We start from the raw sequence: 57,671 nt of genomic DNA on the forward strand, positions 1-57,671 counted from the left end.
ATTTGATTAAGGATAGACGATACCGCATATCTTGTGTTATAGTAGCCATAGCAGAGAACTCCTTTTTTGTTTTTTTGTTGTGGTGACTAAAATATAACACAAAAGAAGCATCTCTGCTTTTTTTATATTCAGTTGTAACACATGTATTGTAATCCTACAATTTGAGTAAAAAATACATACAGGAGCATTTGGTTGATATTAAGAAGGTATTAGATACGTATGAAAAGGAGTTATTAGATAGGGCTTTAAAATCTATTTTTTAGTTGTTCTAGAGCGATTGATAATACTGACGCGAATAAGAAAATAAATTGGTTCAAATTATAAGTACAGACGATATGAATTATAAAGTAATACAGGAAATACTGGATTATGACAACAATCTGGATAATCACAATATTGAGCAGGTGTCTGCAAAGCTATTATTTGACTTTACCAGAAATATGGGGTTTGAGGTATCAAAAGAAAGTATATTTCTCTGGATGATAAGAATCAGTATTTGATTATAGGAAGAAATTCAAAGAATCTGTTTACAACAAGTGATAATTTATTTGAACTTGAGAGTGAGAAGACTGGGGAGCAGACAGAATTCAGGTTAAAAAAATATTTGTTAGGTTTAAGCGATATGAGGGTTTATGAAGAAGTAAGTGAGACGAAAGTTGATGAATGCTTTTAGATTTGTATATAGTGTTATTCATTAGGAGGTTGCTTATGAAATTTCAACCATTAGAATCTTGGATTATGGGGAATGAGAGTATAACACCTATAAACTTTTATGGAAATTTAAAACCATGTATGGAGATGGGAGCTTTTATTGGCTTGGATGTAGGTTGTGATTTGTACTTAGCCAATATGATTGATACCGGTAATCTACATGATTCATGGATGGAGAATAAGGAATACATAGAAAAAGTATGTGAATTAACCGGAACCAATGAAGAATGTGGATATGATTTGGATAATGAGGAAAAAAGATTGATATTGGAGGAGTTAGGAGAACCACCTGCATGTTGCTATAATATCTATTTCATCACTATCTACGATGGCAATGAAGAGAAGTTGGTTTATGTTGGAAAGACTGATTCTCAAAAAAGTAGATTTATTAATGGGCATCTTGTAGCATTAAAACTTCATAATCCTAAGTATCATAATTACTATAAGAGGATATATTTTGGCACAATTATGTTCTTATCAGAAACCAAAGAATATGTTCCCTTAGAGTTTATAACTCCATTTGAAGAAGCACAAAGGTATCTGGGTGAGATGGAGGCATTTTTGATTGATAGATTGCAACCAGAATTGAATGTTAAGAGTGAAGATGCGGGAGAGCTTAAAGATTTAGGAGTAGTACATATTCAAAATTTTAGTGATATAACATATTTTATGAATGATTATTTTATTTATTGATACAGTAAATGTGTATAAATTTGTTTTATGAAGTGATAAGTAATACTAATGCTTTAGATTGGAGGGTCTAGAAGATGGAAAAATACTTAATTTTAAATAAAAATATGCCACTTACACCGCTTTCTGTGTTTGATAAAAATTGGAATGGACAAATCATAGAACTATCTTTAGAGGATGCAAAGAGATATGTCGAGGAACAAAATCAAAAATATGGAGAAGATTTGTTATTTTTTATGAAAATAAAAGAATGGTTAAAGTTACGAGAATCACCACAAGCTGTTGAATTTCAGGACAAATTGCATGAGGATGTTGCAAAATTATTGGATTGTCCTGAAATAAACGAGATTAGCAAACGTATATGTGAAGCAACTGATAAAAATATAAATGGATTTATGATACCTTTTGAAGCAGACAATAATGAAGATTATGAAAAGAAATTAAAAGATGAATTAGAGGGTTTTATTAAGGAAATAGATAGACCAGCATTTAGAAAAGAAGGGTCATTAGTTGATGATGTAAAAGTCATATGTAAAAAAGTTATTGAAGCATTTGATGCAGCTAAGATAGGGGATATTAAAAAGGCTGAAATAATAATAGAAGAAATTTTGGAAGAATATAAAAAATTTCCTTTTGCGGTTTCAGAATTGGATAAAAGTTATGCCTTTAGAGGTATAGCGCCATTTGATGATTTGCAACAAAAATGGGTAGCAAAAGAAGAATATGAGACTATGATGGATGGGGAGTTGAATTTTTTTAGGGCACGATCAATGGAAAAAACTAAAACAATTCAAACAGAAGATGCAATCAACTATTTGTCATATAGTAAGAGCGATTTGGCGAAGGATTTGAGGTTTAGTTCAAAGGGAAAAGTATGCTTATATTTAGGAACAACTTCGTATGTTTGTTGTAAAGAATGTAGGTGGAATGGAGAGGATAATTTATATTTGGCATCGTTCAAATTCAATAAAAAAGGAAAAAAATTAAAAATATTGAATTTGGTTGTTACGCAATCATTATTAAATGGAACCATTCCAATGCCGGGAGATACTATTTATTATAGAAAATTACATAATGCAATGATTAGAGTGTTTCCTTTAGTGATTGCTACAATGTTTACAATAAAAACATCTGATGAAGTTAGGAAAAAGAGCTATGGTGAAAAAAATAAGTATGAATATTTGTTGAGCCAAGTTTTGATGAGTGTGTTACAGAAGGTGGGAATAGATGGAGTGGCATATTTATCAAGACAAGGCAAAGATGATTTTCAATATCCACAAATGATTTGTTTGGCTATTCCTATCAATGATATTAGTGAAGATGACGAATATGGGGAATTAATCAATTTTTTTGTTATGACACCTCCGGTTTTGTATAATGGATTTTCTGGTGATAGTACATATGAGAGAAGAAGTTATATAAATGAAAAATATCCCAATTATGTAGATTATTCTTGGGGACAAGAAGAGAATTTTAATGCAAAAGTAGAGTATAATGGTGAAATAGTATTTTACGAGGATATACCATATTCAAAGTTTGATGATTACTTAGTTAATCTGGAACATAAAAAATTTGTTGTATCATGAGGCAATGTATAAATATTGGAGAAATGAATTATGAATGAAGAACTTGAACAAGCGAAGTTATCTTTACAGAATATGAATGATTTAGTTGATATTAAAGGAAATCCAGTGGTAAGTTCAATATTGATGGCACCTATAAAAGCGATTCCAGTGATTGGTGATTTGGTAGATTCTACAACAGATGAATTGCTTGAAAATTTTCAACAAAAAAAGGAACAGGAACTTATAGATGTAATCTTAAATGATAGCAATTCCATTACTACAGAGATGGTCAATGATGTAGAATTTATTATCAATTATGCGAGAGTGGTGGATGCAGTAAGAAGGCTTGCAACAAATGATAAGGTAAAATATTTTGGGAATCTTATTAGAAATGGGTATTTGTCAGGAGAACATATCCCAAATAGTGAATTTGAAGAATGCCTAAATATTTTGAATACAATGTCATATCGAGAGATACAATATTTAGTGGATTATAAAAAATATTGTGATGAAAAAGACAAACAGAAAAAAGCAAAGGGTGTAAAATCCTATGGAAAAGTTTCTAGATATAATCTGTGGAATACATTTGAAAAGGAATATTCAGAATCTCAAGGAATAACAAGACTAGAATTATATAGTAGTTTTATTCGTATAAAACAAACAGGTTTTTTGGAGGAAGAATATGAAACAGAAGATGGAGATGTGGATGCAGATGATAATACTTTTAGTTCATTGAGTATTGATAGCACGGGATTTTATATTACCCAAAGCTTTCTTAGATTTTATGAAATGGTAATAAAAATGGAATGAGGGGTTATTAACCGTTTGTTTACGATATGTGTGCAAGACAGGCATCAGAATCAGAAGTAGAACATTTTGCTTGATTACATGGTCGGGATATGTATATGCAATGATGACAGGATGGTTGAGCTATTTAAGAGAGTATGCAGAAGGTATTTATATTTGTATCCAGAGATGATTGCCTCAGAGATATATGCGTATAAGGATATGTATGAGGATGATGAATGTGGGTAGACGGCGATTGAATAGAAAACAGATAATTTCTAGATGAGCGGTTGCATTTTATCCTCATCCACACTATAATAATCTCATGGCAACAGTTTGGCAACAACCATCCAGTAGATCAAAATAAATAGTGTAATTGATATATAAATATGCCCCATATTTGACTAAAACTTAACTAAAATAAGTTAAGTGCAACCTGGGACATAATGAGTTTGAATAACGGATTAAAATGCCGAAAGCCTGTATTTATGCGGGCTTCCGGCATTTGTTTTATCAAATGGCTCTGGTTTGGCTCTATTTGTGGGGAGAGTAATGTATATATCTATGTACATATTACAGTAAAACAGATGTAGGAAGTTGTAAAAGAGAACAGCCAAAAGGTATATAAATAGAAGAAATAATAAGATTTTATAATGACTAGAGGTGTAATAATGAAGAATAAGAAATGGATATTTATAATTATTGGAATTGTTGTATTATGCATCTGCTTTATTGCGGGGGGTATTATTAAAAAAAATAATAATGGATATAAAACCACAGATTTAGTATTGAAAGGCTTAGAAAGAGCAGTTAATAATACTGATGACAATTCAATTATAAAATGCTATCCAGAATTTATGCAAAAATCACTACCTGTCTTGTCCTATGATTCAATAAAAGAATTTCATGACAAAGTGGGAAATATCACATTCAATGTTTTAAAACAAAATGATTTGGATTCAGATGAAATTTTAAGTAAGCAGAACGATATAAATGCGAAATACAATTGCAATATTAAATTAGAAGGGTATGCTTTGGTTGCTTGCAAGTACAATGATGATTTCGGAGAAACCACTTTTGAAATGATTAAAATAGATGGACGGTGGTATTTATATTATGATGCATATTTACCTGAACCTATACAATATTTTGTTGAATAACTATAAAAGATACAACGTTACTGATGATGAAGTATCTTACGCAGAAAAATAATAAAAAACTGAAAAAATTGTATATATTCTTGCAGAGACATTAGTTCTTATGTTAGGATACTATCTAAGGAAAGTACCCATGACAGGGTGGTAGCCTCCCGAGTTTATGATACCGGGCAACCGGAATACATAGGAAGGGAGGTGGCGCCGATGACGGCTTATGAGATCATTTCGATTTTCATTGGGATATTAGCATTGTTGATGTCCTTTGGTAGCTTGATTGTAGCGTTGCTTGCGAGACTATGAAGAAAAGTCTGTAAATAATAATCTTCTATGATGATGATTGAGCTGGAAGCACTAAATTGGAGCTTCCAGCTTTTGTTTTATATATACGACATGATTTCAGGCATGTCAAGAGCGGACGTCAAAAACGTCCTTCTCATCATACATACAGATTCTGTTATTCTGGAAGTCGTCCCTCGTACATAATACTGAGTTCACCGTAGACCTGTCCCCAGTTTCGAATGCTCATAGTCCATTTTTTAGTAGCTTCGAAAGTTGCCAGATACAGGGCTTTCAGGAGCGCTGTATCACTTGGAAATACGCTTCTTTGACGGTTGAGCTTACGGTAGGTAGAATTCAGGCTTTCAATTGCATTGGTCGTGTAAATAACCTTTCTGACATCCGGTGAGAACTTGAAAATCGGCGTTATTGCATCCCAGTTATCATACCAGCGTTTCATAGAATTCGGGTATTTTGCGGTCCATTTTTCAGTAACACGATCCAGAGCCAGTCTAGCTTTCTCTTCATCGGAATCATGGTAAATCGTTTTTAGGTCGGAAGCGAACACTTTTCTGTCCTTATCCGGAACATATTTTAATGTATTTCTTACCTGATGTACAATACATCTCTGATACTCCGTTTTGGGGAATGCAGTGGCAATTGCCTCTTTAATACCGCTAAGACCGTCAGCGCAGATAATCAGGATATCCTTTACACCACGATTCTTCAGCTCATTCAGGACGGACAGCCAGTATTTTGAACTTTCATTATCACCGACAGTGATTGAAAGAACCTCTTTTTTCCCTTCTGTGTTGATGCCAAGAATGACGTAGGCAGCCAGTTTTCTGATTACTCCATTATCTCGTACGGAATAATGGATGGCATCTATATAGAGAATCGGATATACCTCATGGTTAGTGTTGGAGTGGCAGTAACCAGTATAGCTTTGGCAGTGTATTTTGGAGATTGGATAAAGGCATTAGTAAGGCTGAATCTTGTTGCTTTATTGTTATTAGTTCAGGTAGTATATGTCGGAATCAGAGTGTATGTGAAGGGCTGTAAAAGAGCCAGAGGCTATTATTGATGTTGAGGTGTGAGAAATATCGCAGAAAGGTGGATGAAAGTTATGGGAAAATTGGAAAAAGTTATTGTGGAGAATGGAATTACTTATGTGTTAGGTGAAGATGATATTAATTATCCGGATTTACAATTGCCTAGGGGAACAAATTATAATATCGGAAAGTATGGACATATGAGATGTGAGTATCTGAAAGAGTTCAGACATGGATATTATATGGAGCTGTTACTTGAGGGAAAGTTGAATGAATATCTGCATGAGGTTGATGAGGAATGCTATGAGATGCTGGACAGGCTTGTGGAACAGATGAAGGTAAAGCAAGGTGTGACGGAACAGTTGAAGGCAGAAAATCAGATGCTGTGGGTGGGGAAGATGAATAATATAATGCTTGCGCGGAGGGGATTGTGGTGAGGGAGGTGGTGTATGTGTGATGTAGAGGGCGGCTGGGAGGCTGTCCTTTTTGCTATGTTAAGTTTAATTAATCTCTAAATTATATTTTTTATGAAAAAAAGTTGCATAAAAAATAATTAATGATATAATAATGATAAGTAAAGAAGAAAAGTGACTTGGAGGAATGAGCCATGATTATAGAGATAAGAGCAAAAAACTGTTATGCATTTGAGGATGACATTACATTTTCGATGAAAGCAGATATGCGAAATAAAAAATTTGGAGCAAATGTTCACAAAGAGAATAATTTTAATGTCCTTAAAACGGTAGGAATATATGGACCAAACAATGCCGGTAAAACATGTCTAATCAAGAGCATTAGGGCGATAAGAAATGTACTTTTAAATAAGAAGAATGGACTGATGCCAAATATATTTACTGATAGTGATGTATGCGAGTTAGGTGTTACATTTATGGCATCTGGAAGAAAGTTTTCTTATGATTTTAAGTATGACGCAGAAAAAGAAGAATATATATATGAGTCATTTTCGGAGATATTTAAAGATAAGTACAACAACGAAAAGGAAGTTTGTTGGTTGAAAAAAGATACTGTTAGTGAAATATATGAGTGTATTGATGAATCTGTTCAGACTATGATTTCAGTTGTATCAAAGAATAATTTGTTATGCTATGTGGTAGATACAAGTAAATTCGAACATATCAATGAGATGAAGCAGATTCTTGTCGGATTTGCAGAAAAAATTGATATCATCAATATGAATAACATACCTATGCAGCATACGATTGAACTTATGAAGAATAAGAATCAATTACAGCAAAAGGTTGTTGAGTTCATAAAAAATGCTGACTTATATATGGATAATTTTGAATATGTGGATATGGATAAGATACAGCTGAAAACTGGTGAAGGTGACGAAAAGCCAGATGAGAAAGTGCTTGATATTCCAGAGAACATTATGGATCAAATCAGATTGGTTTCTACTTATAAGGGAGTCCATGTGCCAAGCATGATGTTTGACTCCACAGGAACAAAGAAGATTGCAGCTATTGCCAGCTATGTAATTGAAGCACTTGAACAAGGCAGGATTTTAGTCGTGGATGAGTTGGATAGCAGTATTCATTTTAAGCTTACCAGGGCGATTGTTGCGATGTTTAATAATGAATTGAATACAAGTGCACAGATGATATTTACAGTACATGATATAAATCTTATGGATTGCAAGAGAATGTTCCGAAAGGAGCAGATTTGGTTTGTTCATAAGGATGAAGAAGGTGTGTATGTATATTCACTTGCAGATTTTACAGCACAGCAGGGCGTACGAGATACGACAGATGTTATGGAAAAATATAGGAAAGGTGCTCTTGGAGCATTGCCTGATCCAGAACTAATCAATTCCTTGCTTAGTATTAAAGGTGATGTAAAGGGGGATGATGCCGATGCCAAATAAGCTCCCTAAGTTTTTTGACAATCACAAAATTTGTATTATCTGCGAAGACAATGAGGAATATGAATATCTAAATCGGTTAAAGAATTTAAAAGTGTGGAATGAGCAATATGATATCTCATTGGTTAATGCCGGTGGAAATGGGAATATTCCAGCGAGGTATCAGGACCGATATCAAAATGGAGCAGATGAACTTGTACTTGTATTTTGTGATACAGAGAAGAAGCCTCACGAGCAGTATGAGGACATTAAACGCAAAATTAATGAATTTCATGGTGTGGATAGTGCAGCGAATGAAGTGATTATGTTTGGGAATCCTTGTACGATGCAGATTATATCTAAGCACTGGACCGATAAAAATTTGAAATCTCCAGCAAAACCGGTGAACGCTCCCTTGATAAAGGAATATACCGGGGTGGAGAATTACAAAGGAAGAGCAGACCAGGTTCATGAGGTTATGGAACATGTTACTGCGGAGAATTACAAAGATATGAGCCGACGAGTGAAAGATTTGGCTTCGGATGATTCTGTTACTGGTAGCAGTAATTTTGGTAGATTTATAAAGTTATTTGAGAATAGTGATTGTGAGTGGATAGAGAAGATTGGTAAAGCACTTGAGGAATAGTTGATAAACACAAGGGTGTGCATAAAAAGGAGAGGTGCATAATGAGTAGAGTTATAGACCAAAGATTAATAAGTAGTGCAATGTTGGCTGCTTTGGCTGAGCATGATGGTGCGGATACACTTAAGATATTTGAAATGCCTATTAAGGTTTGTATATCCTATACAAGTAAAGTCGGTGAAGTGATAAATGACAAGGATGTGATTGCTGAATTAGATAATAGATTTACAATTCATAATATGCCATTAGCAGTCTTCCATAAAATATGTGGAAGAATGAGTAAGGGAAAAAATAAGGTTTTAGAATCTTTACCCAATAATATTTACCGATTAATAGCTGATTTGACTACTATCGAAGAAGAGTTTCGTAAGCAGGAAAATTTAACGAACGCAGAAATAATGCAAATAATTGAGAAATTAAAAAAATGGCTTGAAGAAAAAGTGCCTAGATTTAACAAAGATGAAAATTATGTATCGGGTATTTTTGATAAATTTATCAAATCTAGAGGAATTGATATTTTATTCGAAACGGAAAATCTTCGGGCGGACGTGGTCAATACAGTTGGTGTAGAAAACTATCAAATAGGTTGCTTCATTTTACATGCTAAGGAAAATGATACTCTATTGTTTGACAGAATGACTGAAATTATCAAGGGAGTTATGATTGCTTCTATTATCTATTTGGGATCAAATGAGGCTACTAAGTTTGTTAAGAAGAGACGAATGAGGGAAGTTGATGTTTATCTTGATACAACACTATTGTTATATGCTTTGAATTACAAGACAAGAGAGCAAAAGCAAGTAGCTGATACATTACTTAATTTATTACGTGCTAATGGTGCTAGATTGCATGTATTTAGAGAACACTACAATGAAGTGACTGATATTTTAAAAAATTTTCGTGATCGAGATGCATATAGTTTCAATCTTTCACAGACGTTAGAGCGATTAGAGGAAGATAAGATTTCCTCTGTTGAAGTAGATATGGAAATAAATGAATTATCTTATAATCTAAATAAATTGGGGATTGATACTGTTGATACAGAAGAATATCAAGAAAAAAGTAGTTATGGGAATGAGGATAAGTTTATTGATTATAAGGGATTGAAGGAGTGTATTGTAAAGGAAATTCCGAGTTATTCTCGTTCGCAGAGAATGTTGACAAATGACGTTGATGCAATTGCTTCTATATGTTTGAAAAGGCATGGAATTAGAGTTGAAAGTATTGAGTCGTGCAAGGCTATTTTTGTAACAACAAACAATAAATTGGCAAAAAAAAGCAATATGTTTCTAAGATATAATCAATATCAATTATATATACCGCCGACAATGGGAATTACGGATATAACTACATTGTTATGGGTAAAGTATGGTTTTTCTAATCCTGATTTACCTATGCGACAGTTAGTTGCTATTGCTAATGCAGCAGTTTCTCCATCAAAAGCAGTTATGCAAACTTTTTTTGAAATAACGGGAAGGCTTGTACATAGGGGAGATATTTCAGAGGATGAAGCGGCAGATATGCGTTATAGTGCTTATGCACGTGCTGAGATAATGCATATTTCTGGTGGAAATCCGAGTAAGTTAGATGATACTACGGTGTTAAATGTTCATAATAGAGTTAAAGAGAACTATGCTCAAGAGGAAAACATAAGGCAAAAAAAGCCGAGAAACAACTAGAAGAAGCTAACGTTCGAACTAACAAGGCTTTAGAAATGGTAGACACATATAAATCTGGTATTGTTAGTAGTATTGCAAATGTGAGGAAGGAGGCTAAAAAAAATGCTGAACATATTGCGGGAAAGTGCGCTAAATATTTGTCACTAGCTATAAGAGGAATGGTGGTATTATTTATGATTATTTCGACAGTATTAGTTGTTTACTATGGGCTCAATGAGTCAAAAGGATTTGTAGCTTTGGCAGTAGCGATGATATCCGGAGTAAGTACAATTACATTATGGATTCCTGCCTTTAAAACATATTCTAAGATTAACCAATATATTTATGGTTGGATTGAACCGCGAATATATGAAAAAAAACTAAATAAACGACAAGGGGAAATAGATAGGTTACAAAATATGCTTAATAGTAATGGGAGTAATTTATTGTAAAATGAGGAGTGCTTGCAAAATGCTTGCAAAAACTCTCAAAAAGAGAAATAATTCATAGAATATAAGGAATTTTCGTACAAAATAAGGTAGATATAACGCTGCTTAGACACAATATATAGTTTCCAAAATCGAGTTTGAATAGCGGATTAAAATGCCGAAAGCCTGTATTTATGCGGGTTTCCGGCATTGTTTTATCAAATGACGTTTGAGGTAGGCTTTATTTGTGGGGAGAATAATAATTGGGAGATACAGTAATGGATAACTTGGAAGTGAAATTCTATGATACAGTTAATGATGAACTATTAAAATTTGCAGTAATTATTTCACAGAGTAATGGCAAGTGGGTATTTTGCAAACACAAGGAAAGGGATACATATGAAGTGCCGGGAGGGCATAGAGAAGCTGGGGAGAACATTCTTGCAACCGCAAAAGAGAGTTGCAGGAAGAAACAGGTGCAGTTAGATTTGAGATAAAACCAATCTGTGTTTATTCAGTAACAGGTAAGAACAGAGTAAATGATACTGGTGATGAAACATTTGGACTGCTTTGTTTTGCAGAGATTACAGAATTTGCACAGGAATTACATAGCGAAATGGAGAAAGTTGTGCTTATGGATGAACTGCCAAATGCCTGGACGTATCCTTCGATACAGCCGAAATTGATAGAAAAGTATTTGCAGGAGAAGAAATAAGCAAATAGTGGAGAGGAAAAGATTTTTCTTCAGACCTTAAGTAGCAGATCATTACCTGCGATATGGATGCAGATTGTATAGTTTCTGAAAATGATGAAAAAGTATTTGCGATGGTATTTGTATCTTGTATAATAAGTTTACAATGATATTTTTACTTCAGCAGATAATTTTTACCGAAAAGTATGCTGCTCATAAAAACAATGACAAATGGGTATTTTTATATCCGAATCTACAAATGATAATCAGGAGGTTTTTTTATGGATAAACACATAGAAAAAGCAATGCAGTTAAGAAGCAACGCAATGTGTCCGAACTGTGCGGAAACGATAATGATGACCTATGCAGAGGAGCTTGGTTTGTCGGAGAGCCAGATGAAGGCACTTGGTACAAATTTTGGTGGAGGAATGAAGTCAGGCAGTACATGTGGAGCTGTGACAGGTGCGCTTATGGTACTCGGAGCATTGGGAATCTCAGATCCTCATATTGTAGGAGAGTTCCAGAGAAAAATGAAAGAGAATCATAATGGTATGATTAATTGCTTTGATCTGTTAAGGGCAAATGCACAGGCGGGTGGTCAGAAGAAACCGCACTGTGACGGCATGATCAAAGAAGCCATTGAACTGATAGAAGAATATAGGTAATACCCTAGGAGGAGAAATATTATATGAGAGGAAAAAGAGGACTTTTAACAGGCTTAGTTATTTTATTAGTATTCGGTATATTTGCATTTCAGGGAGCCGATATAGAGACTTATGCAAAAGGTACAACTTCGAAATGGACGGTAACTACGAGTAAAAAAACTTATGCTTATACAGGAAAGAAAATTAAACCTAAAGTTACAGTAAAGTATAAGGGGAAGAAATTAAAAACGAAGAATTATAAGATTACATATCCTAAAAATCCGGTCAAACCGGGTAAATATAAAATCAAAGTAACCTTAAAAGGCAAATATAAAGGTAAAAAAATAAAAGGAAGTAAGACGATAGAATATAGTGTAGCACTTCCTACTATAAAAGGTTTGAAAAGCACATTTTACAGAAATGATACTTATGGTGATACGTTAGATTTCGATTGGAATATGAATAGTGCTACTATGAAAATGGATGGGTATGAGCTTGAGGTAAGAAACAATGGAACCATAGGGGATAAGGTAACGAAAAAAAAGATAGAAACTTATTATAGCGGCTTCTATCTATATGTCAGTGAATATGGAATAACATATACATTCCGCATACGTACCTATAAAAAAATAGGCGGAAAAACATATTATTCCAAGTGGTCGAAGGTAACGAAAAAGGTACCGATACCTGATTATCATATGACGACTAAAACAGTAAACGGAATAGATCTTGCTTACAAAACGGATGAGTTTCCTTTTTTTAAATATACAGATTATGCGAATTATAATGATGAAGCAAACAAAATCTCAAAGGATTTTGCACAGTGCTATTTCCCGATTTTTATTAAACAGAAGTTGAAAAACGATGTTGTAATTCATACAGAGTATAATGGAAAATGTGGATTTAACAGCTTTTCAAATACACAATATATCCCAGATAGAAAAAATGTCCAGGTAGCGACAAACATATCGGTGGTATATTATGATGAAATGCCGGTGCGAGACAAAATGCAGCAGACGCTTTATAAGCAAGGATATATTGGGTATATACTTGTAAATGTAAGCTGTCTGCTAGATAAAAAACAATCCGTAGATGTGTATTTTGGTGATACGAAGGTTGTAACATTGGTGTCGAACGGATTTTCAAATTCTGTAGAATTTAACCGCAAAAAGTATTGGGAATATGATCCGTTTTTAGAGCCTGTGTATAACTATGATAGAGAGGTGCGTTTGAAAGGTATTTTAAAAGATGTTGCCCAATGCGCACCCGATATGACAGATTATGAAACATATACAGCACTTAATTATTGGATCGGTAGTCATAGTTATTCAGAGTATACATGCTGGGGTGCGTCAACGGTAGCAAATGCCATGACAGAACTTGGTTATCCCTATATAATATTGTCCTGTTCATATGATGGGGAAAATGGTTTTTATAATGATTATAGCCGGTATTATTCTGCTGCAAGTAAAAAGCCGCATAATGTAAGTGGAGGACATGTGGTGACACTGATTTTTATGGGGCAGGGTAAGTTTGTAGAATGTGAGGTTCAGGGGTATGCATCGGACAGTTCAGAATTTAAGTTTGATCCTACAGGCTGGCATAAACCAACTTATAGTACATTAACTTCTGCATCATGTAAGTTCGCTTTGAATGAATATAATACGATCGAAGAGTTAATGAAGGGTGATTATTATGTAGATATCAATAAGTATGATCCATATGACTGGCATACATGGTCCACTCATTTAGAGTAAAATGCAAAGTCGCCAGATGCCTGCAGAAATGCAGGTGTCTGGCGACTTTGCAGTATTAAATAATATATTGTGGATGAAAAGAGATTTACGGATGTACATTTATTTGGACATGATAGTTGCTAATATAAAGCCATGAAGACAGAGACATTCATAAGCAACAAGATATAATGAACGCAAAATTATTTGCTCGCAAGGATGTTGCTTTTGCGGAATGCATTGAGTGAGCTATGCTCACGATATAATATATGATCAGAAAGAAGTCGGGATATATGAAGGATATGTATTTTACAATTACAGGATGTAATCATTATCTGGGAAATGAATTTATGGAAAAGGGTATGAAGGTGAAATTGAAAAAGGAACCGGACAATGAGTTTGATTCAGAAGCAATTATGGTGCAGATCAAAGGTATTGGTAAATGTGGTTATGTTGCAAACAGTCCATTTACTGTCAAGGGTGAGTCTTCAAGTGCCGGTCGGTTGTATGACAGGATTGGTAAAACAGCCAAGGGCAAGATTATCGCAGTTATAGATGGCGGTGCAATTTGTAAGATTGTGGAGGATGGAATAAAATAATTTATGAGCAAAAGGCAGCTAATCAGAACTACCAAAGAAGCTATTATTTCATAGTCCCTAAAGTGCTGATTTCTGTCTCACCTCCACCTTCTTCATATGTCTTACATACACGATAAACAGTGCGCATCCGGTAAATATCCATGAAGCCGCATATACATTCAGCAGCCAGTCAAATGTTGAACGCAGGCGGAAGACCGTGTCAAGCCAGATCAGACGGAAAACAACCGTTCCTAAGATGGTGAAGATTGCAGGTTCTACTGATTTGCCCATACCACGGAGAGCGGCACTTTCAACCTCGTAAGTAGTGGTCAGACCTTCCAGTGAGCAGACATGATACATACGGATCAAAGCATAGGCAGCGACTGCTGTACTTTTTGTGTAGATTCCGACGAAAAAGTCGCTCCATACGATAAAGATAACTGCGAGAATCTCTGTGAAGACAATGCCAAACAGCATGTTTAACCAGAACACTTTCTTGCAGCGTTTGATGTTTCCTGCGCCATAGTTCTGGCTGGTGAAGGTGACCGTTGCCTGTGCAAATGCATTTGCAATGTCATAGGTAAAATATTCAAAATTAAGTGCAAGAGAAGAACCTGCGATCGCAAATTTGCCAAATGAATTAATACCACTCTGGATAAAAACATTCGAGATCGAGAAAATGGTTCCCTGGATACCGGATGGAATACCGATCTGAAGTATCTTGCGCAGATATGGGCGTACAATCTTCATCCGGTTGAACCGGAATGCAAACTCATCATCTCTGCGGTAAAGATATACCATGACCATAACAGCACTGATAACATTAGAGATTACAGTGGAAATGGCAACACCGGCAACACCCAGATGAAAGCAGATGACGAGAATCAGATTCAGGATGACATTTACGATACCGGAGATAATAAGATAGAACATTGGTCGTCTGGTATCTCCGAGCTTCGCAGAATGGCAGCTCCAAAATTATAAACGGTCATAAACGGAATGCTTAAGAAATAGATGCGGATATATAACAGTGCTTCGGCAAGAACACCGGACGGTGTACCGGATAATTCCAGAATGATCCGGGCAGAGGCAAAGCCGAGGATCATAAGCCCAAGTCCGAGGATTGTGCCAAATGTCAGGATCGTATGTACCATATCGTTGATCTTGTCACGCTGTTTCTGACCGATCAGATTAGCGAGGACGGCATTTGGTCCCACAGCCAGACCGACGATCAGGTTGACAAAGATGCCGACCAGAGCCACACAGCTTCCGACTGCAGCGAGCGCATTATCTCCGGCAAATCTGCCGACAACAGCGACATCTGCGGAGTTGAATAATTGCTGTAAAATGCTGCTGAATGCAAGCGGCAGTGAAAAAAGGATCAGCTTGCCAACCAATCCCCCGTTTAACATATCCATTTCTTTTGACTTTATCGTTTTCATATCTATAATCCCAAAGTAGTATTTTGAAATGTTTATTTCACACATTAGAAGCAGAATCTATTTAAACACCATCGACAAATGTCGTCAAGACGGATATTATAAAAAATATAAATTTTTCTGTAACGTTTTTCCGGGAGCGTTGTCATATAAGTGATGGGAGGTGAATAAGCAAATTGGTACCAATAGAAGAAATCTACAATAACTATTATACAGACTTGTATCGGTATGTTTTCGCGTTAAGCAAAAACGCGCATATAGCGGAAGATATTACGCAGGAGACATTTATGAAAGCCATAAAGGCAGTAGACCGATTCAAGGGTGACTGCGATATACGCGTGTGGTTGTGCCAGATTGCAAAGAATACTTACTTTACTTATGTGAAAAAACAGAAACGGGAAACGACTGAACCGGATGAGACACTGACAGAACGGGCCTCGGATCACGATTTTGTCAAAGATACTGTGGACAGGGAACAGGCGATGAAGATTCATCAACTGGTTCATAACCTGAGTGAACCGTATAAGGAAGTATTCAATCTGAGAGTATTTGGCGAACTGCCATTTCGGGAAATTGCAGTAATATTTGGAAAAACAGAGAGCTGGGCGCGAGTGACGTATCATCGTGCAAGGCTGTTGATCATGAATGAAATGGAGGAATTATCTTGAAAAAAGAATGTGAAATGATAAATGATCTGCTTCCTTTATATATAGATGGGGTTTGCAGCGAAGAAAGTAAAAAATTAGTAGAAGAACATATGAAGACCTGCGATTCTTGCAGAAAAACTGCGGAGCAGATGAAGTCAGACCTTGCCTTGCCGATGAAGGACAGTGCGGATGTAAAAGGATTTCGTAAATTTGTAAATAAAAAGGTCTGGGGACGGGCTTTGATCATTATTGTGATATTTGCTGTTTTGTGGGTAGTCGGTAACTGGGCGGTTACTTCACACTGGTCGGAGGTATGGCCGGAGATCGGTGCAGAGGGTATTCAGGAAAATGTGGAAGTGGTCGAGATGGATGGAGCGTTATATCTGCATCAGTCTGCTCTCTTAGGAAGCGGACAGATCGTGACGATCAGTACAGGAGAGGAACTGGAAAATGGAATTGTAAGATTTTATTTCGGTGAACAGGGACTGACTTCCCTTGATCCAACCGGTCAGAGCAGATCATGGCAATTGACAGAGAGCTATCATGCACTTGGTGGACACCGGGAAGGTGCCACTATAACATCAGCATTTGCATCCGGTGATGAGGAAGAGACAGAGAGTTTGCCAGTGATCCGGAAGGTAGTTTACTGTCATAAGGATGGAACAGAAGTAACTGTTTTATGGGAAGAAGGACAGGAGCCTAAGATTTTAGAGGCGCAGAAATAATTTCATATTTGGCGAAAGTCAGCATAGAAAGCGGTCTTTGAGAATAATTTTATTCTACAGACTGCTTTTTTCTATATTAGAAAAGTTTTCCTTGTAAAGTAAAACAAGGGGTGCACTTCATGGTAAAAAAAGTTAATTGATTGGAAATTCCTATTGAAAATATAATATTAAATATTATTAATGTGATATTAATGTCAGATTTAACATTTTTTTCAAACGTTGTGATATACTGAAACAGATATTGGCAAAGACATGGTAAAGAAACAGTAAAAATGCTTCATGCATAAGGCAGTGAAATTGGAAATGAGGACGTATGGAGAGTAAGAAAAAATGGATATTTAATATAATTTTTTTGCTTCTGATCTTTGCAGCAACTCTTTATGGTGTGTTTCATGGCAAGGATATGGGGCGGATCATCGAAATAATTAAAACTGTGAACCCGTTTTGGTTGATTCCCGGCGTTATCTGTGTAATAATCTTCATATGGGGAGAATCTATCATTATTCATTATCTGATGCATTCACTAGGTATAAAGGTAAAGAAATGGATCTGCTTTTTATTTTCATCTGTTGGCTTTTTCTTTAGCTGCATTACTCCGTCTGCATCGGGCGGTCAGCCGGCACAGGTTTACTATATGAAGAAAGAAGATATACCGATTCCGATCTCAACGATGGTATTGTTGATCATAACCATTATCTACAAGATGGTACTGGTACTGCTTGGTGTTGCATTGGTGATCTTCGGGCAGGGATTTATACATCGGTATTTATCGGATGCAATCTTCTGGTTTTATCTCGGACTGGGATTAAATGTGGTGTGTGTAGCGATTATGGTTGTATTTGCATTTCATCCGAATTTTGCAAAGTCAATTATGATCAAAGGGCATATTTTGTTAGAAAGAATCCATATATTAAAACATAGAAAGTCAAGAGCAAAGAAGCTGGTTCAGTCGATGGATCAGTATCGGGGGGCTGCTGTTTATTTGCAGGAAAATAAAAAGGTGCTGATCGTTGTATTCCTCATTACGATGGTGCAGCGGTTTGCGTTGTTTGCAGCAACCTGGTTCGTATATCTTGCATTTGGATTAAAAGGAACATCAGCGTTTACCGTGATACTTCTTCAGGGCTCGATCGCGGTTGCAGTTGATATGCTGCCGCTTCCGGGCGGAATGGGAATCAGTGAGAAGATATTCCTTGATATCTTCCTTCCGGTATTTGGAAGCATGCTTCTTCTGCCGGGTATGGTATTGTCTCGTGGCCTGGGGTATTATACAGAACTGATCCTCAGTGCGATATTTACGATTGTTGCAAATTTTACTATTGGAAGAAAAAAGAAAAGTGTGGTAGAGAAATGTTAGGTGTTTATGATTATACAGTAATTCTTACATATATCAGTCTGATGGTGTCCATCGGTGGTATGTTATTTTCGTTAAATGGCGACTGCCGGATGGCGCTTGTATGTCTGGCAATTTCCGGTTTGTGCGATATGTTTGATGGCAAGGTTGCACGGACCAAGAAAGATCGTACAGAGGTTGAAAAACGATTTGGAATCCAGATTGATTCTCTGGCGGATATTGTCTGCTTTGGAGTTTCACCGGCAATCCTTTGCTACCGCATGGGAATGCGTGGATTGACTGGTGTTGCGATCCTGTTATTCTATGTGCTGGCAGGCTTGATCCGTCTGGCATGGTTCAATGTTTCTGAGGAAGTCAGACAGGATGAGACAGAGGAAAAACGTAAATATTATCAGGGACTTCCGATCACATCTATGGCTGTGCTTTTGCCACTTCTGGCAGTATTTAAGCCGATGCTTGGCAAGCGGGAATTCATGCTCAGCTTCATGCGTTGGTACTGTTGGTCGGTTTGCTGTTTATTACAAATTTCAAATTCCGTAAACCAAAGAACCGCACACTGGCGATCATCGTTGGCGTTGTAACGCTGGCGGTGCTTCGAATGCTCCATATATGGTAGGAGAAGATTGGAGAAAAGAAAATGAGTATCATATATATAGATCGAAAAGGACATAAAAGACAGGGCGAGACCGGTCAGGATCGCCTGCTTGCATTTATCTATGGACATGCAGTGACGAGGTGTCTGATCCGTCCCTTTCTGTCACCGGTAGTGTCCCGCATAGGCGGGGCATTTTTGGATACCCGGATTTCAGGACTGGCAGTTCCGGGGTTTGTAAAGAAGAATGGCATTGATCTGTCCTTATATGAGAAACAGATATTTGATTCATATAATGATTTTTTCACTCGAAAGATCAGAGCAGAAGAACGACCGGTTAATCTGGATGCAAATGCGCTGGTCAGCCCAAGTGATGGAAAGGTCAGTGTGTATAAGATCCATGAAAACGGACATTTTCTTATTAAACACACCGAGTATACATTGGAACAGTTGTTGCAGGACAAGAAGCTGGCTAAGAGGTATCTGGACGGACATATTTATGTGATCCGATTGACGGTAGATGATTATCACAGGTATTGCTATGCAGCAGATGGAAGAAAATCCGAACAGCGTAAGATAGCAGGAATTCTGCATACGGTGAACCCGGTTGCAAATGATGTCTGTCCGATCTACAAGATGAATTCCAGAGAGTATTGTCTGATAAAGACGGAGCAGTTTGGAACGCTTCTTCAGATGGAAGTCGGGGCATTGATGGTTGGTAAGATCAGTAATAATCAGCAAGGCTTGGGATTTGTTCATAAAGGTGTTGAAAAAGGACGATTTGAATTCGGCGGTTCAACGATCATTCTGTTGACACAGAAGAATGTCGTGATACCGGATCGGGATTTATTGGAACATACCGGATCAGGAATGGAAACACTGGTGAAAATGGGAGAGCAGATTGGACGATCAGCGAACCGTTTGGATGCATAATTGGATATGCAGATATATATCGAAAGAATAGTCAGGTGATCATAAATGAAACCAAGATCAGAAGCAAGTAAAAACCTATATCAGATGATGCTTGACCGGGGCTATCCGGCGGAATTCTGCGAGGTTATAACACAGAATCTGAATACAGATTTTACAGCCGGTCGTATGATCGGCTATTTGTCACATTATCAGACCCTTCCTATGGAGGAGGTCGTAGATGAGATGCTCGCGATCCTCACAGACCGCAACCGCATCATACAGAAAAAAGAACTGGAGCGTAACAACGCCAAGTGGAATGAATACCTGGCAAATGGCATTCCTAATGACGAGGAGTAATGCCGAGATTCAGATATTTTATATTTATAATAATACCCCTATTGATATAACATGAACGAGATTTCGTTGTGAGAATGCACATTGCCAGTAAATGCGGGTGCATGTTTGAGCCCAAAGGGCGAGTTTGCACAGGAGCATTTACGAATCAGGCATATGCATCGAACAGAAATCGTAGTGTGTTATTCAATAGGGGTATTGTTATAAATAGAAGTATCTGAATCTCGCATTATCCCTGTTTTAGCCGATTCCGCCTAATGCGATTCCAAGTATTAAAACCAGAATGCAGATAGGGCAATAGACATATTTACAGATTGGCAGGAATTTGTCTGTGAACTTCTTTTCACGTCCAAGGTTTACCTGCTCCTCTACATATTTCTTACCGCATACCCAGAAGAACATGATTCCGGCAAGTCCTGCACCAAGCGGGCAGATATAGATGGACAGAACATCCATCCAGCCGGATACGATTCCCTGAATACAGATGGATACGATCACGCCGATTCCTGCGATCACACCACAGGATAATTTACGATTTAATCCAAGCTTTTCCTGAATCGTTGCGATCGGAGCTTCGTACAGATTGATCAATGAGGACAAGCCTGCAAAGAATACTGCAACGAAGAAGATCATGGCGATGATATGTCCGCCCGGCATAGATTTGAACAGGGCAGGCAGATAGATGAACATAAGTCCCGGACCACCCTGGTCTAACTGCGCACCGGTCGTTGCCATAACCGGAATGATAACGAGGGCTGCAAGTAACGCAGCAATTGTATCAAATAAAGCAACCTGTCCGGCAGCTTCCGGTATATTTTCTTCGTCCGGCAGATAAGAGCCATAGATCAGTGTCCCATTTCCTGCAACAGACAGGGAGAAAAATGCCTGGCCAAGTGCGTAGATCCATGTCTTTGGATCGGCGAGAACCTTTGGCTCGATCCGAAAGATATATTTATATCCTTCGGCAGCACCCGGCTGGCAGGCGGTATAGATCGCAAGAATGATAAACAGGATAAAGAACAGAGGCATCAGGATCTTATTTGCCTTTTCAATTCCGTTTCCGATACCAAACATCAGAATGATAATGCCGACAGCGAGTGCAATGATCTGCCATAGGTTATTGCCGAATGCAGAAGCGGTTGAACCAAATGCGGCACCAAAGGATTCCACATTTTCCGGTGCAAGTGTTGAACCGGTAAATGCACCGATCATATATTTTAAGATCCAGCCCATTACGACAGTATAGCCGATCGCCATGGCAAGTGCGCCAAGTACCGGTATAAAACCAAGAAGTTCGCCAAGTTTTTGTTTGCCCTTTGTTCCACAGGCATAGCCAAAAGCGTCGACCGGACCGGATTTGGTAGCACGTCCGAAACTCATTTCGCCGATCACACCGGTGAATCCGATCAGGATAACGAATATGAAGTAAGGGATCAGATAAGAGCCTCCGCCATAGAGGGATACTCTGGTTGGGAACATCCAGATATTACCCATGCCGACCGCTGAGCCGATACAGGCGAGGACAAATCCCCATTTGTTGTTAAATGATTCACGTTTTTTCATCTTTTGATAACTCCTCCAAACAAATTACATACCCATATACTATACAGGAAAATGTGGGATTATGCCAGCAGACTTTTCAAAAGTTTTCATGGTGTGGCAGAAAAGAATGTTGTTATTGTCATATTACCGTAGAATTTATATAATGAAAAAGGATGAGAAAATTCTCTGGGATGCACGAATTATCCCAACTGCAGATATACAAAAGAGATGAAATGACAGGAGGAAATACATGAAGATAAGAGATATTATAGGGCAGGAGAAAGCAACATTGTCATTTGAGGTTTTTCCGCCGAAGAAGGATACAGATTTTGCAAGTGTGGAAGCTGCGGCACTTGGAATTGCGGCATTACGGCCGAGTTATATGAGTGTTACATATGGAGCGGGTGGCAGCACAAAAGGACATACGATCAAGCTTGCAAATGAGATTCAAGAAAAATACGGAGTTCCGACGATTGCGCATCTGACCTGTGTATGCGCAAATAAAGACAGCATCCGGACAGCACTTTCTGAAATGAAAAATGCAGGGATTGAAAATATCCTGGCACTTCGTGGGGATATTCCAAAGAATTATGATGGACAGGTATTTACTGATTTTGCTCACGCATCGGAGCTGGTAAAATTAATAAAAGAGAGCGGAGACTTCTGTGTGGGCGGAGCTTGTTATCCGGAGGTTCATCCGGATTCTGCAAACAAGCAGGATGATATTGCAAACCTGAAAAAGAAAGTGGAAGCGGGATGTGAATATCTGACTACACAGATGTTTTTTGATAACAATATTTTCTTTAATTTCATGTATCGTATTAGAGAAGCTGGGATTGCTGTGCCGGTGATTCCGGGAATTATGCCGATCACGAAGCGGGTTCAGGTGAAAAATGCCGTCAAATTATCCGGCTGCAATGTGCCAGAACGTTTCAAGAATATTGTTGACCGGTTTGGAGATACCGAAGCTGCAATGAAGCAGGCAGGTATCGCTTATGCGACTGATCAGATCATAGATCTTCTGGCAAATGGCGTAAAGCACATTCATGTGTATTCCATGAACAAGCCGGAGGTGGCAGCAGGAATTCAGGCAAATCTGTCTGATATTTTGCTGGTTTAAAAGATGTACGATTTTTTGTGCATATAAAACTGTAATATAAAGCCATAAACGGGTTGACTGTATAAAAAATACAGAAAATTCAAAGAAAATCGGAACTTTATAGGACAGAACAAATGTACAGGAGATCGGAATTATGATAAAAGGATATTTTGTAACGGAAGGTTATATGGGATATGTAGATGGAAGATACCAGCTTTTTGCGGATGAAACAGATTATATTGAATACATGGAAGAATAGAATCTGGAAGCGTCATTCTTGCAGAGACATTTCTGTATAATCAGCTACTCACTATATATAACTCGCTGTGGTTTCTATTCCATGCACATGCCTGATTCGTAAATGCTCCTGTGCAAACTCGCCCTTTGGGCTGAGCGGAGCACTTAGTGAAGACGAGCGTTAGCGCGAAGTCTGAGGTTAGTGCGTGCCATGTAAGTACACTTAGCGAAAACAAGCGTTAGCGTAGTTTGAGGTTAGTGTAGCTTACTCTAATTTTTCAATGTGCATGTCATAACGAAATCCTCGCTGATGTTATATTATAGTGAATAGCTGGTTATACGGAAATGCTTTTGCAAGAATGCCGCTTTTTATAATTCTTTCATAATTGAACTGTTGTTTTATGCGAATGCTAATAGTAACATGTGTAGTATATGAAAATAATAAGAATATAATTTTGAACCTGGTGAGTGCAAGATTGTAAAATTGAGAAAACAGGAAAGGATGATGGTTATAGATGTGTACAGCAGCGACGTATAAAACGAAGGATTTTTATTTTGGCAGAACATTAGATTATGAATTTTCTTATGGGGATGAGATTACGGTGACACCGAGAAAGTTCCCGTTTGAGTTTCGTCATATGGGAAAGAGGGATTCTCATTATGCGATCATTGGCATGGCGCATGTGGCAGGTGGATATCCGCTTTATTATGATGCGATCAATGAAAAGGGTGTCGGTATGGCGGGACTTAATTTTGTTGGAAATGCAGTTTATCAGGCAGTAGAAGCTGGTAGGGATAATGTTGCACAGTTTGAATTTATCCCGTGGATACTTGGACAGTGTGCGGATCTGGACGAGGTACGGGCATTGCTTGACCGGATGAATCTGGTCGGAACACCTTTCAGCGAACAGCTTCCATCGGCACAGTTACACTGGATCATAGTAGATCGGAATGCTGCGATCACAGTTGAGTGTATGGCGGATGGAATGCATATACATGAAAATCCGGTCGGAGTTCTCACGAACAATCCACCATTTGAGACACAGATGTTTTTATTGAATAATTATCAGGGCTTATCTCCGAAACAGCCGGAAAATACTTTCGCAGAGCAGCTGCAGTTACAGTCTTACAGCAGGGGCATGGGTGCACTTGGTTTGCCGGGAGATCTGTCGTCAGCGTCACGATTTGCAAAGGTCGCATTTACAAAAATGAATTCGAAATCCGGTGACAGCGAGGCGGAGAGTATCAGCCAGTTCTTCCATATTCTTGGATCGGTTGATCAGCAGCGTGGATGCTGTGAAGTGACAGATGGCAAGTATGAGATTACACTCTACACCTCCTGCTGTAATGCAGATAAAGGAATCTATTATTATACAACATACGAAAACCACCAGATCACAGGTGTGGATATGCACCATTGTGATCTGGACGGTTCCGAGCTTTTTAGGTATCCACTGGTTCAGGGAGAACAGATCCACTGGATGAATTGACACACCTATTTGGCAGAATGTAAAATGGTGGGAGAAAAAATGTTATAGAGGCATTGCGAGGTGAAAACACAAAATGAATTATTATATCAGTGATCTGCATTTCTGCTGTGCCAGCCAGCTCGCAGGCAGCGGAAGCGGATATGACGAAAGAGAATATAAGACACTGGAAGAAATGCATGCCGATATGCTTGCCAGATGGAACCGGAAGGTGACAAACGGAGATACGGTCTATATCCTCGGCGACATCAGTAAGAGGGGAAAAAGTGAAGAATTGATCGCATTAGTTGCGCAGTTAAAAGGACATAAGATCCTTGTGCATGGGAACCATGATGATCTGTCAGATTACAGGCTCCGGCAGTTATTTGAGGAGGTTTGTAATTACAAAGAGATTACAGACAACATTCGAGGAAATGCATATAAACTGGTGCTTTGTCATTATCCGATCCTGTTCTGGAATGGTCAGCATAGAGGGAATATCCTGTTGTATGGGCATACACACCGATCCCCGGAGGATGTGTTTTTTCAGGACTGCATAAAGCGGCTGAATGAACGCAAGGATCTTCATGAGGAAGACCAGGATTTTCTGGCGATCAATGTCGGGTGTATGCAACCGTATATGAATTATGAGCCACAGTCATTGAAGGAACTGTTAGAAGCAAGAGAAATCGAGATCCCGGAAAAAAAGAAAAAAGGAAGGTAATTTCAGATGAAAAGTACATTAATTAAAGACACAACAAAATCAGAACGAATTGCACTTGTAAAACAGTGGGAGGAAGAAGAAGGCTGTGAGAATTCCGGTATGAATTTGATGGAATATTTCAGAGATTACATTGATGGCAAGAAAGAAATTGCAGAAGTAAATGCTGCATTTCGCACAAATTATGTAGTAGAAACACCGGAGACAGAAGAAAAGCCTATGTGTGGCATGGGCGGAAGAAGATTTTAAGTATATAATTATTATTCTTATCAAAATGACCGGAACGGCAAAAAAATAAAAAATTGCCGCTCTGGTCATTGATAGAGATAAAATACAAAAACGCAACAGGATGGAATGAGTTTATGCAGAATGTATATAAGCAGATCGCGGACAATTTGATCGCATGGTATCCGGAGCATGCCAGAGATCTTCCATGGAGAAAAGATAAAGAACCGTATCATGTATGGTTGTCGGAGATCATGCTGCAGCAGACGAGAGTGGAAGCAGTAAAAGAATATTACAGAACGTTTTTGCAGGAGCTTCCGACGATCGAGGCGCTGGCAGAGGTAGATGATGACCGCCTGATGAAACTTTGGGAAGGACTTGGATATTATAACCGTGCAAGAAATCTGAAAAAGGCAGCAGGAGAAGTGGTGATAGAATGGCAGGGAAACTTCCCTGCAGAATACGATGAGATCCTGAGCCTGCCGGGAATCGGAGAATATACGGCGGGAGCAATCGGCTCGATCTGCTTTGATCTGCCAACTCCTGCGGTGGATGGAAATGTTCTCCGGGTATATACCAGAGTGATGGAAGATCCGTCAAATATCGACAAGCAGGCAGTAAAGAAGAAAATCCGGGAGGAACTTCTGCAGGTGTACCGGTATGGACATTGCGATATGCTGACACAGAGTCTGATGGAGGTTGGAGCAACAATCTGTCTGCCAAATGGTGCTCCAAAATGTGAGGTGTGTCCACTACAGGAATTGTGTAAAGCTCATAAGCATGATTCCTGGCAGCAGTATCCGGTTCGTGAAGCAAAGAAGAAACGGAAGGTGGAAGAAAAAGCGGTGCTGATGCTTCGGTATGAAGATAAGGTTGCGATACGGAAGCGGACAGAGAAAGGGTTGTTACATGGATTGTGGGAATTCCCGAATCTTCCTGGAAGCTACAGCACACAGGAGATCCTTTCGTATGTAACGTCAAAAAATCTCCACCCAAAAGAAATCTGGATGGAGACAACATATACACATATTTTTTCCCATGTAGAATGGCATATGAAAGCCTTTTATATGGAATGTATGGAACAGCAGGCGAAAGATCTTCGTTGGGTTACATTAGAAGAGCTGAAGCAGGAGATTGCGATTCCGTCAGCATTTGCACCGTTTAAAGATCTTTTAAATTCCGGTGTCTGATGACCGGGCGTTAATAAAATCCAGAAGCAGACGTTTTACCTGAGTATATTTCTTTTCCGGGATTGGGATTACAAAGCCATCGGACATTGTAAGTTTAAAACGTTCAATTGATGATGCGAAATCGGGATTGATCAAATAACTCTGGTGGCAACGCAGGAAATAATCCGGGAAGCGTTTTTCCAGAGAAAGCAGACTTTCTGTAATCTCGTAGGAATTGGAGGTTGTATGGATATTGGAGTGTCTGCCATGGGATTCTATGTACAGGATCTGATTCCGATTCAGAAAAAGCAGAGATTTATCTGTACCCTTAAACGACAAACGTTCCGAGCGGGATACGCCGGCAAGCGGCATTTCGCGGAATTTGGAATCGTAATGCACCGGATAGATGGTATCTCGTTCATCGTAAGAGATAGCATTTGAGATATGGCAGAGCCGAATCTGAGGAACTCCGTTGTTCATGATCCAGGACAGATGAATCCTCTGATTAACCCGATTCATGCTGTTATCAGGCCATATCGTATCAACCATAAAGAACATAATGATCTCAACTACCCGGTTGCTGGTCGTAGCAAGAGGAGTAATAACCAGATCATGAAGAACAAATTTTAATTCGTGCTGTTCAGACAGAAATGTGTTGACCAGTACTTTTTTTGTGCGAATCACCTGTTTTTCGGCAGGACCGATCCACAGAATATCTTCATGGCATGCATCGAGAAATGGCGTAATGTTGTTGTCATAATATTGTGTCAATATCTCGCCTGAAAGAGAAACAAAATCCTGAATTGTCATGGGGTGCTCCTTTCTTTTTTTCTATTTTAATCAGAACTATATAAAAATACAACCCGCAAATTGGACAGTGCGTGTATGTTTGATTCGATAAGAAGAGGTAAAAAAGATAAAAATAAATGAAATAAATGGCAAATACTATCCGTTTGGTTAGTGTACAAAAAGTGGTGCAGGGTGATATAATTTGACTATGATCGACAATAGATCAGTGCATTTGGGAATTTAGTATAAAGAAAAGAGCGTGAGACCGATGTGGGGATATCGGTGATGACCGGCAGATTAGGGACTGCCGGTTTTTCCTTTTTATACAGCATGATTTTTCAAAAGGTGATTTGTGAAGTAACATCCGATTAAGCGATAATTAATTCTCAATATAATAGAAACAGAATTGACATATACCTGCGGGGTATATATTAAATGCGACATAATGAATACGAAAGAAGGAATTGAGATGATAAAGACAACTTTAAAAATTGATGGAATGATGTGTGGTATGTGCGAAGCCCACATGAATGATGTAATCCGTAAGAATTTCAAGGTAAAAAAGGTAACTTCTTCTGCCAAGAGCGGGGAAACGGTGATCATCAGCGAGGACAATATCGATACTGAGGCTGCAAAGAAGGCAATCAAGGATATCGGTTATGAGATGCTTTCCGCAACCAGTGAGCCATATGAGAAAAAGGGCTTATTCCATTTTGGAAAGTAGCAAAAATATCGCAATCAAAATAAACTGTTTATAAGCAGTATAACATTAGACAGATACATCCACTCTGAAAATATCAATGCATTTTCTATTCGATACACATGTCTGATTCACAAATGCTCCTGTGTGAACTCGCCCTTTGGGCTCAGACATACACCCGCATTTGTTGACAATGTGTATCTTATAACGAAAAATGCATTGAATTCTTTTCCGGGTGGATATATTTGTCTAATGATTAAATGTATGCGTACAGGCAGTTTATTTTGATTGCGAAGTTTTTTGTAAATTTCAAATTGCATATAAAGATAGAATTTTGTCGAAAGAGATAGTATAATCAGGCTAACGCTTTTGATAGGAGATATGGAAATGTTAGTATGTGATTATATTGTAAAACAGATTGATGGAGAATATGCGCATCTGCAGAATCTGGATGGTTCCGAAGAAGATAAGCTGGTTGCAAGAGCCTTGCTGCCGAATGGAATCGCAGAGGGAACGAAGCTGCACTACGAGCTGTTACAGTATGAGATTATACAGTAAGCAGAGCTGGAGGAGAGCATAAGAATATGAACTGGAATCGAAAAGAACTGAGAAAAGGCGCGTGGAACACGGTGTTTAAGCGTGGAACGATGGCGTGGCTTGCACTGGTTGCAGTCTGCTTCATCTTTGCATTTTTAGGTGTCGATGAATTTGCACAGTCGACATTTGTAAATGGGATTGACAAGGCAATCGGACTGGATACTTCGCATGTAGCAAGTAACGTGGAAATCTTAAAAGACTATGCTGTAAATACACCGATTGTAAAGGATGTTCCGTTTATACATTCGGATTTTGTGATCGGACTGATCGATGTTGCTTCCAAGAGTCAGACATGGATCATTAAGCTGTTAGGCGCAAATGCCGCCTATCTGGAACGTAATACCGGAGAAGTGATCATTGCACTTCTGTTATCCGCATTTATTATGATGATCGTGCATTTCTTTATTCAGAGTGCAGCCATCGTTGGAAAGAATCGGTATGCGATGGAGTGCCGGTACAGTGATAAAGTATCAATCAACCGTATGTTTGCACCATTTCATTTTAAATATTTATTGAGATTGATCTGGACAATGTTCGTATATAAGGTGGTTCTGTTTTTATGGAATCTTACGATCGTCGGTGGTATATACAAATTCTATCAGTACCGGATGATCCCGTATCTGGTCGCAGAGAATCAGACACTTGGCTGGAAAGAGGCAAAAGCTTTATCCAAAGAAATGACAAATGGATACAAATGGAAGATGTTCGTAACAGATCTGTCATGTATTCCTGTTATGCTGTTAAAGCTTGTTCCGATTGCCGGTCTGTTAGTAGCAGTACCGTTTGATGTAGAGATCGACGTGGAGATGTATTTTCATCTTAGAAAGAGAATTGACAGTGAAGCATTTGTTGAGCGGGCATTTGACGGAGCACCATACTGTAAAGGTATAGAAACTGCTGTGCCGGTATATCTCTTGCAGGATGCAGCAGTAGAAGTACCAAAGGGAATCAAAGTCAAGAGTGAATACCGGCTGACGGATTTCATCTTTTTCTTCTTCTCATTCTGTTTTGTCGGCTGGGTGTGGGAGGTTATGCTCCACATCGTCAGAGATCATGAGCTCGTAAACCGTGGAACAATGTATGGACCGTGGCTTCCGATCTATGGTGTCGGGGGTGTCGTTATTATCTTCCTGTTAGACCGGTTTAAGGCAGATAAATTGAAATTATTCCTGATGTCTATGGGTATCTGTGGCGTGCTCGAATATATCGCAAGCTGGATCCTGGATTTCTTCTTTAATTCCCACTACTGGAATTATAAGAAATTCTTCCTGAATTTAAATGGAAGGATCTGTCTGGTCGGCTTACTTGCATTTGGCATCGGAAGTCTGTTCGGTGTCTATATCGCGGCGCCGAAGCTCAGCCGTTTTATGCATAAGAAGAATCGGAAAACACAGATCCTGATCTGCGCTGTCTTAAGCACAGCCTTTATCATCGACCTGATCTGTTGTGCGTTATTTGGCTTCAATGCCGGATCCGGCGTAGGTGGAACCTATAACTAAGGAAACGAAACCCCTCCGACAGATAAAACCACATACATATAATCATCTGCCGGAGGGGTTTCTATGTTAGTGATTCTGGTCCCGCCAGTTTTTGGGGGAGACACCATATATATTTTTAAAAGCTCTTGAGAAATGCAGTTGGTTTGGATAGCCGACTGCATTTCCTATATCTGCAATTGATAATTTAGTCATTTTCAGCAGCTCTGTTGCTTTGGACATCCGATAGTTTATCAGGAATTCCTGTGGCGTTTTGCCAATGGAATCATGAAATATCTTTCCCAGATAGCTGCGGTTGATGCCGCAACAGGCAGCTATATCTTCGATAGAGATGTCATAAGGAAAATTCTGCTCTACGAAGTTTATCGCTTCTTTTATATAGTAATCGCTCATTTTACCGGTTTTTATCATCTGGGTAGAGGCGGTGGAACGGGTGAGTGCATCCAGAAAAAGGTAGGAATGACCGATCAGGTGAAATGGCGGTTCGTTTGGGTGATTGGCAATATAGAGCATTTCGTTCATCATGATTTCCCGGTATTCCTTTGAGGTAGCATGATAGATGGGCTGGTCTTTTGAAAAACCGGCAATGTCCAGTGCTTCTTTTACCCGTAATCCATCAAATTCCAGCCAGGTATATTCCCATGGGTTTGTCTCATCTGCGATATAGGTGCTGATCTGTCCCGGATACAGAAGAAAGCCCTGTCCGCTTTTGATCGAATAATTTCTAGTCTCTCCTTTTTGGTCCTGTGCCATTAAAAGTCCGGTTCCGGAGATGACATAATGAAACAGATAGTGGGTTCTGGCAGCCGGACCGAACTGATGGGCCGGTGCACAGCGTTCCCATCCGTACTGGTATAGTCCAAGATCTATAAATTTCTCATTTGGAAATATAGAAAAAAGGTATTCATGCATAAAAAAACCTCCCAAAATTAGAACAAATACACAATATAAACTCTACTGTTTTCTACTATATACCAAAATGCTAGATGAATGCAATAGTGAGACAAAAATAATGCATTTTGGTATAAACTGGCGTTATTACGATATTTTAACAAGCATTATGATATGTTAGAATGAAAACAACTTAAAAAAGCATATTATAAAAGAAGGGAGAAATGTATTTATGCTAAAAGGGAAAAAACTATTATTTGTACTTACAATGATGACTGGTTTCTGCTTACTGGCGGGGTGTGGCAAGAATAATAAAGACGGAAAAACAGTGATCGAACTGGTACAGTACAAGCCGGAAGCAACCTCTTATTTTGAAGAAGTTGAGGAACGGTTTAATGCCAGTCATGATGATATTGAATTGAAGATCAGTCTCCGAACGATGCAATGACGGTGTTGAAGACCAGATTTGTTCGTGAAGATAATCCGGATATCATTGGTATTGGCGGTGACATCAATTATTCGAATTTTATTGATGCCGATATGTTGATGGATATTTCTGATTTTGATGGACTGGCAGATATAAAGGAAAATTATCTGACCATCTGTGAGAATCTGAAATTTATTCCAACAGAAGGAACATACAGTGTTCCATATGTGGCAAATGCTGCCGGTATCCTGTACAACCGGGATATGTTTGAGGAGCATGGATGGACGATCCCGGAAACATGGGATGAGCTTCTTGCATTATGTGATGAGATTAAAGCAGAAGGAATTCTTCCGTTTTATATGGGCTACAAGGATACATGGACCTGTCTTTCTCCATGGAACAGTGCAGTAGCTTCATTGACATCTTCGACCGTATGTAAGGATGTTAATAAGGGAGAAACGACATTTTCCGATCAGTATGTTCAGGTTGCGGAAGAAATGAAAACCCTGCTTCAGTATGGAGAAGCCAATCCGGTTGCATATTCTTATAATGATGCTTGTACAGCATTTGCAAAAGGTGAGTCAGCAATGTACATGATCGGAAGCTATGCTGTACCACAGATCCAGTCAGTAAATCCGGATATCAATATTGATTCATTTGTATTCCCGGCTTCTAACAATAAGGATGACATGGTTCTGACATCCGGTGTAGATCTTCAGTTCTGCGTGATGGAAGACTGTCCGAATAAGGAAGCAGCCTATGAAGTCCTCCGTTTCCTGTTAGAGGATGAAAATGTACAGGACTATATAGACAATCAGAACGCAGTACCTTGTAAGAAAGGTGATTTCAAGCTTGCATCTATGTTAGACGGTATGCGGGAATATCTGAACAACGGAATCGTGACTGATTATCAGGATCATTTTTATCCATCTGAGATGGCAGTAGATGCATTGATTCAGACCTACCTGTTAGATGGAGATACAGAAGCGTTTTTGAAGAAATTTGATACGGAATGGAAACGGTACAATCGTGACCTGATCACAAAGGTTCGCAAATATGAGCAGGAGCATTCCGGAGAGGAGGAATAGAAATGGATACAAAAAAGACAGAAGATATGAAGTTTGTTAAAAAGAAAAAGAAAATGTCCGGGAAATCCAGAACATTTATGTTGATCACAATTCCTATCGTAGCATTGTTCTTTACATTCAACACATTGCCTTTGATTCAGGGTGCGATTTACAGCTTTACCAATTTCCGTGGGTATGGCAGCTATGAGTGGGTTGGTTTTCGAAACTATATTGATCTTTTTCATGATGCCAGAGTTGGTTCATCCTATCTGTTTACATTTAAGCTGGCTATAGTAACGACGATCATCGTAAATGTTGTCAGCCTGATCCTTGCGATGGCATTAAACAGCAAGATACGTTTTAAGAGCGGTCTGCGTGGACTGTATTTCCTGCCAAATATCTTAGGCGGTCTGGTTGTTGGTTATATTTTTAACTATTTCTTTACTTATATTCTGCCACAGATTGCAATCATGCTTGGTTTTGAGGGAAACAGTATGCTGGCAAGTTCTAAAACGGCCTGGCTTGCAATCGCAGTAGTATGTGCATGGCAGTCGATCGCGATGAATACGATCATTTATATATCCGGTCTTCAGACAGTTCCGGAAGATGTATACGAAGCAGGATCTTTAGATGGTGCAACCGGATTTGCAAAATTCCGTTATCTGACATTCCCACTGATCCTTCCGTTTTTTACAATTAATGTAGTCCTTTGCATGAAGAACTTCCTGATGGTATTTGACCAGATCATGTCGTTGACAAAGGGTGGTCCTGCGCAGAGCACAGAATCCATTTCCTACCTGATCTACAACAATGGTATGAGTGGCGGACAGTTTGGATTCCAGAGTGCAAATGCAGTCGTGTTCTTTATAGTAATCGTTGTGATATCTGTATTACAGATGCGTTTCCTGGGTAAGAAGGAGGAACAGTTATGAAAAAATCGCAGAGACAGATCAGAAAAGAATATAAAGAAAAGGGGATTAAGACAGGAAAAGAACGATATAATATCGGGGTTACGATTCTGTTGATCCTTGGTCTTGTAACCATCCTGTTCCCATTATATATGACGGTTATGATCGCATTTAAGCAGCCATCTGAGATGACAAATGATATCCATGGAATCTTATCCCTTCCGCAGCACTGGAGTCTGAGTAATTTTAAGGAAGCTATGGAGGTAACAGATTTCTGGCATTCTCTCGGTAACAGTTTATTTATCACACTGGCAACTATCGCATTATCGATCGTAATACATTCCCTGATTGGTTATGTACTTGGACGAAGCAAGAAAAAGAATCGGATCTATAATGGAATTTATCTTTATCTTGTCAGTGGTATGTTCGTGCCATTTGCTATTTTGATGATGCCGCTTGTAAAACAGACAGCAAAAATGGGATTGGCAAATATGATTGGTGTGGTATTACTTTATACAGTATTTTATCTTCCGATGAACACAATGTTATATGCAGGATATCTGAATAATCTTCCGCTTGAACTGGAAGAGGCAGCTTGTGTTGACGGAGCCACTACATGGACGACTTACTGGAAGATCATCTTCCCGAATATGAAACCAATGCATGCAACGGTTGCGATCCTTACAGCCCTTGGCACATGGAATGACGTTATGACACCGCTTGTAATTATGTCCGGTGATCAGAATACACTTCCGCTTGCGCAGCTGAATTTCCAGACTCAGTTTGGAACAAATTACAATCTGGCTTTTGCATCTTATCTGTTAGCGTTACTTCCGATTCTGATCTTCTATATTATTTGTCAGAAACATATCATATCAGGTGTGGCAAACGGAGCAGTAAAATAAAAGGAGACTTAATTTATGGCTATTATATATAACAAAGAGAAAAGAATATTTTCTCTCCATACGGAACATACAACTTATCAGATGATGGCCGATACACATGATTATTTGCTTCATCTGTATTACGGAAAACGCTTGGATTCGGAAATGGATTATATACTGACTTACTATGATCGAGGTTTTTCAGGAAATCCATATGATCTTGGAAACGATCGTACTTATTCCCTGGATGCACTTCCTCAGGAATTCCCTGTTCTTGGAACCGGTGATTACAGAACAACGGCAGGAAAGATCCGTGAAGCAAATGGCTGTATGGCACTTGATCTTCGCTATACAGGATATCAGATTCAGGATGGTAAGTATGATCTTCCGGGACTTCCGGCAGCACATTCTGAAGCTGCACAGACTCTGTGCATATATCTGAAGGACGAAAGAGTCGGTGTAGAGGTAACATTATTATATGGCGTATTACCTGACTGCGATGTAATAACCAGAAGTGTAAAAGTTACAAATGTCGGAAAGAATGAAATCTATCTGGAGAAGCTTTCCAGCACATGTCTTGATCTTTTGTATGGAGATTATGATGTACTGACATTTTATGGACGGCATGCAATGGAACGGAATATGCAGCGAACACCGGTAACACATGGCAGACAGGTGATCGGAAGTAATCGTGGTACGTCCGGACATCAGTATAATCCATATATGATCCTTGCAGAACATGGCACAACAGAGACCGCCGGAGCCTGTTATGGTGTATCACTGGTGTACAGTGGAAGCTTTGAAGGAAGCGTAGAATTAGATCAGTTTGATCAGATCCGTCTGGTTATGGGTCTTCAGGAGGATTTCTTTTCCTATCAATTAAAGCCGGAGCAGACATTTTATGCCCCGGAAGCAGTTCTGTCATATTCAGCGTATGGAATGGAACAGCTATCCAATCAGATGCATCATTTGGTGAGAGAGCATATCTGTCGCGGGAAATATAAAGATCAGATCCGTCCGGTTCTTGTAAATAGCTGGGAAGCCTGTTATTTTGATTTTAATGGTGAAGCGATCGTTAATCTTGCGGAGCAGGCTGCAGCACTTGGTGTGGAGCTTCTGGTCATGGATGATGGCTGGTTTGGCACAAGAGATGATGATAATTCATCCCTTGGTGACTGGATTGTAAATGAAGATAAACTGGGCTGTTCTCTTACGGAGCTGACAAAACGGGTTCATGACAAAGGTGTTCAGTTTGGTATCTGGATAGAACCGGAGATGGTTTCAGAAAACAGTGATCTTTACAGAAAACATCCGGAGTGGGCAATTCAGGTTCCCGGTAAACATCCGGTACATGGCAGAAATCAGCTTGTACTTGATTTTGCAAATCCAGAGGTGGTGGATCATATCTATGAACAGATTGCAGCTGTCCTCAGGCAGGGCGATATCAATTATGTGAAATGGGATATGAATCGAAGCTTATGTGATATATATTCCGACAGTATGGTATGGCAGGGAAATGTAATGTATGACTATATGCTTGGTGTATATGACCTGCTGGAACGCCTGACGCAGGCATTTCCGGATATGTTATGGGAAGGCTGCTCCGGCGGTGGCGGAAGGTTTGATATGGGTATGCTGTATTATACACCACAGATATGGTGCAGTGATAATACAGATGCAGTTGATCGTATCCGTATCCAGTATGGTACATCGTTTGCTTATCCTTTATCAACGATGGGAGCCCACGTATCTGCGGTGCCGAATCATCAGACCGGCAGAGTGACGGACATGAAGACCAGAGGTGTGGTTGCCATGACAGGAGCATTCGGATATGAACTGGATCTTGGAAAGTTATCTGAGGAAGATAAGACGGCAGTCCGTGAACAGATCAAAACCTATCATGAAGCAGCACCGGTTATTTTAAAAGGGGATTATTACAGATTAAGTAATCCGTTTGAGGCGGAATATGGAGCATGGATGTCTGTCGATGAAGAAAAAAAACATGCAGTTGTAGGTGCAGTTTTATTAAATACACATGGTAATCATCCTGTATTTTATATTCGATTGAGAGGGCTTGCGCCGGAACGTTCCTATCGGGATAAGAAAACAGGTACTGTTTATTCAGGAGCTGCTTTGATGGAGCTCGGTATGCCGTTTACGGTAGTATCCGGTAATTATCCAAGCTATCAGATCCTGCTTGATGCAGTAGAATAAGAATAAATAGGACTCCCCGATTTCTGTTTGCAGAGATCGGGGAGTTTGGCAAAAACAATAGAATAAAAGATATATAAGATGATCAGAAATGAGGTGACGGACAGATGGATACGAAAGAAATTACAGTATTGGATCTGGCACAGGAACAGATCAGAAACGCAGAACGATTATTTCCGTTGATCCGGAAAAAAACAGAGGAAAGAAAAGAGAAAAAAACAGTCATATCGGTATCCGGAGGTTCTGGTGTTGGTAAGACCGGAATGGCTTTCTTACTTCAAAATATGTTTGAAAAACAGGGAAAGAAATCACTTATTATAAGCGGGGACAATTATCCGCATCGGATTCCCATGTATAATGATGCAGAACGAATTGCGAGATTTCGTATGTCCGGGTTAAATGGACTTATAACTGAAAGGCTATATACAGATGAAGTAAAAGAAAAACTATTAGAGCTTCAAAAAGCCGGAAGGGATGCAGAAGAACAGGAGGACATGCAGTGGTTATCCATATATCAGAAGTATGGAGACAAGGCTCTTACAGACTATCTGGGTACGGATCAGGAACTGGATTATGAAGCTATATCGAATCTTCTCATGCAGTTTCATGGAGAAACCTCACAACTGCTGCTACGTCATATGGGAAGAACCCCGGATGATATCTGGTATGATCGCAGGGATGTATCAGATACAGATATTCTGATTCTTGAATGGACACATGGAAACAGTGCATACCTGCAGGGGGTAGATGTATCTGTTGTATTGATCAGTACGCCGGAAGAAACACTTGAAAACCGAAAGAAGAGGAATCGTGACACTGCCATTGACAGTCCATTTGTAGCCAGAGTATTAAGAATTGAGCAGAAAAAGATTAATGATGGACTGGATAGGGCAGATATCATTCAGGATATGCATGGCAGGATTTATACGGAATAGTAAGTGAACAGGAGGTTATAGAATATGAGGAAAACAGAGATAGAAGAAACCAATATGACAGATATAAATAAAATTGAAAATGGTCCAATGCTGAATCTGTATCCGGACAGTCTTGGCGGAGATCTGGAAGCTGTTGCGGATTTATTTGAAAGAGATGGATTTGCAGATGCATTTTCCTCAATGTATATACTACCGAGTATTTACCATTCTGATCTGGATCGTGGTTTTTCTGTAATCGACTATGATCTTGAGGAGACATTTCATTCTGAAAAGGCACTATTACGGTTGGGTAGACAGAATATAGATCTGAAGCTGGATTTTGTGTTAAACCATGCGTCTGTACAGTCGCCACAGTTTCAGGATCTGTTGGAGAATGGAAGTCGATCGGAATATCGTGACTTTTTTATTAACTGGAATACATTCTGGGAAAACTGTGGAGAAATGACAGAAGACGGCTATATACAACCGGAACAGAAGTATCTGGATCCGATGTTCTTCCGCAAACCGGGATTACCTCTGTTGATGGTGGAAATGGCAGATGGCAGTCGGATTCCATACTGGAATACGTTTTATCAGGAGATTCGGGATACTGAGGATTATCATACCAGATATTTGGGACAAATGGATCTCAATATTAAATCAGAAAAGGTCTGGGACTTTTACCGTGAAACCATAAAAAAACTGGCAGGTTACGGAGCAAAGATAATCCGTCTGGATGCATTTGCATATGCCCCAAAAGCACCGGGACGCGCCAATTTCTTAAATGAACCGGAGACATGGGAATTCCTTGAACAGATCCATAAGCTTGCAAAACCATATGGAATCCGCCTTCTTCCGGAGATTCATGCCGGATATAAAGAGAAAAAGTATAAGATGATAGCAGAGAAGGGATATCTGACATATGACTTTTTCCTTCCGGGATTGATCCTGGATGCTCTTTACAGAGGCGATGGCTCTTACCTGGAGCAGTGGGCAAAGGAACAGATAAAAGAGAATATTCATACTGTGAATATGCTTGGATGCCATGATGGAATACCGGTACTTGATCTTGCCGGATTGTTACCGGACGACAGGATTGAGGATCTGATCCGGCTGCTTGTGGATCGTGGTGGTTTTGTAAAGGATCTTCACGGTAATAAAAAGATGTATTATCAGGTAAATACGACATATTATAATGCACTTGGCGAAAATGAACAGGCATTGTTATTAGCCAGAGCATTACAGATATTTATGCCCGGAAAACCTCAGGTCTGGTATCTGGATCTGTTTGCCGGATCTAATGATTATGAGGCAGTGAAGCGTGCGGGTGCAGGTGGACATAAAGAGATCAACCGGACAAATCTTTCACAAAAAGATATAGAGTCAGGACTTGAAAAGGAGGTTGTAAAAAAGCAGCTTGAAATGTTGAAATTCCGGAAAGAATTTCCGGCATTTGGATTTGATGCGGAAATGACAATCCGTACAAAGCCTGCAGCGCAGATCTCTGCTCAGGCAGAAAATGCTTTGCATTTTGCAGAACTACCGGCGGACCAGATGTATAACCGTATTTATATCACCTGGAAAAAGGACGGTTATCTTGCCCGTCTGTCCGCAGACCTTAAAGCCCATACCTACCGGATTCAGGCTCTTGATCCATCCGGTAACCTGGTCTGGCAGTCGTAATGTGTAAATCCCCTCCGACAGGCACCCGTATTTACTGGCAATATGCAGCTCACAACGAAATCTTCGCAAATGTCATAGTTAGAAAACGTCTGATGACCATATAAGAAATACAGGTAAAACGTTACGCATATAACCATCTGTCGGAGGGGATTTTCTAATTTCATAATATAAATAATGGATTCGGGTGATCCGGGCAGACTGGCACTTCCTACATATGATATTAGCGTGTTTTCGTTATGAGGTTTGCACTAGCTATCAGCATCAAGCCCATGTTTGAGTCCGTAAGGACGAGTTTGGGCGACTGCTGATGAATAAGCGTGCGAACCGAATAGAAAATAAAGCGGATCATATGTAGGAAGTGCCAGCCTGCCGGATCACTCGAATTCATTGTTTATGCAGACTTATTTCTCTGGAAAAAGCTTGTGGAAGATCAGACGGATAAATGGACCGCAGTAAAAAAGCTGCCAGAAGAAAGCTACCGGGAAGTTTAAGAAGGTGGTCTGGAGCCACACGGCTGCAAACTGACGACCGGCATGCTTGAATAAAATAGTGGCAACAAGGCTCATGCAAGGACACATAATGCAGATGATCATGGTAGAAATTGCAAGCGTGATGATGATCGGGCGGTCATCCGGCTTCACGAAGCGGAATGCAAGAGCATGTGCAGCCTTATCTACAAACAGGAATTCAAGTAAAAAGGCAACCGGCCACATGATGATAAGCTCATGAAAGGCGGCTAAGAAAACGGAGTTTGACATTCCACCCGTGTTTAGGGAAATGTTGTAGCAGATCATGGCATAGACCATAAGAAAAGACATCATTAATGTGAAAACAATGTTTTGAAATAAAGTTTTTGGCATAAAATAAATCTCCTTTTTGATAAATAATCTGAATAAATGCAGAACCAAAACTGCAAATATCTTAAAAATAAGCACAAAAAAGACACATGTGTTGTTCGTTATCAAGTGATATGCTCATCCGTCGGCAAACGAGGTGAAATATCAGGAGCACACTTGTGTCGTTTCCAATTTTATACCAAAGCTTTTTCTTCAATTTTTACAACGCCGGTCATTATACTAAGCTTTTAGTAAAAATGCAAGTGAAAATTTCATATTCAAACTTATAAAATTTCATATGCAGGTATAAAGAATATCATAGGTGAAAACAGATAATTGTATACGCAATAATACATGGATTTGTTTGACTTATAAATGGGTAGATGCTAGTATCATAGTTATGATCATTATGTGGGAGGCAGATGGATATGAACAGTGCACAGAAGATATGTATGATTGTCGGAGTGGGTTTTGCAGGAATAGGGCTTTTTATGACATTGATCTTTTTATTTGCATTTGGTAAGCCCGGGGCATTTATATTAATTCCATTAATGTTTGTGGTACTTGGATTATGTTTTATCGTGACGATCCTTGTTATGCTCCATAACAAGAAAATGATCCGTGTACATGGTGAAAAGTATACAGCGAAGATTTATGGTTATGTAAAAAATACATCTTATATGGTAAATGGCAGATTTCCTTTAAATGTAAAGGTGCATTATTTTGATAATTATGGTATTGAGCGGGAAGTGATCCTGCCGACTTCGATCAGTGGAGGAGCGGATTCCATGTTCCCGATCGGAATGACGATCGATATCTATGAATACAATGGTAAGTACAGTTATGATCCTGCTTCTGTCCGTGGAGAACGGCTCAGAAGAGAAGAAGAGCTGATGGACAACAAGCCGATCGATCCGGAACAGCTTCACCTGATCGCAGTCCGATGTTCGAACTGCGGTGCTTCTTATAAGGCAGCAACCGGATATGCCAGCCGCTGCCCTTATTGTGGTGGTTACCAGAATGTGTGATAAAGCACTGATGTTTGCCGGAACGTGTGATGAAGCTGTTGCCGGAATGCGATGATGCCGGCTGACTATTTAGCCACGCCCGAGGATCGCATCCATATCCTGCTCAGGAGCCGTGATCGGCTGCAGGTTGTAGGTGTCAACCAGAAAACGGACAACGGTCTCTGTCATGAATGCCGGAAGGGTTGGGCCGAGATAGATGTTTTTGACACCGAGGGCAAGCAGGGTTAAAAGGATGCAGACAGCCTTCTGTTCATACCATGAAAGAACGAGAGTCAGAGGAAGCTCGTTGATATCACAGTTAAAAGCTTCTGCCAGTGCAAGGGCAACTTTGATCGCACTGTAAGAATCATTACACTGTCCCATATCTAAGATCCTTGGAATTCCATCGATCTCACCCAGGTCGAGATCATTGAATCGGTATTTGCCACAGGCAAGTGTCAGAACGAGAGAATCCATAGGAGTCTGTTTTACAAATTCCGTATAATAATTTCTGCCCGGATGGGCACCGTCACAGCCGCCAACTAAGAAGATGTGTTTGATATCACCATTCTTGATGGCGGCTGTAAGTTTATCTGCATGGGAGAGGACTGCGCCATGTGCAAATCCTGTTGTCAGGATATGTCCGCCATTGATACCGCTCATGCTGTGATCGTGTTCATAGCCGCCCAGCTTTAGGGCATGCTTGATGATCGGAGTAAAATCCTTCTTGCCATCCTTTGTTCCCTCGATATGCACCATTCCTTCATAGCCGACAACAGAGGTAGTGTAGATGCGATCCTCATAGCTTGGGCGTGGGGGCATCAGGCAGTTGGTTGTAAAGAGGACGGGCGCAGGAATATTTTCAAATTCCGTCTGCTGGCTCTGCCATGCAGTTCCGAAGTTGCCGGCAAGGTGCTTATAGGCGGCTAATTTTGGATAGCCATGAGCCGGAAGCATTTCGCAATGTGTATAGACATTGATCCCGGTTCCTTCGGCCTGTTTTAAGAGCAGATCCAGATCGCGGAGATCATGACCGGATACAACAATGAAAGGCCCCTTGCGGATATCGGTGTGAACCTTAGTCGGCGTTGGTGTGCCGAAGGATTCGGTATTTGCCTTATCGAGCAGTTCCATGCACTGATAGTTCACTTTTCCAAATTCCATAATAAGCTCGATCCATTCTTCTACCGAGTGTTCGCGGTTCACTTCACACAAGCCCTTATAGAACCAGGTTGTTACATTATCATTTTGATAGCCGAGATTCATTGCATGATGCGCATACGCAGCCATTCCCTTTAAGCCGAACAATAACGTGGAGCGGAGTGACACGATATCGTCCGTACCATCCCACAGGCTGATTACCGGGATATCATGTGGAGCTTTCAATCCACAGGTCGGAGGATTGATATTTGCTGTTGATGAATTCATATTTGTATCTGAGAAATTTATATTTGCAATTGATGAATTCATATTTGTAGTCGGGAAGTTCTTATATGCGATATCTGATATGCTACATATGTCTGTAGGCATACAGCGCATGATATCCTTCTGGTTTTTCTGCACTTCTTTGATGTAATCTTTGATTGCTTTATCATCAAAATTTACATTTGTAAGTGTCGTAAATAAGCCGTCGATCAGCAGGCGGTCAGCGGATTTTCGGGTGTTCAGGTATCGGGACAGAAGTTTGGGATCTGTCTCTTTTTTCTGTTGCAAGGATTTTTTTGTAAGCTCGGCTGCTTCGGCAAGTCGTATCAGTTCACAGATCAATTCGTCCTGCAGATTGGATGTCGAGGGCTGCTTACCGCAGACTCCGGTATTTACACAGGCTTTATTGCCAGCTGTCTGCTGGCACTGAAAACAAAACATATTTGACATGGGATAACCTCCTGATGGAATTTTACTGATAATTGCGGAAGGGCATATATACTGTGCTGGTAAGGCATGCTGTTCATGTATATGCACTGTATTAATACTGCAATTATCTTTTTAAACATATATATTATTGTCGTGTATTTCTGGAATTATACAGGCGAAACCTTTCATTCAGTGTAAGTGTTATTTGAGGAAGATATCTGATAGTATAAATACTGTCAGATATGGTGGGTATGAAATAAGAAATAAATTATGATACCCCCAGGAGCTGGGCAGCAGCGGGTATGAGAGCGAAAAAAAGAATGTGATACCCGCAGAAGCAAAATGGCGAGGGTATGAGAGTGCGAAGGAAACCATGATACCCCCAGAAGTCGGGCGGCAGCGGGTATGAGAGAGCGAAGGAAACCATGATACCCCAAGAAGTCAGACAACAGCAATTAAGAAAGTACAAGGAGGCGGCAGCATGGATGCATTATTAGAGATAGAAAATCTGAAAAAATATTATGGCAAGGAACCGAACCAGACAAAGGCACTGAACGGAATCACATTTCAGGTGATGCCGGGCGAGTTTTTGGGAATTATGGGTAGCAGTGGTTCCGGTAAATCAACGTTATTAAACTGTATCGCAACAGTGATCCAGCCGGACAGCGGTAAGATCCGGATGAAGGGTACAGAGATCCAGAGGTTGAAGGGCAAGAAGCTGGCAGGATACCGTGGCAAGGAGATCGGATACCTGTTCCAGAATTTTGAACTGCTGGATAATCTGACCGGACGTGAGAACATCATGGTTCCATTGTCGATTCATAACATATCGGAGGCAGAGGGCGGAAAACGTCTGGAGCAGTTAGCGAAATATCTGGAGATCACCGAGGTACTAGATAAGTTCCCATCGCAGATGTCAGGCGGACAGAAGCAGAGACTGGCAGCAGCCAGAGCGCTGATCCTGAATCCGGGTATCATTCTGGCAGATGAACCAACCGGAGCACTTGATTCCAGAAATGCCAAAGCCTTAATGGAGAAATTAGCCGGTCTGAACCGGGATGAGAAGGCAACTGTTTTGATGGTAACGCACGATTCCAATGCAGCAAGCTATTGCAAGCGTATCCTGTTCATTCAGGATGGCGTGATCTTCCATGAATTAAGACGGGATCTGCTCGCAGAGACACAGCAACAGTTCTATGAAAGAATCCTGCAGGTCATGGCACAGTTGGGAGGGGGCAGCGCAAATGTTCTTTAAACTGATCCGAAAAAACAGTAAACGAAACAGAAAAGAAAACGGTTTATTTTTCTCCTCGTTAGTAATATCCATCGTGGCATTCTATATTATCCTGTCACTTTCTTCACAGGATGTTATGGTATTCCTTAAGAAAATGGAGAGTGATGCGGTAGATCGTCTGTTCCAGATCATACCTGCATTTTTTGTAATGACACTGGTGATCTTATTCTTCCTGATCTACTATGCAAGCAAATTCCAACTGGAACGAAGAAAACACGAATTTGGCGTCTACCTGATGATGGGAATGAGGAGAAGCAAGCTATTCGGGATGCTTCTTGCAGAAGATATAGGAAGCAGTCTGGCAGCACTTGTAACAGGACTTCCGATCGCCATTTTATTATCCGAACTGATCAGTCTGATCACAGCCAAATGTGTAGGACTTGGGATCGTCGGTCATCAGGTAACATTCTCCATTCAGGCAATCATAATAACGGCTGTTGGATTTCTGGTGATCAAGCTGGTTGCATTCCTGATCTTAAGCGGGAAGATCGCAGGACAGGAGATCGGTGCATTATTAGTTGATACACCGGAGGGAACCAAGAAGCAGTTCCCGGCTGGCGTCTATGCGGTAAGTTTCGTTCTCGGTATTATCTGTCTGGCTGTGGCATACAGCATGGCGATTGGAGGAAGATCATGGACGACACTTCGTAAGATGTCTGAGACAATATTGATCGGTTTTGTTGGTATGCTGCTCTTATTCTATGGCATGCGGTTTTTTATCGACCGTCTGGCAAAACACAGCCATGGGGGAGCTGCCCTTCGGGTATTTAACTTCCGTCAGGTGCAGGAAAATGTCATAAGAAAATCCAGTACCTTATCGATCAGTTCTATTCTGATCCTTGCAGCTCTCTGCTGTTTTGGAGCAGGAATCGTGATCGCATTTTCCTATGGAAATGAAAAGGGAAATATCCATATCATGGATTATACATTTGAAAATTACGAAGAAGATCAGAAACAGGGTGTGGAAAATGTAAAAAAGCTTCTGACAGACAACGGACTGGAACAGGATTTTTCCGATCTGTTTGAGGTGCGGGTCGGTCATCTTATTCCGGGTGCAAATGATGATTATGATGTATTTGATCTGTCATCCGTTATGAGCCGGGTAGAACAACTGCCGGATTCAGAGGATAAAGATATTCTGCTTAACAATCTGGAATATGTGTCATATCCATATCTGATCTCTTTGAGCGGATATAATCATGTACTCGAACTTGCAGGGAAAGAACCTCTTGCATTGTCAGACGATGAGGCGGCAGTATTTAAAAGTCTGGAATTTACATCGGATAGTATGAATCAGAATATAAATGATATTCTGGCAGACCGCCCGGAGGTGGCATATCTGGATCATAAGATGTATCTGACCGGTAAGATACAGAACACACCGCTTATTACCGACCGGGCAATTACATTATCCTTTGCCCTGATCGTGCCGGATGAAATATTTGACAAATATACATGGGACAGCACGATCTATCTGAATGGTGTGCTGGATCAGTCAAAGGTCAAGGGAGATAACCTGCTTCAGTCGGTCATGCAGATGAATGATAAACTTGCGCAGATCGATTTTGCAGCAAAAAATATTGAATATGAAAGTTATCTGAAAAATATGGGACGCCGGATGTTCTATATCGTAGCAGCAAGTTATATCACGATCTATCTGGCGATCATTTTCCTGATCATTGCAAATACCGTGATCGGGGTACAATTCCTGATGGGGCAGCAGAAATCCGGCCGCAGATATAAGACACTGATCCGGCTTGGAGCAACCTATGAATTGCTCTGCCGTTCCGCAAGAAAGCAGATCAACTGGTACTTTGGTATGCCGGTTGTCGTTGCAGGCATCAGCAGTATCTTTGGTGTGCGTGCCGTTCTTACATTGGTTTCCGGTATGATCTCAAATAGTATCGGAGATGCCATGCTGCTTGCTGCGGCTATGATTTTGCTGCTCTGTGTGGTAGAATGCATTTATATGGCATTTGTAAAACGGTCAAGCAACCGGTATCTTCTGACACTGATGGTACCGGAACGTGAGGAGTAGATTCAGAGCAGATGAAGATCAATGGCGATGGCGTGAAACCTTGACTGATAGATGAGGAGTAGATATGAAGCATATAGCAGTGGTAGAAGATGAAGATATGATGCGGGAAGAACTGGAAGATATATTGCAGAAGGCGGGCTATCAGACCAGCGGTATCACGGATTTTGAGAATGCGGCAGCAGCTATTCTTGCAGCATCCCCGGATCTGGTGCTGCTCGATCTGAATCTGCCGGGCATGGGTGGATTCCAGATCTGCCGGGAACTGAAGCAGAAAAGCTCCATACCGGTTCTGGTTCTGACGTCGAGGGATCAACTTCAGGATGAACTGCATGCCCTGGATCTGGGCGCAGATGAATTCCTGACGAAGCCGTGCAGAAAAGAACGTCTGCTCGCCAGAGTATCCAATGTGTTGAAACGGTACGAGGGAAGAAATAACCTTTTGGAAGGAAACGGATTTCTCCTTGACCGTCAGACCTATACTTTATACATTCATAACCGATCTGTTATCCTGCCGCAGAATCAGGGAAAAATCCTTGGGATATTCTTAGAGCACGGATCGGATATCGTGACGAAAGAGGAACTCTGTATCGCCTTATGGGGGACGGCAGAATCATCGATGAAAATGCTTTACAGGTGAATCTTACGAGACTGAAAAAGACAATGGCAAATCTTGATATGCCACAGCAGATCCTTCCTGTGCGTGGCGTCGGATATCGTTTGTCGGGCAGACGTTGGAGAGGTAAAAATGGAACATATATCCATAAAGGAGATCGGACAGATCATAAAACAGAATAGATTCTGGCTGGGGATCATCGGACTGCTTGATCTGCTCAGTATCCTGCTGTTATGGCTGATCGATGCACAGGCATTTTATGTGATCGCAATATCGGTAATTCTGTTCAGCCTGCTGGTATTTGTAACGGCTGTTCTTTATCTGGCAAAGAAAGAGAGAAAACGGAAGAAAGCATTTGATGAATTCCTTGCAATGCCGGATCTATCATGAGGAACAACTGCTTCATGATGCGGAGAATCTGCAGGCAGAGATCAGAAGCTTCAGTCAGATATTACATGAGCAGATGGATCAATGCGCGCAGACGAAGCTGCAGCTAAATGATTATGAGGAATATGTGGAAGCATGGGCGCATGAGGTAAAGACGCCGCTTGCCCTGTTGACATTTATGCTGGATAATCACAGAGACGAGCTGTCAGAAGATGTGGTATGCAAGCTTGACCGGATCAACTGTCAGATGCAGAGATATATCGACCAGATGTTATACTATGCCCGTTTAAAGGGGGCGAGAAAAGATTACAGATTCGAGTCGGTCCATACGGAAAACTGTGTAAAAGAAGTGCTGGAGGATTTCACGCCACTGTTAGAAGAACAGAAGATACAGGTTTGGCTTGATATAAAAGAGAACACAGTATTTACCGATAAACGTGGCTTTGCTTTTATGCTTGGACAGTTTATCAGTAATTCAATCAAATACAGCAAAGGAAAGGATAAACAGCTCCGGATCTCCTGTATCAGAGAACATGAGAAGATTATTTTATCTGTCCGGGATAATGGCATGGGTATTAAAGCCTGCGATCTTCCGTATGTATTTGAGAAAGGCTTTACCGGAGATTCCGGTGACAGGCGGAAGAAAGCAACCGGGATGGGACTTTATCTTGCAAAAGAAATGGCACATGACCTAAATGTGGAAATGGATGTTTCCTCTGATGAAACTGCAGGCGGCTGTGAGATAAAAGTATATTTTCCGGTGGTAGAAGAATAAAAGTAAAGAAACCAAATGGGAATCCTGTAAGTTTGGATTCCCATTTGGTTTCTTTGCTTTTATTTAAGATAATGTTCCGGTTTTGGAACATGACAGAGTAACGGATTTTGTAATGGAGTTCGTTACAGTCCCATTATGGGATTTTTGCCCTGTTGCAGATGCGGTAGCACGGTTCCCTGATTTAGAACATTTTTTGTTGACTATGTTCCAACCTGCTGCATTTGTAGATGTGGTCATAGAAACAGAGGTACATGTTGATGTGCTTCCATCATAAGAAAAAGTACCAGTAACTTTTACATACCAGAGAACTTTTCCATCTGCATCTTTGCAATAAATAGTTTTCGATCCTGTTTTACTTTTTGTAGTAGAAGCTAGAGTGATTATATTGTGCGAGTTATCTTCTATCACGGTTTCAAAATAAACTAAATCGGTAGTTTTTTGATATTCATAATCAGATGCTTCACAATGTATAGGAAAAAATATAAAAAGTGAAAAAATGATAAGACATAATGAGAGTGTTTTTTTAATATTTTTCATTATTAATTATACCCCCGATCATATTCTGTTACTTCTTGTATGATTGTATTGCCTTCTTCATCAGTTTGTTCTTCTTCAATAACAACTGTATCATATACAATTTGTTGTTTGACAGCATCTTTATATACTAAATAAGTCGTGTATAAATGATATGTAGTTATTATTACGATTGCAACGATAATAAATGAAAGAGCAACTTTAATAACATGTGAAATATGTAATTCTTTTCGAATTGTATCAATGTCTTTTTCAGAAATATAATTGTTTACAAGTTCATGTGGGTCACCAAATTCAGTTACTAACGCCTCATAGGATATAGAAGGTCTGGTCTGAGCCATTTCTTCTATATCCTGGCGTAAGTTGGTGATAAATCTACGCTCTGCTTTGTGCATGGTAGGCAACAGATGGCGCACTTTGCGCATATACCTGTTAATTTCCCCTTTTTTCTTCGTGTTCATCTGTTTGTTCATCTCCATTAAATCTTAAAATGTCCTGAATTGCCTGATTGGTCTGGTAGTAATCATGTAACAAAAGATCTAATCGTGTTTTCCCGCTATCCTCTAAGTGATAGTATATACGAATCATTCTTTTTCCCACTTGTTCCTTATGATCAGAGATATATCCGGCATCAATTAATTTGTATAATGCCGGGTATAATGAACCAATCGGAATATCAATGACGCCATTCGTTTCCTGTCTTATGATCTGTGTCAGCTCATATCCATAGTAATCCCGTAAGCTTAACAGATGTAAGACCATTAGTTCGACGGATCCACGTCGAAAGTTGCTTTTTCGATCCATTAGAACACCTCAATTTCAAGGTTTTAATATAACATATATCATTTATTTTGTAAATATACAGAAAAACTAAAATACTATTGACATATACACTTTGTGTTATTAATATATAGATAAAGCAAAACTGTATAGGGTATGAGGGGGAGATGACGATTAACCTTCTCGCTTCTTAATGTTACATGAATTATAAGTTGAAGTTTATGCTTGTATGTGGCTTTGACTGGTATCGTGGCAGCGTGGAAAACATGTAAAAAGTTTTTCATAGTTTATACAATCAGGAGGAGAATAAAATAATGATCAAAAAAAGAATTGGTAACAAAATAATTCTTGCTACAATTGCTGGTATGCTTGTTTTAACTGGTATGGGAATATCGGAGTCAGTATCAAGTGCAGCTAATACATCGGATACAAAATGGGAGGCCGTGCTAGATGAAAATTCTACGCAGGTAAAATATACCAATAAAAGGAGAAAGGATACTAATTCAAAAATTTATATCTACTGGAGTCTAACGTATGGGTCTGGTCTTAGTGCAATTTCAGTAGGGGTTTATGGATGCACTGGCGATAGTGCAAAGAAATATCCTGCGGGTAGATTGGATGGAGACAGGAAACGTTTTTATGGTATAAATGGAATGGGAAAGTATGCAATGACTAACTATGTAAATGAATTAAAGTATTCTTATGCCAAGCTAGGTTTTAAGTCACTTTCGGGGTCAGGTGTAGCAAAAGGTGTATGGAGTCCAGATTGTGCTGGATCATATACAGTATTGAAATAGAAGAAAAATATTCTAAAATATATTTTCAACGAGAATTAAAAGGTGAAAAAGTTATGGACAGTTTGTAAAAGGATGTTAACTAGATTCCTATTTCAACTGGAAAAATTGTTGCTCATGAAGCTAATAATTTAATTATTCAGTTAAATCTATCTACCTATTGTCATGAATTTATGGAGAATATATAACGACTGAGCAGCATTTAATGTGAACAAGAATACAAAGCATATCTTTACCAGGATTGACTCATAGCATTATGAAAGAGATGGTTTTCTGCGGGGGACAGGAGACCATCTTTATTCATTTATTTATGCAGGTAATAAATCAGATATCTGCCAGGATGAAAGGAAAAAGGACGAAGTGAATAAAAAGAAGAAAATAGCAGGTATTGTATTGGCAATTGCTGTGTTTTTAATAATTGGAGCCCGGATCTGTTATGTAACTGCACATGCCAGACTGCCGGAACAGAATGTGATCGCACAGGGAGAAAATCTGACATACAGAGGATTAACTTATCAGATCAAAGACGCTGTTTTATGGAATTATGAGGATTATTTCAAAGAACATCCAGAATATCAGAGTTATCAGGAATCGCAGCTTACAGGAGAAAATACGAAGTTATTGATGGTCGCATATACAGTGGAGAAGATTCAGGACCAGAATGTGCTGGAAACGATGCCTTCAATTCAGTATTTCCATGTATTTAATCAATTTGATCCATTCTTTTTCAGTGATCTGAATCCGTCATTATCGGATGGAACATTTGTATCGGGGGATACCCTTTATATTCCTTATGAAATATATAAGGCGAACCTGACAAAGGAACAATGGGAACAGGTGGAGAATAATCAGGTGATATATGAGATGGTTCTCGGAACATATCCGGTGAAAAACAGATTACAGATCACAGATATTGAAATGGAGGGAGAACAGTGAGACAGGTTGTAAGCTTGGAATTAAAGAAAGCGTTCCGGACAAAGGGGTTTTATATTGCACTGATGGTTGGATTGTTGATCAGTCTGTACCATACAGTGTGGATTTACAGATATGCTTATGCTCCGAATAATGTTGAATACGAAAAGGTTACGGAATTGGGGGAAATGGATAAGGAATATGGATACTGGTATGAGATCGGTGTTCTGGATGGATGGTTAGGAACGGAGCTGCTGTCGCCCTGCAATCAGCTATTCTATCTGTTGCTGCCATTTCTGGCAGTACTTCCATATGGAAGCCAGTTGTTTTCTGAATGGAACAATGGGTATGCCGGGCAGATGATCATACGATGTGGACGACGCAGGTATCTGACAGCCAGAGGAATTGCAGCATTTGTAAGTGGAGGATGTGTGATAGCAATACCATTGCTTGTTAATTTTCTGTCGATTGCCTGTTTTATGCCGATTATTGGAACAGACCCAATGGCATTACAGTCGGTTGTGCCGGGACGGGCACTTCTGGGTGACATTGTGTATGAAGCACCGGCGTTGTATGCAGCATGGTATATTTTTATAGATTTTATCTATGGCGGTTTATTTGCACTGATGGCGCTGGCAATCACACAATTCTGTTACAACCGGTTTGTATTGATGATCCTGCCACTGATGTTTAACTGCTGTATGTATTATGGAATCCACAATCTGATCCCGGATATAAATGCATATAATATCAGTCTGATCCCAAATCCTGCACAACAAGGCATGAAGCTTACCTGGCATTCTCTGTTCTTATCAATGTCAGGAATGTTTCTGATCCTTATAGTGCTGTTTGCTGCAAGTAACTATAAAAAAGATGTATTAAGAACTGGAGCAATGGAATGAAAATAGAAATTACTAATTTGAAAAAAGTGATAAAGGGAACTATCGTACTGGATGATATTAATTATACATTTTCTGGTGGCAGGATCTACGGCTTATGCGGGAAGAATGGATGTGGCAAGACTATGCTGATGCGTTTAATAGCAGGCCTGATCTATCCAAGTTCCGGAACTATACGGATCAAGGATAAAGTGCTTGGTAAAGATATTTCATTTCCGGAAAGTGTTGGTATGTTGATTGAGAATCCATCATTTCTAAATGATTATACAGGGAAACAGAATCTGGAGATGTTGGCTGGTCTTCAGAAAAATGTCGATAAGGCAGAAGTACGCCGGGTGCTGGAACAGGTGGGACTGGATCCGGATGATAAGAGAAAATTTTACAAGTATTCACTTGGTATGCGGCAGCGTCTTGGAATCGCAGCAGCGATCATGGGAAGTCCGGAACTGATCTTGTTAGATGAACCGATCAATGCGATCGATACAGATGGAGTGCAGGAGATCCGTGCAATTATTCGTGGGCTTTCGGCTGAAAACCGTATCATTATCGTTGCCAGTCATGATAAATCTGAAATGGATTATCTAGCAGATGAGAAAATTTATATGTCAGAGGGAAGGCTTATAAAGGAGACGGAGAATGATCGTTAAGTTTTTTCAACATGATATCCGGCAGGGGCTGGTAAAATATATTGGACGATATATTCTGGCTGTGCTGATTGGTGCGATCGCCTGTGGGATGGTCGATCAAGCTGGCGAGTACTTCCAGCAGTGGTATGGACAGAACCTGTCAATATGGGAATATGGTTTGAATCTGTTTCAGGGACAGAGTCCTTTTGTATTTACAAAAGGAAGCAATAATTCATTTGAGGTTCCAATGACGTGGTTTATGCTGTATCTGTGTCTGATGTTCTGTGTTGGAGATTATATCCGGCAGGATATGCATGGATTTGGTATGTATATGATGGTTAAGAGCAGGAAACGTTCAATCTGGTGGTGCTCGAAATGTGTCTGGTGTATTTGTGTGAATCTTCTGTATTTTGCATGTGCATGGCTTGGAACACTTGCGTATGCGTGGGCACGGTATGGAGAGATATCATTCAGGGATCATATAACATTGGCTAACATGATATACGGAACAGATTTTATAGGAGTCGGGGCATCAGATCTGCTTGTGAATCTGCTTGTTTTACCATTAATGGTTGGAATCATACAGTCTCTTCTTCAGATGATACTTACAGTACAGTACAGCAGTTCAGCAGGTATGGTTGTTGTATTTATGATGTTGGTCGTAAGCAGTTATTATGGCAGTCGTTATCTTCCGCATGGATATGCTATGATCACCCGTTTTTTCAGTAGTGATGGAGCAGATGCACTGTCTGTCAGGTTTGGATTATTGTATCTGACCATTTGGATCATTGCTTTGTGGGTGATCGGCTATATCATTGTCCGGAAAAAAGATGTATTTGGCAGGGAATAGGGAGCAATTTTGTATAAACGAAGTTGAATTTGTCCGTTTTCTGCAATATTTTGCCATTTTATGCAAAGGAGGGTTGTTGGCGGAGTCGGCATACAGTATAGTATATAAAAAAGAACCCAATATGAAGGAGGAAATCAAATGAAAAATGTATTAAAAACTTTAACTGGTATCTTGTTAGTTTTTGCCATGGTGGTAACAACAGGTATCAATAGCAATGCAGCAGGTATCAAAACGAATGATGGAGTACAGGCTGCGGAACAGACAACAGAGGCAGTATTGTGCGGAAATAATGTGCATGGAGGTGTTACAACACATGCATGGAAATTATGGATGGGTACAAACACAAAGGTAAGTTTTGATAACCTGCATGCTGTATATGGTGTATCAAATAAGCTTCGGAAGGCAGACTGGAAAGTATCCGATAAGAAAATTGCCAAGGTTGTAAAAACGAAGAATGGTATGCAGATTAAAACAGGCAAGAAGGCAGGTTCTGTAGTTTTACAGGCAAAGTACAGAACATCATCAGAAACGGTTGTTTATAAGCTGAAGATCAAGGTTGTGAAATCAACCTCTGCATACAAGGGAAAAGCTGTGAAAACAGAACTTGTTGAATTTGATCCGGAGTATATGGTAGTTACTTATGTATTGTACAATGGAACAAATAAAGAACGTACATTCAGCAATATGAGAGAACTCAGAAAATATGAAAATGGCAAATGGAAGAAGGTAGACGAAAAGAATATAACGATATCAGAGGGATATGTTCTTCCGGCACATAGCTGCAAGTATTGGACATTCAATCTGGCAGGCCGGTATGATCTTTCAAAGTTAGAGAAAGGTCAGTACCGTCTGTATGTTGGATATAGCAACAAGTATGTATCATTTAAGATAAAATAAACAATGCAGGGAAACGGTTTACTACCGCTTCCGGTATGCTCCCGGAGTGATGCCATATTTCTTCTTGAAGCTCCGGTTGAAGTAGGACAGGTTAAAGAAACCGCAGCTTTCTGCGATGGACAGGATGCTGTCATCGGTTGTGACAAGAAGTCTGGCTGCGATATTTAACCGGAAGTCACACAGATAGGTGGTAAAGGATACACCCATCGTATTCTTAAAAAAACGCATAAAATGGGATTCAGAGAATCCACAGTAAGAAGCAATGTCCGCAATGGATATTGCTTCTTTGTAGTTTCGGTCGATATAAGACAAGATCGCTTTGGTACGATCCAGATTCTTTGCATGATTCTTCCGGTCTGAGGTCTCTGCCTTTTGCTCTGCATGGGCATACAGGGTATAGAAGAATTCAAAATAACAGCTTTTTAGAGCAAGCCGGTATCCTTTTGGAGTAGATGAGCAGAGCACATCCACCCGGTTCAGGCAGGAGGACAGGGCTTCATATAAAGGATCGTCGCGATCATAGATGCTTTTGATATTTAGTTCATCAGAGAGCAGAGGCAGAAAAAACTCACTGTCCAGAGTATCGTGGTTTCTGGATTGGAACAGGTCAACTGAAAAGATGATATTCTCATATTCCATTGAATAGGAGGCATACTGGGAGATGCCGTGGATCCTGCCCGGCAGGATCAGAATGATATCCCCTTCCTCTACATAGTGCGTCGTGAAATCCAGCGTTACATTTCCTTTCCCCTTTTTGATATATATGATCTCCATATAGGGATGCCAGTGAAGTGGGACAGCATTGAAGTCCAGTGGTATGGAGCACAGATAGGTATTGTAAGGAAACAGTGGATCCACATGCGCTTTGGTCTCCATGTAATTTTCATATTCTAAGCTGTTCATATATAACCTCTCTTTCCTGCCTTTTCTGCTATTTTATTCCTGACAAACAGGTGGAGATGTATGACCGTATCCACTCCATGTAACATTAAATGAATCTTGATAAAATCAAACATGATAGAATAGTATCATAAAATGCTCTTATTATGCAAGAAAGAACAGAAAAAAGATACTAGAATACAAACCAGAACAGACATTCCGTATATAAGACCTTTACCTTACCTTTACCTTTATTAAATGCAGGCAACTGGATAGCTGTTCAATAGAAAATTTAATAAAGAGGTATCAGATATGAAGAAAGCGTTAGAGCGTGGTGCAGGAATCCTCCTGCCGGTCAGCAGTCTCCCATCCCCATATGGAATCGGATCTCTGGGGAAAGAGGCATATGAATTTGTTGACAGGTTGAAGGAGGCAGGCCAGCGTTACTGGCAGGTGCTTCCAATCGGACCAACCAGCTTTGGTGACAGTCCGTATCAGTCATTTTCAGCATTTGCAGGCAATCCTTATTTTATCGATTTCGACATTCTGATTCATGAAGGTTTACTGACACAGGAGGAGGTAGATGCATATAGCTGGTACGATCAGCCGGATGACATTGATTACGCTCGCCTGTACAGACAAAGGTTTGAGGTATTGAGAAAAGCATATGGCAGATCGAAGCATGAGACATCAAGGCAGTATGCAGAATTTCTTACGGAAAATGAAAGCTGGCTTCCGGATTACGCCCTTTATATGGCGGTCAAGGCAGACCATGGGAATAAAGAATGGTTAAGCTGGGAAGAACCGGTTTTAAAGAGAGAAGAAACAGCACTTCGTAAGTGCGGGGAACAGTTACACGACGAGATCGGATTCTATATGTTCCTTCAGTTCAAATTCGATGAGCAGTGGAAGACACTCAAATCTTACGCCAACCGTCATGGTATTAGTCTGATCGGCGACATTCCAATCTATGTAGCACTGGACAGTGCAGATGTATGGGCAAATACAGAACAATTTCAGTTAGATCATGATCTACAGCCTGTGTGTGTAGCCGGTTGTCCACCGGATGCATTCTCCGATTACGGTCAGAAATGGGGCAATCCTTTGTATGACTGGGATCGAATGGAGCAGGATGGGTTCTCTTGGTGGAAGAACCGGATCCGTAAATCAGCCAGTCTCTATGATGTGATCCGTATCGATCATTTCATAGGGGTTGTACGGTACTATAATATTCCGGCAGACGGAGAGCCGAAGAATGGCTTCTATCTGGAAGGACCCGGAAAGAAGCTTGTAGATGCGATCGACAGTGCCAGAGGAAATGCAAAGGTGATCGCAGAAGATCTGGGAGTCGTTGTGCCGGAGGTACAGAAGCTGGTGAAGGAATCCGGATATCCGGGAATGAAGATCTTACAGTTTGGATTTGACGGAAATGCGGAGAATGAACATGCAGCGCATAATCACGAAAAGAATTACGTTGTCTATATCGGAACACACGATAATGACACATTAAAAGGATATATCGAGAATGCATCAAAGGACAATCTTACATTTATGATGAAATATCTGGGAGCGGCAAATGAGCAGGAGATCCCGGAGAAGATGATGCAGGTATTATATATGAGCCCTGCCGATACAGTTATCGTTCAGATGCAGGATCTGCTTGGAAAGGATAACGAAGCACGGATGAATCTTCCATCTACGATCGGTACAAACTGGCGCTGGCGGATGAAGAAGGGCGAATTTACAGACGAGATCAGAGACAGATTAAGGGAATTAACAAGAGTATATGGAAGAAATGCTGTGAAACAGTATTTTTGTAAGGAGGATATAATGTTAACAGAGATTTGTAAGAAGAAATATAATAAAACGATCAAGGAATGCAGCAATGAGGAGATCTATTTTGCGCTGCTTGATATGACAAAGGAATTAGCAGAAGACAAGGTTACAGAAGATGGTAAGAAAAAGGTTTACTATATATCAGCAGAGTTCCTGATCGGTAAGCTGTTATCCAATAACCTGATCAATCTTGGATCTTTGATGAAGTAAAACAGGTGCTGGCAGAAAACGGCAAGAGCATCTATGATATCGAAGAAGTAGAGCCGGAACCATCCCTTGGAAATGGCGGACTTGGACGACTGGCAGCCTGCTTCCTTGATTCGATGGCAACACTCGGA

General features: G+C 39.9%; 59 protein-coding genes and 4 pseudogenes (1 of these 63 running past the window's edge). 51 read left to right on the top strand and 12 right to left on the bottom strand.

Features of this window, described 5'->3' with window-relative positions:
- Window positions 1-308: 308 nt before the first annotated feature.
- From DXA07_RS12940 to DXA07_RS09280, 5 genes are all read left to right on the top strand, one after another.
- Complete coding sequence (locus tag DXA07_RS12940; protein WP_147352431.1) at window positions 309-500, top strand: hypothetical protein; 192 nt, start codon at window positions 309-311, stop codon at window positions 498-500.
- Window positions 501-708: 208 nt separating this feature from the next.
- Window positions 709-1,404: a hypothetical protein gene (locus tag DXA07_RS09260; RefSeq protein ID WP_118484356.1), complete on the top strand. Its 696-nt coding sequence runs from the start codon at window positions 709-711 to the stop codon at window positions 1,402-1,404.
- A 74-nt stretch (window positions 1,405-1,478) separates the two neighbouring features.
- Window positions 1,479-2,987, top strand: a complete 1,509-nt coding sequence (locus DXA07_RS09265; protein ID WP_118484358.1) for a hypothetical protein — start codon at window positions 1,479-1,481, stop codon at window positions 2,985-2,987.
- Window positions 2,988-3,017: 30 nt separating this feature from the next.
- Window positions 3,018-3,776 carry a hypothetical protein gene (locus tag DXA07_RS09270; RefSeq protein ID WP_118484360.1) on the top strand — a complete coding sequence of 253 codons (759 nt, stop codon included), beginning with the start codon at window positions 3,018-3,020 and terminating at the stop codon, window positions 3,774-3,776.
- A 647-nt stretch (window positions 3,777-4,423) separates the two neighbouring features.
- On the top strand, window positions 4,424-4,912 hold the full coding sequence (locus DXA07_RS09280) for a hypothetical protein (RefSeq protein ID WP_118484362.1): 489 nt from the start codon (window positions 4,424-4,426) through the stop codon (window positions 4,910-4,912).
- Window positions 4,913-5,363: 451 nt separating this feature from the next.
- Here the strand turns inward: DXA07_RS09280 and DXA07_RS09285 are convergent.
- Window positions 5,364-6,095, bottom strand: a pseudogene (locus DXA07_RS09285) (IS256 family transposase); the annotation flags it as partial.
- On the opposite strand from DXA07_RS09285, the gene DXA07_RS13080 reads away from it, so the two are divergent.
- From DXA07_RS13080 to DXA07_RS09330, 11 genes are all read left to right on the top strand, one after another.
- On the top strand, window positions 6,096-6,269 hold the full coding sequence (locus DXA07_RS13080) for a DUF6040 family protein (protein ID WP_182427525.1): 174 nt from the start codon (window positions 6,096-6,098) through the stop codon (window positions 6,267-6,269).
- Between the two features lie 42 nt (window positions 6,270-6,311).
- Window positions 6,312-6,674, top strand: coding sequence for a TnpV protein (locus DXA07_RS09290; RefSeq protein ID WP_348980804.1), 363 nt, complete (start codon window positions 6,312-6,314; stop codon window positions 6,672-6,674).
- A gap of 170 nt (window positions 6,675-6,844) precedes the next feature.
- On the top strand, window positions 6,845-8,122 hold the full coding sequence (locus DXA07_RS09295; RefSeq protein WP_118484364.1) for an ATP-binding protein: 1,278 nt from the start codon (window positions 6,845-6,847) through the stop codon (window positions 8,120-8,122).
- Window positions 8,112-8,744 (top strand): hypothetical protein, encoded by a 633-nt coding sequence (locus DXA07_RS09300; RefSeq protein ID WP_118484366.1) that lies wholly within the window; start codon window positions 8,112-8,114, stop codon window positions 8,742-8,744. The genes DXA07_RS09295 and DXA07_RS09300 overlap by 11 nt, the downstream gene beginning before the upstream one ends.
- A gap of 41 nt (window positions 8,745-8,785) precedes the next feature.
- Window positions 8,786-10,420 carry a hypothetical protein gene (locus DXA07_RS09305; RefSeq protein WP_118484368.1) on the top strand — a complete coding sequence of 545 codons (1,635 nt, stop codon included), beginning with the start codon at window positions 8,786-8,788 and terminating at the stop codon, window positions 10,418-10,420.
- Window positions 10,421-10,455: 35 nt separating this feature from the next.
- Window positions 10,456-10,851 (top strand): hypothetical protein, encoded by a 396-nt coding sequence (locus DXA07_RS09310; RefSeq protein ID WP_118484370.1) that lies wholly within the window; start codon window positions 10,456-10,458, stop codon window positions 10,849-10,851.
- Between the two features lie 239 nt (window positions 10,852-11,090).
- The gene (locus tag DXA07_RS14115) at window positions 11,091-11,324 is read left to right on the top strand and encodes a hypothetical protein (RefSeq protein ID WP_348980805.1); all 234 of its coding nucleotides are present in this window, start codon (window positions 11,091-11,093) and stop codon (window positions 11,322-11,324) included.
- Complete coding sequence (locus tag DXA07_RS14120; protein WP_348980806.1) at window positions 11,288-11,542, top strand: hypothetical protein; 255 nt, start codon at window positions 11,288-11,290, stop codon at window positions 11,540-11,542. Before DXA07_RS14115 ends, DXA07_RS14120 begins: the two co-directional genes overlap by 37 nt.
- A gap of 257 nt (window positions 11,543-11,799) precedes the next feature.
- Window positions 11,800-12,183, top strand: coding sequence for a C-GCAxxG-C-C family protein (locus DXA07_RS09320; protein ID WP_044944522.1), 384 nt, complete (start codon window positions 11,800-11,802; stop codon window positions 12,181-12,183).
- 23 nt (window positions 12,184-12,206) lie between these two features.
- The gene (locus DXA07_RS09325) at window positions 12,207-13,919 is read left to right on the top strand and encodes a hypothetical protein (protein WP_118484372.1); all 1,713 of its coding nucleotides are present in this window, start codon (window positions 12,207-12,209) and stop codon (window positions 13,917-13,919) included.
- Window positions 13,920-14,164: 245 nt separating this feature from the next.
- The gene (locus DXA07_RS09330) at window positions 14,165-14,494 is read left to right on the top strand and encodes an HIRAN domain-containing protein (protein ID WP_348980807.1); all 330 of its coding nucleotides are present in this window, start codon (window positions 14,165-14,167) and stop codon (window positions 14,492-14,494) included.
- Window positions 14,495-14,551: 57 nt separating this feature from the next.
- On the opposite strand, the gene DXA07_RS13515 is transcribed toward DXA07_RS09330, so the two are convergent.
- Window positions 14,552-15,406 carry an MATE family efflux transporter gene (locus DXA07_RS13515; RefSeq protein WP_243015436.1) on the bottom strand — a complete coding sequence of 285 codons (855 nt, stop codon included), beginning with the start codon at window positions 15,404-15,406 and terminating at the stop codon, window positions 14,552-14,554.
- Window positions 15,376-15,915 (bottom strand): MATE family efflux transporter, encoded by a 540-nt coding sequence (locus DXA07_RS13520; protein ID WP_243015437.1) that lies wholly within the window; start codon window positions 15,913-15,915, stop codon window positions 15,376-15,378. Before DXA07_RS13520 ends, DXA07_RS13515 begins: the two co-directional genes overlap by 31 nt.
- A 173-nt stretch (window positions 15,916-16,088) precedes the next feature.
- On the opposite strand from DXA07_RS13520, the gene DXA07_RS09340 reads away from it, so the two are divergent.
- The 6 genes from DXA07_RS09340 (at window position 16,089) to DXA07_RS09365 (ending at window position 20,499) form a co-directional block, all read left to right on the top strand.
- Complete coding sequence (locus DXA07_RS09340; RefSeq protein ID WP_118484374.1) at window positions 16,089-16,580, top strand: RNA polymerase sigma factor; 492 nt, start codon at window positions 16,089-16,091, stop codon at window positions 16,578-16,580.
- A complete protein-coding gene (locus DXA07_RS09345; RefSeq protein ID WP_118484376.1) occupies window positions 16,577-17,284 on the top strand; it encodes a zf-HC2 domain-containing protein in 708 nt (235 codons plus the stop codon). The genes DXA07_RS09340 and DXA07_RS09345 overlap by 4 nt, the downstream gene beginning before the upstream one ends.
- A gap of 313 nt (window positions 17,285-17,597) precedes the next feature.
- A complete protein-coding gene (locus DXA07_RS09350) occupies window positions 17,598-18,641 on the top strand; it encodes a lysylphosphatidylglycerol synthase transmembrane domain-containing protein (protein ID WP_118484378.1) in 1,044 nt (347 codons plus the stop codon).
- Window positions 18,635-19,219, top strand: coding sequence for a CDP-alcohol phosphatidyltransferase family protein (locus DXA07_RS09355; protein ID WP_348980808.1), 585 nt, complete (start codon window positions 18,635-18,637; stop codon window positions 19,217-19,219). The genes DXA07_RS09350 and DXA07_RS09355 overlap by 7 nt, the downstream gene beginning before the upstream one ends.
- A 56-nt stretch (window positions 19,220-19,275) precedes the next feature.
- Window positions 19,276-20,163: a phosphatidylserine decarboxylase gene (locus DXA07_RS09360; protein ID WP_118484380.1), complete on the top strand. Its 888-nt coding sequence runs from the start codon at window positions 19,276-19,278 to the stop codon at window positions 20,161-20,163.
- Window positions 20,164-20,208: 45 nt separating this feature from the next.
- Window positions 20,209-20,499: a hypothetical protein gene (locus DXA07_RS09365; RefSeq protein WP_118484382.1), complete on the top strand. Its 291-nt coding sequence runs from the start codon at window positions 20,209-20,211 to the stop codon at window positions 20,497-20,499.
- Between the two features lie 237 nt (window positions 20,500-20,736).
- Here DXA07_RS09365 and DXA07_RS09370 read toward each other — a convergent pair whose 3' ends face one another.
- Window positions 20,737-22,059: a sodium-dependent transporter gene (locus DXA07_RS09370; RefSeq protein WP_117807108.1), complete on the bottom strand. Its 1,323-nt coding sequence runs from the start codon at window positions 22,057-22,059 to the stop codon at window positions 20,737-20,739.
- A gap of 229 nt (window positions 22,060-22,288) precedes the next feature.
- Here DXA07_RS09370 and metF point away from each other — a divergent pair, with 229 nt between their 5' ends.
- The 5 genes from metF to mutY all read left to right on the top strand — a co-directional run bounded on the left by metF (window position 22,289) and on the right by mutY (window position 26,976).
- Window positions 22,289-23,158, top strand: a complete 870-nt coding sequence (metF, locus tag DXA07_RS09375) for a methylenetetrahydrofolate reductase [NAD(P)H] (protein ID WP_021943305.1) — start codon at window positions 22,289-22,291, stop codon at window positions 23,156-23,158.
- A gap of 731 nt (window positions 23,159-23,889) precedes the next feature.
- Window positions 23,890-24,864, top strand: a complete 975-nt coding sequence (bsh, locus tag DXA07_RS09380) for a choloylglycine hydrolase (protein ID WP_118484384.1) — start codon at window positions 23,890-23,892, stop codon at window positions 24,862-24,864.
- 73 nt (window positions 24,865-24,937) lie between these two features.
- Window positions 24,938-25,564: a metallophosphoesterase gene (locus DXA07_RS09385; RefSeq protein ID WP_118484386.1), complete on the top strand. Its 627-nt coding sequence runs from the start codon at window positions 24,938-24,940 to the stop codon at window positions 25,562-25,564.
- Between the two features lie 6 nt (window positions 25,565-25,570).
- A complete protein-coding gene (locus DXA07_RS09390) occupies window positions 25,571-25,810 on the top strand; it encodes a hypothetical protein (protein ID WP_008399828.1) in 240 nt (79 codons plus the stop codon).
- A 113-nt stretch (window positions 25,811-25,923) separates the two neighbouring features.
- Window positions 25,924-26,976: an A/G-specific adenine glycosylase gene (gene mutY / locus DXA07_RS09395; protein WP_243013925.1), complete on the top strand. Its 1,053-nt coding sequence runs from the start codon at window positions 25,924-25,926 to the stop codon at window positions 26,974-26,976.
- On the opposite strand, the gene DXA07_RS09400 is transcribed toward mutY, so the two are convergent.
- A complete protein-coding gene (locus DXA07_RS09400; protein ID WP_118484388.1) occupies window positions 26,959-27,765 on the bottom strand; it encodes a LytTR family DNA-binding domain-containing protein in 807 nt (268 codons plus the stop codon). The two genes, mutY and DXA07_RS09400, sit on opposite strands and share 18 nt — an antisense overlap.
- A 448-nt stretch (window positions 27,766-28,213) precedes the next feature.
- On the opposite strand from DXA07_RS09400, the gene DXA07_RS09405 reads away from it, so the two are divergent.
- The 3 genes from DXA07_RS09405 to DXA07_RS09415 all read left to right on the top strand — a co-directional run bounded on the left by DXA07_RS09405 (window position 28,214) and on the right by DXA07_RS09415 (window position 30,540).
- Complete coding sequence (locus DXA07_RS09405) at window positions 28,214-28,468, top strand: heavy metal-associated domain-containing protein (protein WP_021943313.1); 255 nt, start codon at window positions 28,214-28,216, stop codon at window positions 28,466-28,468.
- Between the two features lie 363 nt (window positions 28,469-28,831).
- A complete protein-coding gene (locus DXA07_RS09410) occupies window positions 28,832-29,002 on the top strand; it encodes a hypothetical protein (protein WP_021943314.1) in 171 nt (56 codons plus the stop codon).
- A gap of 26 nt (window positions 29,003-29,028) precedes the next feature.
- Window positions 29,029-30,540 carry a DUF975 family protein gene (locus DXA07_RS09415; RefSeq protein ID WP_118484389.1) on the top strand — a complete coding sequence of 504 codons (1,512 nt, stop codon included), beginning with the start codon at window positions 29,029-29,031 and terminating at the stop codon, window positions 30,538-30,540.
- A gap of 66 nt (window positions 30,541-30,606) precedes the next feature.
- On the opposite strand, the gene DXA07_RS09420 is transcribed toward DXA07_RS09415, so the two are convergent.
- A complete protein-coding gene (locus DXA07_RS09420) occupies window positions 30,607-31,449 on the bottom strand; it encodes an AraC family transcriptional regulator (RefSeq protein WP_118484391.1) in 843 nt (280 codons plus the stop codon).
- 211 nt (window positions 31,450-31,660) lie between these two features.
- On the opposite strand from DXA07_RS09420, the gene DXA07_RS14125 reads away from it, so the two are divergent.
- From DXA07_RS14125 to gtfA, 7 genes are all read left to right on the top strand, one after another.
- Window positions 31,661-31,876 (top strand): hypothetical protein, encoded by a 216-nt coding sequence (locus tag DXA07_RS14125; RefSeq protein ID WP_347475313.1) that lies wholly within the window; start codon window positions 31,661-31,663, stop codon window positions 31,874-31,876.
- Between the two features lie 2 nt (window positions 31,877-31,878).
- Window positions 31,879-32,943, top strand: coding sequence for an extracellular solute-binding protein (locus DXA07_RS09425; RefSeq protein ID WP_348980809.1), 1,065 nt, complete (start codon window positions 31,879-31,881; stop codon window positions 32,941-32,943).
- Window positions 32,944-32,996: 53 nt separating this feature from the next.
- Window positions 32,997-33,854 (top strand): sugar ABC transporter permease, encoded by an 858-nt coding sequence (locus tag DXA07_RS09430; protein WP_347470664.1) that lies wholly within the window; start codon window positions 32,997-32,999, stop codon window positions 33,852-33,854.
- Complete coding sequence (locus DXA07_RS09435) at window positions 33,851-34,735, top strand: carbohydrate ABC transporter permease (protein WP_181986464.1); 885 nt, start codon at window positions 33,851-33,853, stop codon at window positions 34,733-34,735. The genes DXA07_RS09430 and DXA07_RS09435 overlap by 4 nt, the downstream gene beginning before the upstream one ends.
- A 15-nt stretch (window positions 34,736-34,750) precedes the next feature.
- Window positions 34,751-36,928, top strand: coding sequence for an alpha-galactosidase (locus DXA07_RS09440; protein WP_118484392.1), 2,178 nt, complete (start codon window positions 34,751-34,753; stop codon window positions 36,926-36,928).
- 104 nt (window positions 36,929-37,032) lie between these two features.
- Window positions 37,033-37,860 carry a zeta toxin family protein gene (locus DXA07_RS09445; protein ID WP_118484394.1) on the top strand — a complete coding sequence of 276 codons (828 nt, stop codon included), beginning with the start codon at window positions 37,033-37,035 and terminating at the stop codon, window positions 37,858-37,860.
- 24 nt (window positions 37,861-37,884) lie between these two features.
- Complete coding sequence (gtfA, locus tag DXA07_RS09450; RefSeq protein WP_118484396.1) at window positions 37,885-39,522, top strand: sucrose phosphorylase; 1,638 nt, start codon at window positions 37,885-37,887, stop codon at window positions 39,520-39,522.
- Between the two features lie 401 nt (window positions 39,523-39,923).
- Here the strand turns inward: gtfA and DXA07_RS09455 are convergent, their stop codons facing one another.
- On the bottom strand, window positions 39,924-40,382 hold the full coding sequence (locus DXA07_RS09455; RefSeq protein WP_118484398.1) for a DUF2798 domain-containing protein: 459 nt from the start codon (window positions 40,380-40,382) through the stop codon (window positions 39,924-39,926).
- Window positions 40,383-40,786: 404 nt separating this feature from the next.
- On the opposite strand from DXA07_RS09455, the gene DXA07_RS09460 reads away from it, so the two are divergent.
- Window positions 40,787-41,386 (top strand): zinc-ribbon domain-containing protein, encoded by a 600-nt coding sequence (locus DXA07_RS09460; protein WP_021943325.1) that lies wholly within the window; start codon window positions 40,787-40,789, stop codon window positions 41,384-41,386.
- A 69-nt stretch (window positions 41,387-41,455) separates the two neighbouring features.
- Here DXA07_RS09460 and hcp read toward each other — a convergent pair whose 3' ends face one another.
- On the bottom strand, window positions 41,456-43,240 hold the full coding sequence (gene hcp, locus DXA07_RS09465) for a hydroxylamine reductase (protein ID WP_348980810.1): 1,785 nt from the start codon (window positions 43,238-43,240) through the stop codon (window positions 41,456-41,458).
- A gap of 460 nt (window positions 43,241-43,700) precedes the next feature.
- Here hcp and DXA07_RS09470 point away from each other — a divergent pair, with 460 nt between their 5' ends.
- From DXA07_RS09470 to DXA07_RS09490, 5 genes and pseudogenes are all read left to right on the top strand, one after another.
- Entirely contained in the window at window positions 43,701-44,474 is a 774-nt protein-coding gene (locus DXA07_RS09470; protein ID WP_118484400.1) for an ABC transporter ATP-binding protein, read from the top strand.
- Window positions 44,464-46,551, top strand: coding sequence for an ABC transporter permease (locus DXA07_RS09475; protein ID WP_117807127.1), 2,088 nt, complete (start codon window positions 44,464-44,466; stop codon window positions 46,549-46,551). Before DXA07_RS09470 ends, DXA07_RS09475 begins: the two co-directional genes overlap by 11 nt.
- 64 nt (window positions 46,552-46,615) lie before the next feature.
- Window positions 46,616-47,346: pseudogene (locus tag DXA07_RS09480) on the top strand (response regulator transcription factor).
- Window positions 47,297-47,554 carry a hypothetical protein gene (locus tag DXA07_RS09485; RefSeq protein ID WP_118484402.1) on the top strand — a complete coding sequence of 86 codons (258 nt, stop codon included), beginning with the start codon at window positions 47,297-47,299 and terminating at the stop codon, window positions 47,552-47,554. Before DXA07_RS09480 ends, DXA07_RS09485 begins: the two are co-directional and overlap by 50 nt.
- Entirely contained in the window at window positions 47,523-48,326 is an 804-nt protein-coding gene (locus DXA07_RS09490; protein ID WP_118484404.1) for a sensor histidine kinase, read from the top strand. Before DXA07_RS09485 ends, DXA07_RS09490 begins: the two co-directional genes overlap by 32 nt.
- A 63-nt stretch (window positions 48,327-48,389) precedes the next feature.
- Here DXA07_RS09490 and DXA07_RS09495 read toward each other — a convergent pair whose 3' ends face one another.
- Genes DXA07_RS09495 through DXA07_RS09505 form a run of 3 tightly spaced genes read right to left on the bottom strand, consistent with a single transcriptional unit; the run spans window position 48,390 to window position 49,664 of the window.
- Window positions 48,390-48,863 carry a hypothetical protein gene (locus tag DXA07_RS09495; RefSeq protein ID WP_118484405.1) on the bottom strand — a complete coding sequence of 158 codons (474 nt, stop codon included), beginning with the start codon at window positions 48,861-48,863 and terminating at the stop codon, window positions 48,390-48,392.
- A gap of 2 nt (window positions 48,864-48,865) precedes the next feature.
- Entirely contained in the window at window positions 48,866-49,321 is a 456-nt protein-coding gene (locus DXA07_RS09500) for a DUF6120 family protein (RefSeq protein WP_118484407.1), read from the bottom strand.
- Window positions 49,293-49,664 carry a PadR family transcriptional regulator gene (locus DXA07_RS09505; RefSeq protein WP_117785606.1) on the bottom strand — a complete coding sequence of 124 codons (372 nt, stop codon included), beginning with the start codon at window positions 49,662-49,664 and terminating at the stop codon, window positions 49,293-49,295. Before DXA07_RS09505 ends, DXA07_RS09500 begins: the two co-directional genes overlap by 29 nt.
- Window positions 49,665-49,954: 290 nt before the next feature.
- Here DXA07_RS09505 and DXA07_RS09510 point away from each other — a divergent pair, with 290 nt between their 5' ends.
- From DXA07_RS09510 to DXA07_RS09535, 6 genes are all read left to right on the top strand, one after another.
- A complete protein-coding gene (locus DXA07_RS09510) occupies window positions 49,955-50,437 on the top strand; it encodes a hypothetical protein (protein WP_117785607.1) in 483 nt (160 codons plus the stop codon).
- A 357-nt stretch (window positions 50,438-50,794) separates the two neighbouring features.
- Complete coding sequence (locus DXA07_RS09515; protein WP_117785608.1) at window positions 50,795-51,370, top strand: hypothetical protein; 576 nt, start codon at window positions 50,795-50,797, stop codon at window positions 51,368-51,370.
- On the top strand, window positions 51,367-52,248 hold the full coding sequence (locus DXA07_RS09520) for a hypothetical protein (protein WP_118484409.1): 882 nt from the start codon (window positions 51,367-51,369) through the stop codon (window positions 52,246-52,248). The genes DXA07_RS09515 and DXA07_RS09520 overlap by 4 nt, the downstream gene beginning before the upstream one ends.
- Window positions 52,245-52,892, top strand: coding sequence for an ATP-binding cassette domain-containing protein (locus DXA07_RS09525; protein WP_117785610.1), 648 nt, complete (start codon window positions 52,245-52,247; stop codon window positions 52,890-52,892). The genes DXA07_RS09520 and DXA07_RS09525 overlap by 4 nt, the downstream gene beginning before the upstream one ends.
- The gene (locus DXA07_RS09530; RefSeq protein WP_117807131.1) at window positions 52,882-53,721 is read left to right on the top strand and encodes a hypothetical protein; all 840 of its coding nucleotides are present in this window, start codon (window positions 52,882-52,884) and stop codon (window positions 53,719-53,721) included. Before DXA07_RS09525 ends, DXA07_RS09530 begins: the two co-directional genes overlap by 11 nt.
- Window positions 53,722-53,859: 138 nt before the next feature.
- Entirely contained in the window at window positions 53,860-54,618 is a 759-nt protein-coding gene (locus DXA07_RS09535) for an immunoglobulin-like domain-containing protein (RefSeq protein ID WP_117807132.1), read from the top strand.
- 21 nt (window positions 54,619-54,639) lie between these two features.
- On the opposite strand, the gene DXA07_RS09540 is transcribed toward DXA07_RS09535, so the two are convergent.
- Entirely contained in the window at window positions 54,640-55,521 is an 882-nt protein-coding gene (locus DXA07_RS09540) for an AraC family transcriptional regulator (RefSeq protein WP_117807133.1), read from the bottom strand.
- Window positions 55,522-55,809: 288 nt separating this feature from the next.
- Here DXA07_RS09540 and malQ point away from each other — a divergent pair.
- Both malQ and DXA07_RS13530 read left to right on the top strand, forming a co-directional pair.
- A pseudogene (gene malQ, locus DXA07_RS13525) lies at window positions 55,810-57,231 on the top strand (4-alpha-glucanotransferase); the annotation flags it as partial.
- A 96-nt stretch (window positions 57,232-57,327) separates the two neighbouring features.
- Window positions 57,328-57,671: pseudogene (locus DXA07_RS13530) on the top strand (glycogen/starch/alpha-glucan phosphorylase) (it continues 1,905 nt past the right edge of the window).

This window comes from Clostridium sp. AM54-37XD (genome assembly GCF_003478225.1).
GTDB classification, from domain to species: domain Bacteria; phylum Bacillota; class Clostridia; order Lachnospirales; family Lachnospiraceae; genus Coprococcus; species Coprococcus ammoniilyticus.

Excerpts from the sequence above, each read along its gene's own strand:
- DXA07_RS13520 (WP_243015437.1), bottom strand. The coding sequence starts at position 15,915 with ATGAAAACGATAAAGTCAAAAGAAATGGATATGTTAAACGGGGGATTG.
- DXA07_RS09455 (WP_118484398.1), bottom strand. The coding sequence starts at position 40,382 with ATGCCAAAAACTTTATTTCAAAACATTGTTTTCACATTAATGATGTCT.
- DXA07_RS09420 (WP_118484391.1), bottom strand. The coding sequence starts at position 31,449 with ATGCATGAATACCTTTTTTCTATATTTCCAAATGAGAAATTTATAGAT.
- DXA07_RS09370 (WP_117807108.1), bottom strand. The coding sequence starts at position 22,059 with ATGAAAAAACGTGAATCATTTAACAACAAATGGGGATTTGTCCTCGCC.
- DXA07_RS13080 (WP_182427525.1), top strand. The coding sequence starts at position 6,096 with ATGGTTAGTGTTGGAGTGGCAGTAACCAGTATAGCTTTGGCAGTGTAT.
- mutY (WP_243013925.1), top strand. The coding sequence starts at position 25,924 with ATGCAGAATGTATATAAGCAGATCGCGGACAATTTGATCGCATGGTAT.
- DXA07_RS14125 (WP_347475313.1), top strand. The coding sequence starts at position 31,661 with ATGCTAAAAGGGAAAAAACTATTATTTGTACTTACAATGATGACTGGT.
- DXA07_RS09280 (WP_118484362.1), top strand. The coding sequence starts at position 4,424 with ATGAAGAATAAGAAATGGATATTTATAATTATTGGAATTGTTGTATTA.
- DXA07_RS09290 (WP_348980804.1), top strand. The coding sequence starts at position 6,312 with ATGGGAAAATTGGAAAAAGTTATTGTGGAGAATGGAATTACTTATGTG.
- DXA07_RS09415 (WP_118484389.1), top strand. The coding sequence starts at position 29,029 with ATGAACTGGAATCGAAAAGAACTGAGAAAAGGCGCGTGGAACACGGTG.
- DXA07_RS09400 (WP_118484388.1), bottom strand. The coding sequence starts at position 27,765 with ATGACAATTCAGGATTTTGTTTCTCTTTCAGGCGAGATATTGACACAA.
- DXA07_RS09505 (WP_117785606.1), bottom strand. The coding sequence starts at position 49,664 with ATGGATCGAAAAAGCAACTTTCGACGTGGATCCGTCGAACTAATGGTC.
- DXA07_RS09270 (WP_118484360.1), top strand. The coding sequence starts at position 3,018 with ATGAATGAAGAACTTGAACAAGCGAAGTTATCTTTACAGAATATGAAT.
- metF (WP_021943305.1), top strand. The coding sequence starts at position 22,289 with ATGAAGATAAGAGATATTATAGGGCAGGAGAAAGCAACATTGTCATTT.
- DXA07_RS09495 (WP_118484405.1), bottom strand. The coding sequence starts at position 48,863 with ATGAAAAATATTAAAAAAACACTCTCATTATGTCTTATCATTTTTTCA.
- DXA07_RS09535 (WP_117807132.1), top strand. The coding sequence starts at position 53,860 with ATGAAAAATGTATTAAAAACTTTAACTGGTATCTTGTTAGTTTTTGCC.
- DXA07_RS09325 (WP_118484372.1), top strand. The coding sequence starts at position 12,207 with ATGAGAGGAAAAAGAGGACTTTTAACAGGCTTAGTTATTTTATTAGTA.
- DXA07_RS09310 (WP_118484370.1), top strand. The coding sequence starts at position 10,456 with ATGGTAGACACATATAAATCTGGTATTGTTAGTAGTATTGCAAATGTG.
- DXA07_RS09525 (WP_117785610.1), top strand. The coding sequence starts at position 52,245 with ATGAAAATAGAAATTACTAATTTGAAAAAAGTGATAAAGGGAACTATC.
- hcp (WP_348980810.1), bottom strand. The coding sequence starts at position 43,240 with ATGTCAAATATGTTTTGTTTTCAGTGCCAGCAGACAGCTGGCAATAAA.
- DXA07_RS09330 (WP_348980807.1), top strand. The coding sequence starts at position 14,165 with ATGATCAGAAAGAAGTCGGGATATATGAAGGATATGTATTTTACAATT.
- DXA07_RS09460 (WP_021943325.1), top strand. The coding sequence starts at position 40,787 with ATGAACAGTGCACAGAAGATATGTATGATTGTCGGAGTGGGTTTTGCA.
- DXA07_RS09405 (WP_021943313.1), top strand. The coding sequence starts at position 28,214 with ATGATAAAGACAACTTTAAAAATTGATGGAATGATGTGTGGTATGTGC.
- DXA07_RS09500 (WP_118484407.1), bottom strand. The coding sequence starts at position 49,321 with ATGAACACGAAGAAAAAAGGGGAAATTAACAGGTATATGCGCAAAGTG.
- DXA07_RS09365 (WP_118484382.1), top strand. The coding sequence starts at position 20,209 with ATGAAACCAAGATCAGAAGCAAGTAAAAACCTATATCAGATGATGCTT.
- DXA07_RS09385 (WP_118484386.1), top strand. The coding sequence starts at position 24,938 with ATGAATTATTATATCAGTGATCTGCATTTCTGCTGTGCCAGCCAGCTC.
- gtfA (WP_118484396.1), top strand. The coding sequence starts at position 37,885 with ATGAGGAAAACAGAGATAGAAGAAACCAATATGACAGATATAAATAAA.
- DXA07_RS09475 (WP_117807127.1), top strand. The coding sequence starts at position 44,464 with ATGTTCTTTAAACTGATCCGAAAAAACAGTAAACGAAACAGAAAAGAA.
- DXA07_RS09485 (WP_118484402.1), top strand. The coding sequence starts at position 47,297 with ATGGAACATATATCCATAAAGGAGATCGGACAGATCATAAAACAGAAT.
- DXA07_RS09435 (WP_181986464.1), top strand. The coding sequence starts at position 33,851 with ATGAAAAAATCGCAGAGACAGATCAGAAAAGAATATAAAGAAAAGGGG.
- DXA07_RS09445 (WP_118484394.1), top strand. The coding sequence starts at position 37,033 with ATGGATACGAAAGAAATTACAGTATTGGATCTGGCACAGGAACAGATC.
- DXA07_RS09320 (WP_044944522.1), top strand. The coding sequence starts at position 11,800 with ATGGATAAACACATAGAAAAAGCAATGCAGTTAAGAAGCAACGCAATG.
- DXA07_RS09265 (WP_118484358.1), top strand. The coding sequence starts at position 1,479 with ATGGAAAAATACTTAATTTTAAATAAAAATATGCCACTTACACCGCTT.
- DXA07_RS09530 (WP_117807131.1), top strand. The coding sequence starts at position 52,882 with ATGATCGTTAAGTTTTTTCAACATGATATCCGGCAGGGGCTGGTAAAA.
- DXA07_RS09295 (WP_118484364.1), top strand. The coding sequence starts at position 6,845 with ATGATTATAGAGATAAGAGCAAAAAACTGTTATGCATTTGAGGATGAC.
- DXA07_RS09300 (WP_118484366.1), top strand. The coding sequence starts at position 8,112 with ATGCCAAATAAGCTCCCTAAGTTTTTTGACAATCACAAAATTTGTATT.
- DXA07_RS09430 (WP_347470664.1), top strand. The coding sequence starts at position 32,997 with ATGTCCGGGAAATCCAGAACATTTATGTTGATCACAATTCCTATCGTA.
- DXA07_RS09490 (WP_118484404.1), top strand. The coding sequence starts at position 47,523 with ATGAATTCCTTGCAATGCCGGATCTATCATGAGGAACAACTGCTTCAT.
- DXA07_RS09260 (WP_118484356.1), top strand. The coding sequence starts at position 709 with ATGAAATTTCAACCATTAGAATCTTGGATTATGGGGAATGAGAGTATA.
- bsh (WP_118484384.1), top strand. The coding sequence starts at position 23,890 with ATGTGTACAGCAGCGACGTATAAAACGAAGGATTTTTATTTTGGCAGA.
- DXA07_RS13515 (WP_243015436.1), bottom strand. The coding sequence starts at position 15,406 with ATGTTCTATCTTATTATCTCCGGTATCGTAAATGTCATCCTGAATCTG.
- DXA07_RS09540 (WP_117807133.1), bottom strand. The coding sequence starts at position 55,521 with ATGAACAGCTTAGAATATGAAAATTACATGGAGACCAAAGCGCATGTG.
- DXA07_RS09410 (WP_021943314.1), top strand. The coding sequence starts at position 28,832 with ATGTTAGTATGTGATTATATTGTAAAACAGATTGATGGAGAATATGCG.
- DXA07_RS09390 (WP_008399828.1), top strand. The coding sequence starts at position 25,571 with ATGAAAAGTACATTAATTAAAGACACAACAAAATCAGAACGAATTGCA.
- DXA07_RS09470 (WP_118484400.1), top strand. The coding sequence starts at position 43,701 with ATGGATGCATTATTAGAGATAGAAAATCTGAAAAAATATTATGGCAAG.
- DXA07_RS09350 (WP_118484378.1), top strand. The coding sequence starts at position 17,598 with ATGGAGAGTAAGAAAAAATGGATATTTAATATAATTTTTTTGCTTCTG.
- DXA07_RS09355 (WP_348980808.1), top strand. The coding sequence starts at position 18,635 with ATGTTAGGTGTTTATGATTATACAGTAATTCTTACATATATCAGTCTG.
- DXA07_RS09440 (WP_118484392.1), top strand. The coding sequence starts at position 34,751 with ATGGCTATTATATATAACAAAGAGAAAAGAATATTTTCTCTCCATACG.
- DXA07_RS09510 (WP_117785607.1), top strand. The coding sequence starts at position 49,955 with ATGATCAAAAAAAGAATTGGTAACAAAATAATTCTTGCTACAATTGCT.
- DXA07_RS09305 (WP_118484368.1), top strand. The coding sequence starts at position 8,786 with ATGAGTAGAGTTATAGACCAAAGATTAATAAGTAGTGCAATGTTGGCT.
- DXA07_RS09360 (WP_118484380.1), top strand. The coding sequence starts at position 19,276 with ATGAGTATCATATATATAGATCGAAAAGGACATAAAAGACAGGGCGAG.